This is a genomic window from Micromonospora sp. LOL_015, from assembly GCF_048060275.1.
GTDB lineage: Bacteria > Actinomycetota > Actinomycetes > Mycobacteriales > Micromonosporaceae > Micromonospora_E.
The window spans coordinates 1-57,671 of record NZ_JBHMIO010000006.1 but is presented as its reverse complement, the minus strand read 5'-3'; the positions used below and the strand labels follow the sequence as shown (position 1 = coordinate 57,671).

Genomic DNA, 57,671 nt, shown 5'->3' with positions numbered 1-57,671 from the left:
CGCTGCCCTGCGGCTGCTGACGACGCAACTGCACGCCACGCGGTCCTGAGCGGGGGACACCCGGGACGCCGAGCGGATATAACTGACATCTGACTCTGATCGCCCTGTCGGTCCCGATTCGTGCTCTCGGTGGGGTGTCGATCGGGTGACGAACGGATAAGGTTGCGGGAAGCCTCCGGCACTCGCCGGCCGGTCCCGGACAGGGGGAGGTGCGATGGTCCTGCTACGCCGCGTTATCGGTGACGCGCTGCGTGCCCGCCGGCAGGGTCAGCGCCGGACTCTGCGCGAGGTCTCCACCGCCGCGAACGTCAGCCTCGGCTACCTCTCCGAGGTCGAGCGCGGCCAGAAGGAAGCCTCGAGTGAGCTGCTCGCTGCGATCTGCGACGCGTTGGGTGCTCAGCTGTCCGAGCTGCTGCGTGACGTGAGCCACACCGTCGCCGTCGCCGAGCAGCGGCAGGGCCTGCTGGTTCCGTTTCCCGAGCAGTCCCCGACGTCGCCCGTCGCGTCGCCCGAGCGGGCCCTGGAGGAGCGGCCGAGCCACAGCGAGGTTCTGCGCTCCGCCTCGGACGGCGCTGTCGGGACGGCCGAGCGAGGCGACGCTTCGGTGCACCAGGTCGCCACCGAGGACGGGGTGACCGTCTCGGTCCGCAGCGACTCGCCGCTCAAGACGACGCTGCGGGCCTCCCGGCGGGTGTCGAACACCGGCGGTCGGGACCGTGACGTCGTCTGCGCCGCCTGAGCCGCGGCCGATCGAGCGGCAGGGTGCTGCCGGATCCTGGGCTCGCCACCGCTGGATCCGGGACACTAAGGTTGACCCTCAACCGGCCCACCCTGCCGGATCCCACCGACGGCGGCCTAAGCGGTGGCGACGGCCTGGGACGATGGTAGGGGTGCCGGCGCACCGTACCGCCCGGGTCGGGCCGCCGTGACCGCCTGACCGTTCGCGCCGCTAGTGAGGGGATACCGCAGAGATGGCGAACCCGTTCGTCAAGGGTTGGCGCTACCTGATGGCGCTGTTCGGCGCCAAGATAGATGAGCACGCCGACCCCAAGGTGCAGATCCAGCAGGCGATCGAGGACGCCCAGCGCCAGCACCAGGCACTGGTTCAGCAGGCCGCTGCGGTGATCGGCAACCAGCGACAGCTGGAAATGAAGCTCTCCCGGCAGATGAGCGAGGTCGAGCGACTGCAGGGGATGGCCCGGCAGGCGCTGGTGCTGGCCGACAAGGCCCGTGCCGAGGGCGACGAGGCGGAGGCGAACAAGTACGAGCAGACCGCCCAGACTCTCGCCACCCAGCTGGTCTCCGGCGAGCAGTCGATGGAGGACCTCAAGACCCTGCACGACCAGTCGTTGGCCGCCGCCGCCCAGGCCCGTCAGGCGGTGGAGAACAATCAGATGATTCTGCAGCAGAAGCTGGCCGAGCGGACCAAACTGCTGAGCCAGCTTGAACAGGCCAAGATGCAGGAGACCGTGGCCTCGTCGCTGGAGTCGATGTCGGCGCTCGCCGCGCCGAAGAACACGCCGTCGCTCGATGAGGTGCGGGACAAGATCGAGCAGCGCTACGCCACCGCGATGGGCCGGGCCGAGCTGGCTGGCAACTCTGTCGAGGGGCGGATGCTCGAGGTGCAGAAGTCCACCCTCGACATGGCCGGTTCGTCGCGGCTCGATCAGATCAGGGCCAGCATGGCAGGAGAGAAGCTTGCCGGGGCACCGCCAGGGCCGGCGGTCGAGCAGGCCCCGGCCGGTGTGGACAGTACGGCAGGCGCGGACACCGCCAGTGTCGCCCGCCTCGACCAGCTCCGTGCCTCGATGGCGAAGGACAAGAACACCGGTGACGCCTCCGCCGCCGGCTGACCATCGGGCCGGGCGCCCGGTGACCGACCCGGTTCAGCCGGTGCCGTAGGCAACCCGGGCCGGGGTGGTGGCGTCTCCGGCCGGCTTCGTCCGAGGGGGAGGGAAGGAGCAACGGTGGTGGATCCACGGGCCCGTTACTTCCGCAGGCTGCGTCGCCTGCGTCGGGGCGCCCGCCGGTGGACCGTGCTTGCTGGCGGCTTCGGTGGCGCGGCGGCGGTCCTGCTGCCGTACGCGGGGGTCAGCCCGGTCGACGCGGTGTGGGCGGCGGCGGCCGGTGCCAGCACGGCGTTGGCCTTCTGGCGCTGGTCCGATCTGCGGGCGCTGGCCGGGCAACCGCCGCCCCCCGAGCCGGATCCGGCCATCGCCGCCGAACAGGCCCGGCTAAAGCTGGTCGCCACCGTCGAGCGGATTCCGCTCGGCCGGGCCGCCGTCGGCGAGGTACGCCGACAGCAGGCGCTGCTGGAGTTGCGCGGAACGGCGGCGGCGGGCGTCTGGACCCGGCTGGACCGGGCCGCGCGTACCCTCGCCGGGCTGGTGCCGCGGCTGACCGGGCCGGGCGAGTCCGCCCAGCTCGAAGCCGCAGTGGCCGAGCAGTCCCTGCGCGACCTGGCGTACCGAGTGGCCAGCGTGGAGAAAGCGGTACGGCTGGCTCCGGCCGACGCCGGGTTGGCCAACTCGCACCGGGTGCTCGTCGAGCAGCTGGAAGCCGGCACCATCGCCTACGAAGGCCTGGTCGCGGCCGCCGCCAACTACGTCGCCGAGGACGGTCGGGCGATCGGGCAGCACCCGTCGGTGAGCCGGCTCACCGAGGCCGGTGATCTGCTGCGGGGGGTTGCCGCCGGGCTGGCGGAGCTGCGCCAGCCACCGGACCCGGCTGGCACGTCGGGCACCAGTAGGTGACCCGCCCCGCCGACTCGGTGCGTCGCACCGCCGTACCGCAGCGCCGGCACGGCCGCCGCCAGCGGCCGTACACGTAGGTGGCCTCCCCGGGCAGGCCGGTGATGCTGCGGCTGGCCCGCCCCCGGTTGGCGACCAGCAGCCGGCGTGCCAGGTCGACGACGGCGGCCAGGTCCGGCACCTCGCGGACCGGCGTACCGGGCGCGACACCACGCAGGAACAGCAACTCGCAGGCGTAGACATTGCCTATCCCGGCGAGATTGCGCTGGTCGAGCAGCGCCTCGGCGACAGGCGTATCGGGCCGAGCGGCGAGCCGGCGGACCGCTTCGGTCGCGTCCCAGTCGGCACCGAGCAGATCCGGCCCCAGCCCGGCGGTGAGTTCCGGCTCCCGTTCCGTCGCCATCAGCATCAGCTCGTGCAGGTGGTAGCCGACGGCGACGGATTCACCGGTGCGCAGCACCACACGGATCAGGTGTGCCGGCCGGGCCGCCCAGCGCTGCCCGACCCGGTAGGTCCGCCAACTGCCGTCCATCCGCAGATGAGAGTGCAGGGTGTACCGCCGGTCGTCGGGTGCCGCGAGCCGCAGCAGCAGGTGCTTGCCACGGCTCACGCAGCCCAGCACGGCCCAGCCGGACAGGTCGGTGGTCGCGAGCCGGGGGATCCGGAAGTCGCTGCCGGTGAGAAGCCGGCCGGCCAGCACTTCCCGCAGCCGGTAAGCGGTGTTCCAGACGGTGTCGCCTTCAGGCACGACCACAATCCTGCCGCAGGTCGTGACCGGGCGGGCCGGATCGCGCCGACTGCCCCGGGTCGGATAGTCGGCCGGATAGCCGACTGCCCGGGCCGGATAGTCGGCCCGGGCAGTCGGGTGACGATAACTTCTAGTAGCGTCGTCGGAACACGGCGAAGGTGGCAGCGGTGCCGAGCGCCAGCGCGCCAATCAGCACCACCCAGATCGTCGTCGAGTTGACGCCGTTGCTGAGCTCGGCGTTGGCCTGGACCGCAGCGATGAGGCTGTCGTCAACAGGTGCCGGCACGGCCACCGGGGGGAGCTCGCCGTACCGCACCAGACCGGTGCTCTCCAGCAGCGACATGTGGGTCTGGACGAAGCCGTTGGCGTCCTGCGCGAGCTGGCGGACGACGTCGTTGCGGGTGCTCGCCCGGACCGCACCGATGACTGGGAAGATGTTGCCGTGGGCGGCGCGGAGCCGTTCGACGAAGATCCGGTCGAACCGGGCGCCCTCCGAGATCTTCATCTCGTTGACCCAACCCTGCTGGGTGGGGGTCGGGTCGGTGGGCAGCTCCACGCCCAGCTGGTTCGCCGCCTCGACCACCAGCAGGTCGAGCTCGATATGCTGCTCGGCGATCGCGGCGCCGACCTCGCGGACCCGTTGCGTGCTGCCCTTTTCCGCCGCCAGCTGACCGGCGGGAATCTCCCACAGCCCGGCGAGCCGGACCCCGTTGAGTAGCTGGATGTCGGTGGCGGCGAGCTGGGTCGCCCCTGAGGGCTGGGCGAGCGCGACGCCGGGCAGTGCGAGCAGCCCGGCGACGAGACCCACCAGGACCACTGTCAGCCGGCGTGGGGTGTGTGCCGCAGATCGTGCCCGGGCCATAGTGTCTCAACCTCCGAGTGGGGTCGACAGAGCGGTTGGTGATCGATCAGAACGTTATGTCGAATACCGCCCCCGCGTCAATGCCGCCGGCTTGGAATCCGCAGAAAGAAAGAAACGTTCAATCATTTCCTGTGGCTAATCTGACTCAACTCGCCGGCATCGTCCGTTCGGCTGATGCCGGCGGTTCAACATCGAGGTCACCGGGGGTTTTCACCCAGTGCGAATCTGGCCGCTTGACATACCACGGCAGGAGTGCGGTTTGTGGCGCCGCGGTAACAGAGTGCCGACACCGTAGCAGAGTATCGGCCCATTCCTCACCCGGCGGATCACTGGAATCGCTACGGAGACTCGTCAGGACGCGGGGGCCGGACGATGTCGGCGTACCGCAGATGGCTGGCACCGTAGATTGCGAAGTTGAGCCGGGCATGGGACAGGCTCAAGTCGCCGTTCGGCCCGCCGCGCACCACCTCAGCGTCGTCATCGCCCTGGCCGTCGTCGGTCCAGAAGCAGACGGGGCAGGTGGTGCATCCGGTCCGGTAGCCACAGCAGGGGCATCTGTCGACGGAGTACGGGACCACCCGCTAAGCCTTCCACAGGAACGTTTCGGGCATGTGCCTGAGGTACCCCGTCGGCGGTCCGTCGGCAGCGCACCGCCAACGGCGGGGTACATCCGGCGTACCCCGCCCGTGCCGGCGGTGCCCGGCCCGACGTTTACGATCAGCCGCGTAGCCGCAGTCCACGTGGGGTGGCCCGGAAGCCGGCGGCGGCCAGCGCCGTCCGCAGCGGGGAGCTGTGTACCCGCTCCCCGTCGGCGCGTTCGACCGAGATGGTGCCGAGTGCCCCGGAGCTCACCGCGTCGGCTAGCGCCCGGGCCGCCGCCTCGAGCCGTTGTCCGTCCTGAGTGAAGCAGAGCAGACTGCGACCGCCGCGTTCGACGTAGAGCGCCGCCTCCGCGTCGACCAGGACCACCAGCGCCCCGGCCTTGCGCCCGGGTCGGTGCCCCGCCGCCGACTCGTCGGCGCTGTCCACCGGTCGCTCCGGCCAGGGCAGTGCCGCACCGTACGGGTTCGCCGGATCGGCTGCCGCCAGCACCACCGCCTCGGGCTGCCGGCGGTGCGCCGGATCGGAATTGGCGAGTTCCCGCAGCCGGTCCACCGCACCGGGTACGGCGAACTGGGCCGCACCGAGCCCGTCGACGAAGTAGCCCCGGCGGGCCGCGCCGCGTTCCTCCAACGCGGCCAGCACCGGGTACACGGCGGCGAAGCCACCTGGCTGCCCCTCGGCGGCGACCGCCCCCCGGGTCACCACCCCATGCCGTTCGAGCAGCACGTCGGCGGCGAGCGCCGCCCGCCGGGTCGGATCGGGGTCTCGGGGTGGCAGCAGTGACCACCGGCCGGCCAGCTGCGGTGCGGCGGTACGGGCGACGAACTCCTGACCGACCCGCCGGGCCCGACCCCGTGGCCCGGCGGCAGTGCGGACCCGTTGTCTCGAGTGTGGGCCGAGTACGGCCCGCAGTGGAGCCAGTGTGTCGTTGGTCAGCCAGCCGGCCCACACCAGATCCCAGATCGCCGTCTCGATCCGCCCGGCCGGATCGGCGTTGCCGGCGGGCGCGACGCCAGTGGTGTCGGCGAGCGCCGCGTCGACCCGGTCGGCCAGTTGCCGGAAGAACAGCGCCTGCTGGTCGGCGAGGGCGGCGAGCACCGCCTCGTGCACCGGGGTCAGCGTGAGCGCCGGGTCCGGCGGCGGTAGCAGCAGCGGCGCGGTCTCCGTGAACACCAACCGGATCCAGCCGTCACCGGCGCCGACCGCGCCGGCACCGGACCAGGTGACCTCGCCGGAGGCACAGAGCTCGTCCAGCTGCGCGGGGGAGTAGTCGGCCACCCGGGCCGGCAGGATCAGGCGTTCCACCGCTGCGGCCGGCAGGACCGCCCCCTGCAGTTGCTCGACGGCGGCCGCCACGCCGTCCACCCCACGACCCGGGTCGGCGACCTGCTGCCACCGGGGGAGGAACCGGACCAGGGCGGTGGCCGGCACCGGCTCGATCTCGCGGCGCAGCGCCGCGAGCGATCGGCGCCGCAGCAGCCGCAGCACGTCGGCGTCGCACCACTCGGTGCCGGCCCGCTCGGGAGTGAACTCGCCGGCCACGATCCGCCCGGTGCCGGCGATCCGCCGCAGGGTCTGTTCGACGACGAAGGCACCCAACCCAAACCGGGCGGCGCACCCGGCGGTGTCGAACGGCCCCCGGGTACGGGCGTAGCGGACGACCAGGTCGCCGAGTGGGTCGGCCACCGGGGCGAGGTACGCCGCGGCGACGCCGACCGGCAGCGCGACACCGAGCGCGTCGCGCATCCGGCTGGCGTCCTCCACCGCGATCCACCGCTCCTGCCCGGCAATCCGCACCCGCAGCGCGCGCCGGGCCTGGGACAGCTCGGCCGGCCAGCCCGGGTCGATCTGCCGGGCCCGCAACTCGGCGTCGGACAGGTCGCCGACGACCCGCAGCAGCTCGGCCAGGTCCTCGGCGTCGCGTACCCGGCGGTGTCCGTCCAGCCACTGCAGCTGGCGGTGGGTCTCGTCGAGCACCGCCGGGTCGAGCAGCTCCCGCAGCTCGACCCGGCCGAGCAGCTCGCCGAGCAACGTCGAATCGAGGCTCAGCGCGGCGGCCCGGCGCTCGGCCAGCGGCAGGTCCCCTTCGTAGAGGAACGCTCCGACGTAGCCGAACAACAGGGACCGGGCGAACGGCGACGGTCGGGGTGTCTCGACCTCCACCAGCCGCAGTCGCCGTGCCACCAGGTCACCCATCAGCCCGGCCAATGCCGGCATGTCGAAGACGTCGCGCAGGCATTCCCGCGCCGCCTCCAGGGTGATCGGGAAGTCGGTGAACTCGCGCGCCACGTCGAGCAGTTGGGCGGCGCGTTGCCGCTGCTGCCACAGCGGCTGCCGGCGTCGCGGATCCCGGCGGGGCAGCAGCAGCGCCCGGGCGGCGCATTCCCGGAACCGGGCGGCGAACAGGGCCGACCCGCCGACGGCTGTTTCGACGAGCTGGCTGATCTCGTCGCTGTCGAAGGCGACCAGGTCGGCTCCGGGTGGGGTGTCGGCCATCTCGGGTAGCCGGATGACGATACCGTCGTCGGCGGGCAGCACCTGGGCGTCGACGCCGTACCGCTCGCTGATCCGGTGCCCGATCGCAAGTGCCCACGGGGCGTTGACCTGGGCACCGAAGACGCTGTGCACGACCAGGCGCCAGTCGCCGAGCTCGTCGTGGAACCGTTCGACGACGACCGTCCGGTCGTCCGGCAGGCTCCGGACGGCGGTGCGCTGGTCGTCGAGGTAGCGCAGCAGGTTGTCGGCGGCCCAGTCATCCAGACCGGACGACAACAGCCCGGCGCGGGCGGCGGTCGGGTCCTGTCGGCTGATTTGGCGCAGCCGGGCGCCCAGCGCCCGGCCCAGCTCGACCGGGCGACCAGGTTGGTCGCCTTTCCAGAACGGCATCCGGGCAGCCTGGCCCGGGGCGGGGGTGACCAGCACCCGGTCCGGGGTGATCTCCTCGATCCGCCACGACGTCGCACCGAGAAGGAAGACGTCGCCGGCCCGGGACTCGTAAACCATCTCCTCGTCGAGCTCGCCGACCCGTACCGGCCGTTCGGCCCCGGCCAGGAAGACGCCGAACAGGCCGCGATCCGGGATCGTGCCGCCACTGGTGACGGCCAGCCGCTGCGCGCCCGGCCGCCCGGTGAGCAGGTCGGCGTCGCGGTCCCAGAGCAGCCGGGGCCGCAGCTCGGCGAACGCGGTCGATGGATACCGGCCGGAGAGCATGTCCAGCACCGCGTGCAGCGCCGAGTCGGGCAGCTCGGCGTACGGGGCCGCGCCGCGCACCAGCGTCGCCAACGCGTCGACCGGCCAGGGATCGAGCGACACCATCGCGACGATCTGCTGGGCGAGTACATCGAGCGGGTTGCGCGGGTACCGCAACTGCTCGATCGCGCCGTTGGCCATCCGCTCGCTGACCACCGCACAGGCCAGCAGGTCGCCACGGTGCTTGGGCAGAATCACCCCGTGCGACAGCGCGCCCACCTGGTGCCCGGCCCGGCCGATCCGCTGCAGGCCGGCGGCGACGCTCGGCGGTGCCTCGATCTGTACGACAAGGTCGACCGCACCCATGTCGATGCCGAGCTCCAGGCTGGAGGTGGCGATCACCGCCGGCAGTTGGCCGGACTTCAACGCCTCTTCGATCTGCTGCCGTTCGGAGCGCGACACGCTGCCGTGGTGGGCGCGGGCGATCACGGCCGGGGCGCCGTGTGCGGTGTCCGACTGGGCCATGACCTCCGCCGGCATCCAGGTGCCGGACCGCCGGTCGCTGCCGCTGCTGTCGGCGCGGGGCGGTCCGGACCGCTGGTCCGTGTCGTCCGCCCGGTCTGCGGCGAGTTCGTTGAGCCGGGCGCAGAGCCGTTCCGCCGAGCGCCGGGAGTTGGTGAACACAATGGTCGACCGGTGCCGCCGGATCAGGTCGAAGACGCGTTCCTCGACGGCCGGCCAGATCGACCGGCCGGCCGGCGGCGGACCATCGGGGTCCTCTTGCGCCGTCTCGCGTTCGTCCAGCTGGTCGAGATCCGGCACCGGCACCTGGACGCTGACATCGATGGTCTTGGTCGTGGCCGGGGCGACCATCTGCACGGGCTGACGGCCACCGAGGAACTCGGCGGTCTCCTCGATCGGCCGGACCGTGGCGGACAGGCCGATCCGCTGGGCGGGTGCCGGCAGCAGCGCGTCCAACCGCTCCAGCGACAACGCCAGGTGCGCGCCGCGTTTGGTGCCGGCGACCGCGTGCACCTCGTCGACGATGACCGTACGCACGCCGCGCAGCGACTCCCGGGCGGCCGAGGTGAGCAGCAGAAACAGCGACTCGGGAGTGGTGATGAGGATGTCCGGCGGTTGCCGGAGGAAGGCGCGTCGCTGATCGGCCGGGGTGTCGCCGGTGCGGATACCGACGGTCACCTGCGGCGCCGGGGCACCGATGCGGGCGGCGGCCTGGCCGATGCCGACCAGCGGGGTACGCAGGTTGCGGTCGACGTCGACCGCGAGTGCCTTGAGCGGGCTCAGGTAGAGCACCCGGCACCGCAGCCGCGGATCGTCGGGAGCGGGCGAGCGGGTCAGCTGGTCCAGCGACCAGAGGAACGCGGCGAGGGTCTTGCCGGATCCGGTGGGTGCGACCACCAGGGCGTGCCGGCCGTCGCTGATCGCCTCCCACGCGCCGGTCTGCGCGGCGGTCGGGGCGGCGAAGGCGGCGGAGAACCACTCCCGGGTGGCCGCCCCGAAGCGCTCCAACACCGCGGTCATCGCTGGTCCCTCCATCGGTACATCCGGCTGCCGGCGTGAACCATCCTGCCCGCCGGGTACGACGAAGCTGGGCCGTCCGAGCGACCGAATCCCGCAAATTCGAGTGGAACCGGCAGGTCTGACTTGCCCGACTTAGTAGTTATGGAGTAACTTTCTGTCATCGTCCGATCTCTCAAGGAGTACCTCCATGCCCGTTGTCGAGCGCGGCCTCCACCACGACACGGAGGTGCTTCTCCGGAAGGTGGACGGCCTGGTGGCCCTGCTGCGGCTGCGGCACCACCGGCTCGACCCGGCGGCGGTGGACCGGTTCGCCGACACCCTGCGGGCCCTGGTCGTCGACAGCGGATCGGCGAGCGCCGCCGACCGGGCGCGGGTCCGCGCCACCGTGCACTACCACATGCTGCTGGTCAGCCGACGAGGTCTGCTGCCGCTCGCCGACGTGCCCGCACCCGCCGGACCCGCGACGCCGGCCAGTCCGGCGATGCCCGCCGCGACGGCGACGGCAACGGCTCCCACCGAACCAGCCGGCACATGACGGTAACCGTACGGTAATCACCGAATCTGCTTTGATCGCTTACCATCCAAGCTCCGGGAACCGGCGACGTCCAGGCCCGGCCACCGCCCGGCGGGCCGGCCGGTCAGGCGGCCGGCACCGGGAGACCGGTAGGCTGGCGGGGATCGACAGCGGAGGGGGGCACGGATGGCACAGCTGCGCCACCTCCCGGCTCCGCGCAGGATCGCCGTCGTTCTACTCGTCCTGCTCACCGTCACCGCCGTGCACGGCGCCGCCTCGGTCGCCGTACCGGCCGTCGCCGTCGCCGCCGGGCCGGCCTCCATCGGAGCCGCGCTGCTGCACCAGACCGTCTCGCCCGGTGGTCGCAACTGCGTCGACGACGCCGACCACCGGCAGCAGCAGAGCGTGTCGGCCCGGCCCGGCCCAGCCGGTGACGACCACGGCACTCCGACCGGTGCCGTCACCACGCCAACCTGGTCCGCCGCGCCATCCGTCACCGGCCAGGCGGCCCGGTCGTCGGCCGCCGGTCCGCTCCTGCGCCGCGGCACCCGGCCCTGCTCCAGCCGGGCACCACCCGACCAGCTGGCGGCGCAGCTGACCACTGCGGCCGCACACCTGCCCATTCTCGACTGAACCGGGCCACCGAACCGGCGGAGTCCGGGGCCGGACGTCCCGAGCCTTCGCCACTTCCACGTCACCCCTCCGCTACGGCCGCGACGCGCCGTCCGGCGTTCCTCTCCCGCTGGGCGGGCAAGCCCGGCAACGGACCCATGCCGACGCGTGGGCCCGCGACGATACCTACCTGGAGCCATCCGTGCTGGTATTGCTCATCGTCCACCTGGTGACGGCGCTCGTGGCGCCGGTGCTGGTCCGCTGGTGGGGTCCGCGTGCCTGCTACCTGCTGGCCGCCGCGCCCGGCGCCGCCGCCGGCTGGGCACTGGCCAACACCGGTGCGGTACGCGACGGTGCCACGCTCGACGAGACGTACCGGTGGGTGCCGCAGCTCGGCCTCGACCTGACGCTTCGGGTCGGCACCTTGTCCTGGCTCATGGTGCTGCTGGTCGGCGGCGTCGGAGCCCTGGTCCTGATCTACTGCGCCCGCTACTTCGCGTCGGGTGAGCCCGGCCTCGGCCGGTTCACCGCGAACTTCGTCGGATTCGCCGGAGCCATGCTCGGTCTGGTCCTCGCCGACGACCTGATCCTGCTCTACGTCTTCTGGGAGCTGACCACCGTCTTCTCCTACCTGTTGATCGGCCACCATCCGGAGAAACGGGCCAGCCGCCGGGCCGCCGCCCAGGCGCTGATCGTGACCACCCTGGGCGGCCTGGCGATGCTCGTCGGGTTCATCATGCTCGGTGAGCAGGCCGGCACCTACCGCTGGTCGCAGATCGCGGCCAGCCCACCGCCGGGGGGCGGCTACCTGGCCGTCGCGCTGGTGCTGGTCCTCGTCGGTGCGCTGGCCAAGTCGGCGATCTTCCCGTTCAGCTTCTGGCTGCCCTCGGCGATGGCCGCGCCCACCCCGGTCAGCGCCTACCTGCACGCCGCCGCCATGGTGAAGGCCGGCATCTACCTGGTGGCCCTGCTGTCACCGGCGTACGCGGGCAACCCCTGGTGGTACTGGTCGATCGTCACCACCGGCACCGCCACCATGCTGGCCGGCGGCTGGGCGGCGCTGCGCCAGACCGACCTCAAGCTGCTGCTGGCGTACGGGACCGTGAGCCAGCTCGGTCTGCTGGTGGTGGTGACCGGCACGGGCGAACGCGGCCCGGCGTTGGCCGGGGCGACGATGCTGCTCGCCCACGCCCTGTTCAAGGCGACCCTGTTCCTGGTGGTCGGCATCGTCGACCGGTGCGCCGGCACCCGCGACCTCACCGAGCTGAGCGGGCTGGGCCGCCGGATGCCGGCGGTCGCCGTGGCCGCTACGCTCGCCGCCGCGTCGATGGCCGGGGTGCCTCCGCTGCTCGGCTTCGTCGGCAAGGAGGCGGTCCTGGAGGCGTTCGCACCGGACCCGGTCGTGTTGGCGCTGATCGTCCTCGGCTCGGTGTTCACCACCGCGTACAGTGCCCGGTTCATCTGGGGCGCGTTCGTCGGCAAGCCCGGTCGGGAGCCGACTGCCGCCGTGTCGGTCGGCCCGGTGTTCGTGCTGCCGGTCGGCGTACTGGCGCTGCTCGGTCTGCTGCTCGGGCCGGCGGCCGGCGTCGTCGACACGGTGCTCACCCCGTACGCCGGGCTGTTCGGTCCGGGCGACTACCACCTGGCGCTGTGGCACGGGTTCACCCCCGCGCTGGGGCTGTCCCTGGTCGCGCTCGTCGGCGGTGCCGCGCTGTTCCTGGCCCGGGACCGGGTGGCCGCCGTGCAGCGGCGGCTGCGGGCTCCGACCGACGGGGCGACCAGCTACGCCCAGGCGACCCACCTGCTGGACCGGATCTCGGTGGAGGTCACCGGCGCCACCCAGCGCGGGTCGCTGCCGCAGTACCTCGGCATCATCCTGCTGGTGCTGGTCACCGTGCCCGGTGGAGCGCTGCTGGTGACCCGGCCGTGGACCGGGCAGTGGCGCTGGTACGACACGCCGGTGCAGATCGCGGTGGCAGCGGTCCTGGTGGTCGCCGCGATCGCCACGGTCCGGGCGCAACGCCGACTGAAGGCAGTCATCCTGGCCGGAGTGACCGGTTACTGCACCGCGTTGATGTTCGTCCTGCACGGCGCACCCGACCTGGCGCTCACCCAGTTCCTCGTCGAGACGATCACCATCGTGGTGTTCGTCCTGGTGGTTCGTCGGCTGCCGATCTACTTTTCGGAACGTCCACTGCGTTCCAGCCGGTACGCGCGGATCGCCCTCGGTGTCGTCGTCGGCGTGGTGATGTCCGGCATGGCGATGGCGGCGGTCGGCAACCGGGACGCGGCACCCGTCTCAGCGGCCTACCCCGAACAGGCGGTGGAGTACGGCGGCGGGCGCAACGTGGTGAACGTGACGCTGGTCGACATCCGGGCCTGGGACACCATGGGGGAGATCTCGGTGCTGGTCGTCACGGCGACCGGCGTGGCGAGCCTGGTGTTCCTGCGGCCGCGTACCGGGCCGGGTCCCCGCCGGGTCGGCGCCGCGACCGCAGCCGGCCACGGTAACCGGCCGGGCGGCCCGTCCCCGCCGGCCCGGTCCCGGCGCCAACGGATCTGGCTGCGGGGCGGCGCGACCCAGACCCCGCGGGGCCGGTCGATCATCTTCGAGGTGGTCACCCGGCTGCTGTTCCACGCCATCCTGGTCTACTCGATATTCCTGCTCTTCTCCGGCCACAACGCGCCCGGTGGCGGGTTCGCCGGCGGGCTGGTGGCCGGGCTGGCGCTGGCGGTGCGCTATCTCGCCGGTGGCCGCCACGAACTCAACGAGGCGGCACCGGTGGACGCCGGGCTGGTGCTCGGCGTCGGTCTGTTCCTGGCGATCGGCGCCGGGCTGAGTCCGATCCTGGTCGGCGCCGACGTGCTGCAGAGCGCCATCGTGGACCTGCATTTGCCGGTGATCGGCGACGTCCACCTGGTCACCTCGCTCTTCTTCGACGTGGGCGTCTACCTGATCGTGGTGGGTCTGGTCCTGGACATCCTGCGCAGCCTCGGTGCCGAGGTCGACCGGCAGATCGCGCGGTCCGCCGAGCCGGACGTCGAGGTGGACGACACCCCGCCGGGCGAGCTCGCCGCCGCTGACGCCACCGCACCGGGTGCCGCCGGCGACCGGGTCGCCGGAGGAAGGAGCTGACATGCCGCCCAACATCGTGCTCGTCCTGGTCGTCGGGGTGCTCTTCGCCGCCGGCGTCACCCTGTTGCTGGAACGCAGTCTCACCCGGGTGGTGCTTGGGGTGGTCCTGCTCGGCAACGGGGCCAACCTGCTGATCCTGCTGGGCGGGCGGCCCGGCGGGGCGCCCATCGCCGAGGTGACCGCCGCCGAGGAGATGAGCGACCCGCTGCCACAGGCGCTCATCCTCACCGCGATCGTGATCACGCTCGGGCTCACCGCGTTCCTGCTCGCCATGGCGTACCGCAGCTGGTTGCTCTTCGGCCACGACGAGGTCCAGGACGACCTGGAGGACCGGCTCATTGTGCAGCGCGCCCTCGCCGACCAGGGACCCAACGCCGAGGACGACGCCGAGGACAGCGACGACAACGACACCGACCCGATCGACGCGATCGGTGCCCCCCGTACCGCCCCGGCCCGCGCCGGCGATCTCGATCGGAGCGACCCGTGAGCTTCCTGGTGCCGTTGCCGGTGATCGTGCCGCTGCTCGGCGCGGGTATCACCCTGGTGCTGGCCCGGCATCCGCGCGCCCAGCGGACCACCAGCGTCGCCGCCCTCTCCGTCAGCTTCGGCGTCGCGCTCGCCCTGCTGGTCACCGCCCACATCGAAGGACCCCAGGTGGTACGGGTGGGTGGCTGGCCGGTGCCGCTGGGCATCGTGCTGGTCGCCGACCAGCTCGCCACCCTGATGTTGGTGGTCTCCACCGCGGTGACGCTCTGCGTACTGCTGTACTCGATCGGCGAAGGTCGTGCCGACGGCCGGGAGAGCACACCGGTGGCGATCTACCACCCGACGTACCTGATCCTCACCGCCGGAGTGACCAACGCGTTCCTCTCCGGGGACCTGTTCAACCTGTACGTCGGGTTCGAGATCCTGCTCGGTGCCAGCTACGTGCTGCTCACCCTGGGCGGCACCGAGGTACGGATCCGGGCCGGCACCACGTACGTCGTGGTCAGCATCCTCTCCTCGGTCATCTTCCTCACCGCGATCGGGCTGGTCTACGCCGCCACCGGCACGGTGAACCTGGCGCAGCTGGCCGACCGGCTCGACGGACTTCCCGACGATCTGCGGCTGGTGCTGCAGCTGATGCTGCTCCTCGCGTTCGGCATCAAGGCGGCGGTGTTCCCGCTGTCGGCCTGGCTGCCGGACAGCTACCCGACCGCGCCGGCTCCGGTCACCGCCGTCTTCGCCGGTCTGCTGACCAAGGTCGGCGTCTACGCGATCATCCGTACCGAGACGTTGCTGTTCCCCGGCGGACGCACCCGCGACCTGCTGCTGGTGGTCGCGTTGCTGACCATGGTGGTCGGCATCCTCGGTGCCGTCGCGCAGTCGGACATCAAGCGGCTGCTCTCGTTCACCCTGGTCAGTCACATCGGCTACATGCTGTTCGGGATCGCGCTCGGCACCGCCGCCGGACTGGCGGCGGCGATCTTCTACGTGGTGCACCACATCACCATCCAGACCACGCTGTTCCTGGCGACCGGGCTGGTGGAGCGCCGGGGCGGCAGCACCAACCTGGAACGTCTCGGCGGGTTGGCCCGGGCCGCGCCGCTGCTCGCCGCGCTGTTCTTTCTGCCCGCGTTGAACCTGGCCGGCATACCACCGTTCTCCGGGTTCCTCGGCAAGCTCGGGTTGCTGCAGGCCGGGGCCGCCGACGGCGGACCGCTGGTCTGGGTGGTCGCCGCCGGCGCGGTGGTGACCAGCCTGCTCACCCTGTACGCGGTGACCCGGGTGTGGAATCTCGCCTTCTGGCGCAAGACGGCCCCGCAGGCCGCAGCGGGCGGTCCGGCGCCGGCACCGGCACCTGCTACGGCCCCGCAGCCGGCAACGGTGCCGTCCGTCACCCGGGCGGTGTCCGGTGTCCGGGTGCCGTCCACCGACTCGGCCTCCACCCCGCTCGCCGCCGACGGCCCGGGGTCGGTGGAACCGATGCCGCCCCTGCTGGTCGGCGCGACCACCGCACTGGTGCTGCTCGGCCTGGCGCTGACCGTGCTGGCCGGACCGTTGTACCAGATCGGCACCGAGGCGGCAGCCAACCTGGTGAGTCGGACGCCGTACGTTGACGCGGTGTTCCCGCAGGGAGGAGCCCGATGAGTCCGGTGTCCAGGGCCGCGCGCTGGCGTACCCAGATCGTCGCGGTCGCCGCTCTGGTGGTGCTGTGGAACCTGTTCTACGGGCGGTTCTCCGTCGGCAACCTGCTCGGCGGGACGTTGGTGGCACTGGTGGTGGTCACCGTCTTCCCGCTGCCGCCGGTCGCCTTCGAGGGCCGGATTCGGCCGCTGGCGGTGCTGCGCTTCCTCGTCCGGTTCGTCGTCGACCTGTTCATCGCGAGCGCGCAGGTGGCCTGGACCGCCGTCCGGTTCGGGCACACCCCGCGCAGCGCGGTCCTCGCGGTGCGGCTCCGGGTCCGGACCGACCTGAACCTGACCCTCACCGCGGAGGCGTTGTCGTTGATCCCGGGCAGCCTCATCGTCGAGGCCGACCCGGCCAGCGGCACCCTTTACGTCCACGTGCTCGACGTCGTCGACCACCACGACGTCGAGCGGGCCCGGCGGAAGGTGCTGGCGTTGGAGGAGCGGATCGTCCGGGCCGTCGGCTCGGCGGACGACGTGCGTCACCTCGCCGACCTTCCTCGCCCGGCCGACCATCCATTTCCAGGAAACGATCCCCGCCCAGGGAACGGAGAGAATCGATGACCTTCGTGGCCGTCGTGGTGACCGTCCTGCTGGCCGTGGCGGCCCTGCTGACCGTCGGGCGGATCATCCGTGGTCCGACACTGCTCGACCGGGTGGTGGCCGCCGAGGTGCTGATCGCCATCATCGTCGGTGGGCTCGCCGCCGAGGCGGCGGTCAACCGGCACGCCACCACCCTGCCGGTGCTGGTGGTGCTGTCCCTGCTCGGGTTCGTGGGCTCGGTCAGCATCGTCCGGTTCGTCGCCGCCCGCCCGCCCGCGGTGGCCGCCGCCGAACGGGAGCAACGGTGAACGGGGTGCTGACCGTACTGTCCGGCACGCTGCTGATCGGCGGCGCGTTGCTCAGCCTGGCGGCCAGCATCGGTCTGCTGCGCTTCCCCGACGTCGCCGCCCGGATACACGCGGCGACCAAGCCGCAGGTTCTCGGCCTGCTACTGGTCCTCAGTGGGCTGGCGTTGCGGCTGCAGAGCGGCACCGAACTGGCCACTCTGCTGATGGTGGCGGTCTTCCAGATGGCGACCGCGCCGGTCGCGGCCCACATCATCGGTCGGACCGCCTACCGGGCCAATCTGGTCCGGCGCGACCTGCTGGTCACCGACGAGGCGGACGGAATGGCGGTCGACAGCACCGGCGGCGACGGTACCGGTGGGCAGCGGCGGACCACTATATAATCCGGCCATGACCGATGCTCCTGCCCAGGAGGGCAGCAGTAGCCAGCCGGGTAGCACCCGGCTGCCGACATTCCGGCCGCCGGTCGCCGGAGCGCTGAGCCCCCGGTGCTGATCGTCTTCGGTCTCTTTCTGATCACCGTGTTGACGGTCGCGACCGGGTACTTCGTCGCCCAGGAGTTCGGCTACGTCGCCGTCGACCGGGGTCGGCTGCGGACCCTGGCCGACCGGGGCGACCCGGCCGCCGCCCGGGCGCTGCGGGTGACCAGCCGGCTGTCGTTCATGCTCTCCGGTGCCCAGTTGGGGATCACGGTCACCGCGTTGCTGGTCGGCTACGTCGCCGAGCCGTACCTCGGCGCCGGACTGTCCGAGCTGCTCGGTGGGGTCGGTGTTCCGCCGGCCGCCAGCCTGACCATCTCGGTCGGGCTGGCGCTGATCATCTCGACCGTGGTGCAGATGGTCCTCGGTGAGCTGGCCCCCAAGAACCTCGCCCTCGCCCGGGCCGAGACGTTGGCCCGGGCGCTCAGCCGGTCGACCCTGATCTACCTGGCCGTCGCCGGACCACTGATCCGGATGTTCGACATCGCGGCCAACCGGTTGCTACGGCGGGTCGGCATCGAGCCGATCGAGGAGCTGCCCAGTGGCGCCACCGCCGAGGACCTCGGCCAGATCATCGCCGAGTCCCGCCAGGAGGGGCACCTCGACTCGGCGATGTCCACGCTGCTCGACCGAGGGCTGCACTTCCGGCAGCTGACCGCCGGCGAGGCGATGGTGCCGCGGGTCGACGTGCACACGGTACGGGTCGACGCGCCGCTGACCGGGCTGGTGGAGCTGCTGGACACCGGGCACTCCCGGTTCCCGGTGCACGGCTCGGACGGCGTCGACGACTTGGTCGGCATCGCCAGCATCGCGGACGTGCTCACCGTGCCGCCGTCGCGACGGGCGGTGACGACGGTCGCGGCGGTGATGGTCCCCCCGCTGCTGGTGCCGGAGACCCTGCCGCTGCCGGCGGTGCTGGACCGGCTGCGTAAGGGGCACCGGCAGCTGGCCTGCGTGGTCGACGAGTACGGCGGCTTCGCCGGGGTGATCACCTTGGAGGACATCGCCGAGGAGCTGGTTGGCCCGATCCGGGACGAGGACGACCCGCCGGAGCCGGCCCCGGCCCGCCAGCCGGACGGCTCCTGGCTGGTGCCGGCCCGCTGGCGAATCGACGAGGTCGCCGACACCACCGGTGTCGAGCTGCCGACCGCCCCCGAGTACGACACCCTCTCCGGCCTGGTCATGCGGGAACTGGGCCGGGTGCCCGAGGTCGGCGACCAGATCTCGATCAGCCTGGAGGAGATGACCGCCGGCAACGGCCACCATCCGGCCCGGCGGGCCGTACTGCACGTGATCTCCGTCGACCGGCACGTGCCTGACTCGGTACGGCTGGAGGTGATCGGGTGAGCACCGGGTGGGCGTTGCTGACCTCACTGGTGCTGCTCGCGCTGAACGGGTTTTTCGTGGCCGCGGAGTTCGCCCTGGTGGCGAGCAAGCGGTATCGCCTGGAACAGGCCGCGGCGGGCGGCTCGCGGGCGGCCCGGGCGGCGCTGGACGGTTCCCGCGAGCTGTCGCTGATGCTCGCCGGGGCGCAGTTGGGCATCACCGTCTGCACCCTCGGCCTGGGCGCGTTGGCCGAGCCGGCGGTGGAGCGGCTGATGGCGCCGCTGTTGGAACGGGCCGGTCTGCCGTACGCGGCCAGTCACCTGGTCGCGTTCCTGTTCGCCCTCGCCCTGGTGGTCTTCCTGCACCTGGTGGTCGGCGAGATGGCACCGAAGTCGTGGGCGATCACCCACCCGGAGCGGTCGGCGCTGCTGCTGGCGCTGCCGTTCCGGGCGTTCGCCCGGGTGTCCCGGCCGGTCCTGTCCGGGTTGAACGCGATCGCCAATGCCGTGCTGCGGGCGTTCCGGGTCGAACCGCAGGACCAGCTCGCCCAGGTGCACGGCCCGGACGAGCTGCGCATCCTGCTGGAACAGTCGCGGGAGCACGGGCTGCTGCCGCCGGACCAGCACGAGCTGCTGGCCAAGATGCTCCAGCTGGAGCGCACCACTGTCCGGGACGTGATGCAGCCGGTGGACCAGGTTGTCGCGGTGGCCCGGACGGACACCGCCGAGCGGGTGGAGGAGCTGTCCCTGGGCAGCGGCCGGTCCCGCCTGGTGGTCTGCGGGGAGGCCGGCGATCTGATCGGCATCGTGCACGTACGCGACGCGGTACGGGCGAACACCTGTGACGGCGCGCCGACCGCAGAATCGCTGATGAGCCGGCCGTTCCTGCTGCCGGCGACGGCAACCGTCACCGAGGCGGTGGCGGCGATGCGCGCCGACCAGGTCCAGCTAGCGCTGGTCACCAACGGTGCCGGTGCCGACCGGCCGATCGGTTTCGTGGCGTTGGAGGACCTGCTGGAGGAGGTCATCGGCGAGTTCGACGACGAGACGGACACCGTACCGAGGGGACGGCGGATGCGCTGAGCTGCGTGCCGACGGTGGCGGTTGGCCGCTCAGCGGTCAGTCTGTTCCTACGGGTCGGGCTGTTCCGGCGGCCATGCTCCGGCGGTCAGGCTGCTCCGGCGCTGGCGGTGGCGAGCTTGACCCCGAAGCCGAGGAACAGAGCGCCCACCCCGCTGGTGACCGTCGCGGCGAGCCGTCGCCGCTGCCGGAACTGCATCGTCAGTGCGGAGAGCAACGGCGGTGGACAGGACGAACAACGAGTTCGGCCCGGGCAGCAGGACGATCGCCACGGTGCCCAGGACGTACGTCCAGATGTCGGTGGTGCCCAGCATGGGGGCATCCTCACCTGTCCGCCGGTCCGTTGGCGAGAGAAATCTCGCTGGTGGTGAAGTAGGTCGGCACCGCCCGGGTGACTCCGGCGGCGGATTGCGGCGGGTCGGCGACGGTGCGCATTGGCACCACCCCGGCCCAGTACGGCAGCGCGAGGTCGGCCTGTTCGTCGACGGGGTCACCGGCGCGGGCCTTGACCGATACCTCGTCGAGAGCGACGGCGAGCACCGCTGTCTGCGCGAGTTCCCGGCTGGTCGGTGGCCGGCTGTCCGCGGCCCGGCCCGGTGCTGCCTTGTCGATCAGGGCGTCGAGTGCCCGCCGCTTGTCGGCCGGGTCGCTGACCAGCCGGGCGGTGCCGTGCACGACGACTGACCGGTAGTTGGCACTGTGGTGCGCCTGGGCGCGGGCATAGACCAGGCCGTCGAGCAGGGTGACGGCCACACAGACGGCGAGCCCTTGTGGGTCCCGGGCGGCCAGCAGGGGGGTGCTCGCGGTGGAGCCGTGCAGGTACAGGGTCTCGTCGATGCGTACGTGCAGAGTGGGCAGTGCCCGGGGCGCGTTGTCGGCGACGAACGCCAGGCAGCAGTGGTACGCCTCGTCGAGGATGCGGTGTGCCTCGGTGCGCTGGTAGGTCACCCGGCTGAGGTGTCGCGTGGCGGTGGTGCGGGCGGTGGCGGGGTACACTTGGTCTCCTGAGATTGTGCTAGTACAATATGATATTTGTGTCAGAACAATATCAGCCGACCGGTGCGACCGCGACCGAGATCTCGGCCAGCGTCGAGGCCGGTGTCCGTACGGGTGCGTTGGCACCTGGTGCCCTGCTGCCGGCGGTGCGTACGCTCGCCGACGCACTCGAGGTCAGCCCGGCCACCGTCGCCAAGGCGTACCAGGCGCTGCGCCAACGGGGGATCGTCGACACCGACGGCCGACGCGGCACCCGGGTCCGCGCCCGCCCACCGGTCGCCGTGACCCGGCCCGGTCCGTCCGCGCCGGCCCCGCCGGGCACCCTGGACCTGTCCACCGGCGAGCCGGATCCACGGCTGTTGCCGCCGCTGGCGACACATCTCGCTGCGGTCGCCCGGCAGCTGGCCGACACCTCGTCCGGGCAGGGCTACGCCGACGCCGGCCTGCTGCCCGACCTCGCCGCGCTCGCTGCGGTCCGGTTGGCCGACGACGGCCTACCGGCTGCCGGTCTGACCGTCACCAGTGGCGCGCTGGACGGGATCGAACGCCTGCTCACCAGCAATCTGCGCGCTGGCGACCGGGTCGCGGTGGAGGACCCCGGCTGGGCCAACCTGCTGGATCTGATCGCGGCACTGGGCCTCACCCCGGTGCCGATGACGGTGGACGACCGTGGCCCTACCGAACCGGGCCTGCGGGCGGCGCTGTCCGCCGGTGTGTCCGCCATCGTGGTCACCACCCGGGCGCAGAACCCTACCGGTGCCGCCCTGGACGGCGACCGGGCCGACCGGCTGCGACGGCTGCTGCGCGAGACCGACGACGTGCTGCTCATCGAGGACGACCACGCCGCCGAGCTCTCCGACGGTCCGCCGCACGTGCTGGCCGGCGCGACATCCCGATGGGCGTTCGTCCGCTCCGCCAGCAAGCCGTACGGCCCGGACCTGCGGATCGCCCTGTTGACCGGCGACGAGACCACACTGAGCCGGGTTGCCGGTCGGATGCGTACCGGTTCCGGCTGGGTCTCCACGGTCCTGCAGCGGCTGCTCGGACAGTTGTGGCGCGACCCCTCGGTCACCGCCTCGGTGGCCGGGGCCGGCCGGGTCTACCAGCGCCGTCGGGAGGCGCTGCGGGCCGCGCTCGCCGCCCACGGCGTGGCCAGCCACGGCGGCAGCGGGATCAACGTCTGGGTGCCGGTGACGGACGAGACCCACGTGGTGACCGCGCTGCAGACAGCCGGATTCACCGTCTCCGCCGGAGCCCGCTACCGGCTACGCGGCGCGCCGGGGATCAGGATCACCGTCAGCGGGCTCGACGAGCACCGGGCCGGCGAGCTCGCCGCGGCGGTGCACGACGCGCTGCGCCCAGCAGGACGCACCGGGGTCGGCAGGTGAGGTACGCGGGCCGCGCCCGGACCCGTCAACCCAGGCGCACCGGGCGATCCGCAACCGGGTAGGAAGGACCCGTGACCGTGCACGAATCCACCGTCGGAGCCGATGGGTACGTCCCCGCCGGTGCCCGTAGCCTCGCCGACCTGCGCGCTGCCGCCCCCGGCTGCCTGGGATGCGAACTGCACCAGCCCGCCAGCCAGGTGGTCTTCGGTCGGGGCAACCCCGATGCCCGGGTGGTGATGGTCGGCGAGCAGCCCGGGGACGTCGAGGACCGCCAGGGTCTGCCGTTCGTCGGCCCGGCCGGCCGGCTGCTGCGCCGGGCGGTGGACGACGCCGGGATCCCGGTCGACCAGATCTATCTGACCAACGCGGTGAAGCACTTCCGCTTCGTGTCGCGCGGCGGTCGACGGATCCACCAGACCCCGGACCGGGTGCACATTGTGGCCTGCCGGCCCTGGCTGGTCGCCGAGTTCGCGATGCTGCGCCCGGCCGTCGTCGTGGTGCTCGGCGCGACTGCGGCCCGGGCGCTGCTCGGTCCGGCGTTCCGGGTGACCCGCTCGCGTGGCGTACCGCTGCCGTGGCCGGCCTCGGCCGAGCGGCCCGAGGAGTTCCCGGTGGGCCCGGCTCAGCTGGTGGCCACCATCCATCCCTCGGCGGTGCTGCGCGCCGACGACCAGCAGATTGCCTACCGAGGGCTGGTCACCGACCTCGGCGTCGTCCGCGGACTGCTCGCCGGTCTGGGCAACCCGACCCCGGCGGTACGCCGATGACCGCACTCACCGCACCGCCGTCGGTGACCGATCCGCCGCCACCCGGTGACGTCACCCGCATCCAACGCCGTACGCTGCGGCTGCTCGCCGGTACCCAGATGATCGGCGGCGTAGGCGTCACCATCGGGATCTCGGTCGGTGGCCTGCTCGCCGCCGAGCTTGGCGGGGTGACCGTCTCCGGCCTGGCGCAGAGCGCCGCGGTGGTCGGCGGGGCGCTGCTCGCCGTACCCGTGGTCCGGCTCATGAACGGGCACGGCCGCCGTCCCGGCCTGGTCTTCGCGTACCTGACGGGTGCGACCGGGGCGGTGCTGGTGGTGGCCGCCGCGGCGGTGCGCTGGGTGCCGCTGCTGTTCGTCGGCATGGTCCTGTTCGGCGGTGCGACGACCGCCGGGCTCCAGGCCCGGTACGCGGCGGTCGACCTCGCCGAGCCGCGTCGTCGGGGCCGGCAACTGTCGCTGGTGGTCTGGGCGACCACGGTCGGCGCGGTGACCGCCCCCAACCTGGCCGGGCTGGCCGACCGGTCGGCCAGTGGGGTCGGGCTGCCGCCGCTGGCCGGTCCGTTCGCCGTCAGCACGCTGGCGTTCCTGCTGGCCGCGCTGTTGGTGCTGATGTTGCTGCGACCGGATCCGCTGCTGACCGCCCGGCGGATCGCCGACCCCGCGTCGGCGACCGCCCCGGTGCGGTCCGGTCGGGGTCTGCGGGCCGGGTCCGGCCGAGGCATGCGGGCGGCGTTCGCGGTGGTCATGGCCCGGCCAGCCGCGCGGCTCGGAGTCTGCGCTGTCGCTGTCGGCCACCTGGTGATGGTGGGGGTGATGGCGATGACTCCGGTCCACATCGGGATGGGGCATTCCGGTGGTGACCTGCTGCGCACCGTCGGGCTGGTGCTGAGCCTGCACATTGCCGGGATGTACGCGCTGTCGCCGGTGGTAGGTTGGCTCACCGACCGGTCCGGTCGCCGGCCGGTGATCGTCGGTGGGGCCGGGCTGCTACTGGCCGCGTGCGCTGTGGCGGGCACCGCCGGTCACGACCCGGTACGCCTGGTGATCGGGCTGGTGCTGCTCGGGCTCGGCTGGTCGGGCACCATGGTCGCGGGCTCGACCCTGCTGTCGGAGTCGGTGCCGGTCGACGTCCGTCCGTCGGTGCAAGGCCTGTCGGACCTGGTGATGGGCCTGGCCGGCGCATCCGCCGGCGCGGTCAGCGGAATCATCGTCGGGCTGTCCGGTTACGGCGTCCTGACGTTGCTGTCGGCGCTGGCCACGGTGCCGTTGCTGGGGTTGGTGCTGCGCCCGGTGTCGGCTCCGTCGAAGCAGTAAGGAGGTAGGGATGCGGTTGACGGACTTCTGGGGCCGGTTGGACGAGGCGTTCGGGCCGGCGTACGCCCGCAGCATCGCCACCGATCAGGTGCTGGCCCAGCTGGGTGGGCGCACCATCGCCCAGGCGCTGGCGGCGGGTGAGGAGACGGCGGTGGTCTGGCGGGCGGTCTGCGCCGCGTACCCCGACCGGGTTCCCGGCCGGTTGCGCTGAACGGCGAGTGCCGGTCGAACTGGGATTCACGAGTCTCGGGGTATCCGGGAGCCGGCCTGTGTGTGTAGCACGTCGCTTGCCGGCCGGTCGTACCTCTGTCGGCTGGTCGTGCCTTTGCTTGACGGGTAGGTACCTCTGCTTGACGGGCGCGCGTTCGCGTAGCTGCATTCACTCTTTGCGGTCGAATGGCTGCTTTGGGTGGTGAGATTCGTGGGCGTGTCTGGTTTTCCACTCGTACATCTGTTCGGCTATTGTCCACAGCTAGGTGCTCATCCACAGGTTGCGGCCCGTCGGCTGTTTTCTGTCGGACCCAGCGCCTAGCGTGACCCGGGTGACGAGAAGCTCGGCCAGGACGCCTGGGAAGTCGGCGAACGTAGGGGTGGCAGCAATGGCGGCAGTGCCAGATAAGGAAAAGGCGCTCGATCTGGCGCTGGCTCAGATCGACAAACAGTTCGGCAAGGGCTCGGTGATGCGGCTGGGCGAGCGGCCGGTGATCCAGACCGCAGTGATCCCCACCGGCTCCATCGCGCTCGACGTGGCACTCGGCGTCGGCGGCCTGCCCCGGGGTCGGGTGGTCGAGGTCTACGGCCCGGAGAGCAGCGGTAAGACCACGGTCGCCCTGCACGCGGTGGCCAACGCCCAGCGTTCCGGCGGCATCGCGGCGTTCATCGACGCCGAGCACGCGCTCGACCCGGACTACGCCAGGGCGCTCGGCGTGGACACCGACGCCATGCTGGTCTCCCAACCGGACACAGGCGAGCAGGCGCTGGAGATCGCCGACATGCTGATCCGCTCCGGCGCGCTGGACATCATCGTGATCGACTCGGTCGCGGCCCTGGTGCCCCGCGCCGAGATCGAGGGCGAGATGGGGGACAGCCACGTCGGTCTGCAGGCCCGGCTGATGAGCCAGGCGCTGCGCAAGATCACCGGTGTGCTGAACAGCACCGGCACCACCGCGATCTTCATCAACCAGCTGCGGGAGAAGATCGGCGTGATGTTCGGCTCGCCGGAGACCACCACCGGTGGCCGAGCGCTGAAGTTCTACGCCTCGGTGCGGCTCGACGTGCGACGGATCGAGAGCCTCAAGGACGGCACCGACGTGGTCGGCAACCGGACCCGGGTCAAGGTCGTCAAGAACAAGGTCTCCGCACCGTTCAAGCAGGCCGAGTTCGACATCATGTACGGCAAGGGCATCTCCCGGGAGGGGTCGCTGATCGACGTCGGTGTCGAGCAGTCGATCATCCGCAAGTCCGGCGCCTGGTACACCTACGAGGGCGACCAGCTCGGTCAGGGCAAGGAGAAAGCTCGGGAGTTCCTCCGGGAGAACCCGGACGTGGCGGCTGAGATCGAGAAGAAGATCCTGGAGAAGCTCGGCGTCGGTGCGCTCGGTGCCGACGAGGCCGGCGGGCCTGAGTTGCCGCCGGTCGACTTCTGATCCGGATGGCTGGTCGACGACGCGGTGCACGGACGGGCAGGGGCTGGGATGCGGCTCCGCCCCGTCCTCGCGCCTCCCGTGCCGGCCGCTCCGCCGAGGCGGCCGGGTCCGCCGACCATGCCACCGGGTCCACCGCTACCGGCCGGCAGCCGGTGGACGAGGCGCAGCAGGCCCGCGACATCTGTCTGCGGCAGCTCGCCGTCCGCCCCCGGACCCGGGCGGAGCTCGCCGCCGTACTGCGGCGACGCGGCATTTCCGAGGCCACGGCCAGGTCGGTCCTCGACCGGTACGACGAGGTTGGGATGATCGACGACGCGGCGTTCGCCCAAGCCTGGGTGACCAGCCGGCATCACGGTCGAGGGCTGGCCCGGCGCAACCTCGCCGCCGAGTTGCGTCAGCGCGGCGTGGATCCGCAGATTGCCCGGGACGCGCTGGACGGGCTGGACGAGTCGACCGAGCGGGCCACCGCGGCGGAGCTCGTCGAGCGCAAGCTGCGTACCGCCCGGGGTGCTCCGGACGTGGTGTTCCGGCGGTTGGTCGCGATGCTCGCCCGCAAGGGTTACTCGGCGGGGGTGGCTGTGCCGGTGGTCCGGGAGGCGTTGGTCGCCCGGTCCGCCGAGGCGGCCGAGTTCACCGACACGGTGGATGCCGAGGCACTGACCGGCGAGGTTCCCGACCCGGATGCTGAGCAGCCCTGGTCCACCTGACGGGACGCCATCCCCCTGCGGGGTGTGCCAAATTTCCGACTCATCCCGACGCGTCCTGAGCGCGACATGCTGCCTGTGAGCGCGCCGATGCCCTACGTTCCGTTGTCGGTCTGATCATGACTTCTTGACCGAACGGCCCCTCGCGACCTAGCCTCGCGTTACAGACGAACAACCGACCCGTCGCAGGCTAACCGCACAACATAGATCGCATAACAGTACGGCATCACTTCGCAGCAGCAGCTCAGTAGCCAGACATGCCGCAACCGGACAGGCCGGTCCGGCTGCGACAGCACGCACAACGGCCGTTTCGCCGTGGTCGTGCCCGCACCCACGTCGGTGCTGTCTGGTCGTTGGTCAGCCGCCACGGTCGGGCGTTCCCATAGCCGTGGCCGGCCGGAGCGAGAAGCTTCCGGTAAGGCCGACGGCGGACTGGAGGCGGTCGTGGCGCAGCGCAGGAAGCCGGCGGGACACGCGAGTGTCGGTAGGCCCGGAGGGTCGGCATGACCGGGCTGGAGTGGATGCTCTTCGCCGCGGTCGTCGGGCTGGCCGGCCTGGTGCTCGCCGGCCTCGCGCTCGGTGCCCGCGCGCTGCGTCGGCTCACCACACCGGCGGCCGCGCCGCCGGTCGAGGAGGACCCGGCCTTCATCGCCGCCCGCGACCAGCAGGAACGCTCCCTCGCCGCGCTGCGTACCGCGGCCGACGAGGCGTCCTCCGCCGTCGAGCAGGCCAAGGCCGCCGCCGCTGCGGCCCGTACCGACGCCGCCGCCGCCAAGGCCGAAGCGACCGCCGCCCGGGCCGAGGCCCGTCGGGTGCTCGACGCCGCCCGGGCCGAGGCGGACACCATCCTGGATCGGGCCCACCGGCAGGCCGAGACCGAGGCCGAGCAGGTCCGGGCAGCGGCCCGGCGCAGCGGCGAACGGGAGATCGCGATGCTCTCCCGGACGGTCAAGGAGCAGTCCGCCGAGCTGGACCGGCGCGGCCAGCGGATGGACGAACGGGAACGTCAGCACGCCGAGGAAGCCGACCGGGTCGCCGAGCGGGACCGCCGGTTGACCGCCACCGCCGCCGAACTCGCCGAGCGCAAGGCAGCCCTGGCCGCCCGGGAAGCGGACCTGGCGGCCGCCGAGGAGCGATGGCAGCGCGAGCTGGAACGGGTCGCCGGGCTGACCGCCGAGGCGGCCCGCGGCGAGCTGGTCGAAGCGATCGAGGGCCAGGCCAAACGGGAGGCGGCGATCCTGGTCCGCGACATCGAGGCCGACGCCCGCAACACCGCCGACCAGCGGGCCCGGCACATCGTGGTGGACGCCATCCAGCGGGTCGCCAGCGAACAGACCGCCGAAAGCGTGGTCAGCGTCCTGCATCTGCCCGGCGACGAGATGAAGGGCCGGATCATCGGGCGGGAAGGCCGCAACATCCGGGCGTTCGAATCCGTCACCGGGGTCAACCTGATCATCGACGACACACCCGAGGCGGTCCTGCTGTCCTGCTTCGACCCGGTACGCCGGGAGACCGGCCGGCTCACCCTGGAGAAGCTGGTGCTCGACGGCCGGATCCATCCGCACCGGATCGAGGAGGTCTTCGAGACCGCCCGGCAGGAGGTGGAGCAGCTGTGCCACCGGGCTGCCGAGGAGGCGCTCGTCGACGTCGGCATCACCGAGATCCACCCTGAGCTGGCCACCCTGCTGGGCCGGCTGCGCTACCGGACCTCGTACGGCCAGAACGTGCTCAAGCATCTGGTGGAGACCGCGCACATCGCCGGGGTGATGGCCGCCGAGCTGCGTCTGGACGTCCCGCTGATCAAGCGGTGCGCGTTCCTGCACGACATCGGCAAGGCGCTCACCCACGAGGTCGAGGGCAGTCATGCGCTGATCGGCGCCGACCTGGCCCGCAAGTACGGTGAGTCCGAAGAGGTGGTGCACGCCATCGAGGCGCATCACAACGAGGTGCCGCCGCAGACCGTCGAGGCGGTGCTCACCCAGGCCTCCGACGCGTGCTCCGGTGGTCGTCCCGGTGCCCGGCGGGAAAGTCTGGAGGCGTACGTCAAACGGCTGGAACGTATCGAGGAGATCGCCGCCGGCAAGATCGGGGTGGAGAAGGTCTTCGCCATGCAGGCCGGCCGGGAGATCCGGGTGATGGTCAAGCCGGACGACGTGGACGACATCGGTGCCGCGGTGCTGGCCCGTGACGTGGCCAAGCAAATCGAGGAGGAGCTGACCTACCCGGGGCAGATCCGGGTGACCGTGGTCCGCGAGTCCCGGGTCACCGAAATCGCCCGCTGACCGGCCGGACGCCGGTCAACGGGCGGGCCCGTCCGGTCAGCTGCTGTCCGACGTAGCCGTGCCGCCGGTGGCGCTGCCGCCGGTGCCGGCCGCGGTCTGTTGGCCGGCCACCGTCGACGCCGGTGCCGCCGGTGGCTGGGGTGTGGCGCTGGTCCGCCGGCCCTGAGCCAGCCGCCGCTGCACCGACTCGGCGAGCTTGGACAGCGCGTAGTTGACCGCGATGAACAGCACCCCGATCACCAGATACACCTGGATCGGGTTACGCAGGTTCTGGATGATCGTCCGGCCGACCAGCAGCGTCTCCTGGTAGCCGATGATGAAGCCCAACGAGGTGTCCTTGAGCACCACGATCAGCTGGCTGATCAGAGCCGGCAGCATGATCCGGAACGCCTGCGGCAGCAGGATCATCCGGGTGGTCTGGAACGACGTCAGCCCGATCGCGGCGGCCGACTCGCGCTGCCCCGACGGCAGACCCTCCATCCCGGAGCGCAGGATCTCGGCGATCACCACGCCGTTGTAGATGGTCAGACCCAGCACCAGGTACGGCAGCATCTCGTGGCCGAACGGGAGGACGATCTCCAGGCCGAGGTCCGGCAGGCCCCGGGCGACGAAGAAGATGGTGATGACCACCGGCAGGCCGCGGAACACCTCGACGCAGAACCGGGTCACCAGGTTCAGCAGCCAGCTCAACGCCCGCAGCGCCAGCGCGAACGAGGTGGCGAGCCCGGTGAACCGGCGGCGCAGCAGCGCCTTCAGCTGGATCCGTAGCACCGCCAGCGCGGTGCCGAACAGCAACGACAGCACGATCGCCAGGCCGGCGGCGGTCAGCGTGGCGGTGACCCCCTCGCCGAGCAGTGTCCAGACCTGACCGAACACCTCGTTGCCGGGATCGATCAGTGGACCCCACTTCTCCATAGTGAACTGCTCGCGTTCGGCCAGCGGCCGGTAGACCAGGAAGTAGCCGGCGGTGACGGCGGCGACAGCCGACAGCACGCTGACGATCAGCGTGACCCGCCTGGCCCGAGGCCCGGGGGCGTCGTACAGCACGCTCTGCTGCTGGCTCATGGTGCGGTTCCTCCGGTGACGGCTGCAGCGCTAACGGGGATCCGGGCGGTCATCTGGCCACCGCCCGGCGGGCCTCGACCCGGTCGAGCAGCAGCCCGAGCGGCACGGTCATGATCAGGAAGCCGATCGAGATGCCGACGAAGACCGGGATGATCGGCTCGCCGAGGGCGCTGGTCAGGTTCTGCGCCGAGTTGGACAGGTCACCGACCACCCCGAAGAAGCCGGCCAGCGCCGAATTCTTGATCATGGCGATGATGACGCTGCCCAGCGGAACGACCGCGGCCTTCCACGCCTGGGGGAGTACCACGTACCGCAGGTTCTGGGTGAAGGTCAGGCCGATCGCGCGGGCGGCCTCCGCCTGACCAGGTGGCACCGCGTTGATCCCGCTGCGGATCGCCTCACAGACGAACGCGCCGGTGTAGACGCTCAGCGCGATGATCGCGAACCGAAAGTACGGCAGGTCGATGCCGAGCCGGCTGAACACGGTGCTCAGCCCGGGGATCCGCAGGAAGTCGGCGTTCGACCCGAGCGCCGGCAACCCGAAGGCCGAGAAGAACATCACGACGGTCAGCGGCACGTTGCGCAGCACCGTCACGTACGCCCCACCGAGCCAGCGCAGCGGCGGCACCGGTGAGATCCGCAGGATCGCGACGAGCGTGCCGATCAGCAGGGCGCCGGTCGCGGACAGCAGGCACAGCTGCAGCGTGAGCCAGAAACCTCCGACGAAGACGTCGAAGTGGTCGACGAGCACTCTCACACGAAAGACCCTTCTGCGAACCGTCCACCTGGGCTACCGGCCGGCCCGGAGTTGACGCCGCCGGGCCGGCCGGGATCGATCAGGTGCGACCGTCGACGGTCAGTAGCGGTCGACCGCCGGACCGGTCGGGGTGTTGTCGTCGAACTCGCCAGCGGTGGACTCCCACGCCTGCGCGTACGAGCCGTCGTCGTAGATCTTCTCCAGGGTGTCGTTGATGAAGTCGCGGAACGCGTCGTCGCCCTTCTTCACCCCGATGCCGTACGGCTCCTCGGTGAACTGCTCACCGGCCAGCTTGAAGTCGCCCTCGTTGTCGGCGATGAAGCCGAGCAGGATCACGTTGTCGGTAGTGACCGCGTCGACCTGACCGCCGCGCAGCGCGTCCACGCACTTCTCGTAGATGTCGAAGAGCACCAGCTGCTCGCCGACATCCGCCAGGTACTCCTGGATGTTCTCCGCCGGCGTCGAACCCTGCACCGAGCAGATCTTCTTGTCCCCGGCCTCGAACGATTCCGGCCCGGTGATCGAGTCGTCATCGGCGCGGACCATGATGTGTTGGCCGGCGACGTAGTACGGGCCGGCGAAGTCGATCCGCTCCTTGCGGGTGGGGTTGATCGTGTAGGTGGCCACCACGATGTCGACCCGGTCCTGCTCCAGCAGCTCCTCGCGGACTGCGGACGGCGCCTCGACGTACTCGATGTCGTCGGCGGCGATGCCCAGCTCGGCCGCGATCAGCTTGGCGATCTCGACGTCGAAGCCGGCCGGCTCACCGTCGAGGCCCAGCTTACCGAAGCCGGGCTGGTCGAACTTGGTGCCGACGGTCATCGTGCCGGCCTCGCTCAGCTCGGCCATCGTGGTGCCGGCCTCGAAGCTCGGCGTCGCCACGTCGGGGTTCTCACCGCCGGTGTCGTCCCCGCCGCTGTCGCCACAGGCCGCCATGGACACCGCTAACGCGGCCGATGCGGCTACCGCCGCGATACGTGACATACGCATTGCTCAGTTTTCTCCTTCACGATGGGAAGCCCGCCGGGTCGCGGCGCCTCCACGTTGGATGCAATCGTCCTCGAGCGGGGATGTCAGTGGGTGAGGATCTTGGACAGGAAGTCCTTCGCCCGGTCGCTACGTGGGTTGGTGAAGAACTCGGTTGGCGGGGCGTCCTCGACCAACTGCCCGTCGGCCATGAAGATGACCCGGTTCGCGGCGTGCCGGGCGAAGCCCATCTCATGGGTGACGACGACCATCGTCATCCCCTCGGCGGCCAGCGAGGTCATCACGTCCAGCACCTCGCCGACCATCTCCGGGTCGAGCGCGCTGGTCGGCTCGTCGAACAGCATCGCCTTGGGCTGCATCGCCAACGCCCGGGCGATCGCCGCCCGCTGCTGCTGACCGCCGGAGAGCTGGGCCGGGAACTTGTCCGCCTGGTTGGCGATGCCAACCCGATCGAGCAGCTGCAGTGCCCGCTCGCGGACCACCGACGCCTTCTCCCGGCGTACCTTCATCGGGCCGAGCGTGACGTTGTCCAGGATCGTCCGGTGCGCGAACAGGTTGAACGACTGGAACACCATGCCGACCTCGCTGCGCAGCCGGGCCAGGGCCCGGCCCTCCGCCGGCAGCGGTCGGCCGTCGAACAGGATGGTCCCGGAGCTGATCGGCTCCAGACGGTTGATCGCGCGGCACAGAGTGGACTTGCCGGAGCCGGACGGCCCGATCACCACCACCACTTCACCACGGTCGACCGAGAGGTCGACGTCCTGGAGCACGTGCAGTGGACCGAACCACTTGTTGACTCCGCTGAGCACGATCAGCGGCTCTCTGGTTGTCACCGTCATGCACCGTCCCTGTCCATGCACCGTCCTCGTCGTCACGATCGGTCGAGGTCACCTCACGTGGTCCCGCCACTTTAGGCGGCGTGATGTGTCGGTGGGCAACTCAAATGGTCACGGAGCGGTAACACAGCCCACGTGCCGGCTGCTGTCCGGGCAACATGATCGTATGGCGATTGCACCGTTCTGCACCACGCTGTGGAACTGGTCCGTCGACGGACCGCTCGCCCCAGGTCAGATCCGAGCCACCCTCGCGGCGATCATCGGTCGTCCGGTGGAGTCGCTGGGTGGGGCTTCGACGGAGCGGTTCCCCGACGGCGTGGTGCTCTGCGACGTCTGGGACGGGGCCGGGGACTTCCCGGTGAACGTCGACTGCTACGCCGCGCCGGTCGACCCGCCCGAGCACCGGGTGCTCGCCGCGTTCGCCCGCCGGACCGGACGTCGCTGCGTACTCGCTGACGACACGCTCGACGCGACCCGCCACCTGCTGGTGTCCCCGGACGGCACGGTCCGCCCGGTGCACCTGGACATCGAACCGACCAGCGTCGGTGACCGCCGCACCAACCTGCGGCTGTGCAGCCTGACCGACCCCGGCTGCCAGGCCGGGCTGTTCTGCGGCGGCTCGCGGTGGGGGCCCGACTCGGTGGCTCCGACACTCGCCGCGTGATCCCGGCGGCGGGCGGCCAGCTACGCTATCTGATGTCATGACTACCAGCGCAGCACACGCCCGCCACCCACGTACCTACCAGGTGCGCACCTACGGCTGCCAGATGAACGTGCACGACTCCGAACGGATCTCCGGCCTGCTGGAATCGGCCGGCTACGTCCGGGCGGGGGAGTCCGACGATCCGGACGTCGTCGTCTTCAACACCTGCGCGGTGCGGGAGAACGCCGACAACCGGCTGTACGGCAACCTCGGTCACCTGCGACCGGTCAAGGAGAAGCGGCCACAGATGCAGATCGCGGTCGGCGGCTGCCTGGCCCAGAAGGACCGGGGCGAGATTGTCCGCCGGGCCCCCTGGGTCGACGTCGTCTTCGGCACGCACAACATCGGTGCGCTGCCGACCCTGCTGGACCGGGCCCGGCACAACTCTGCCGCCGAGGTGGAGATCCTCGAGTCGCTGGAGGTCTTCCCCTCCACCCTGCCGACCCGGCGGGAGTCGACCTACGCCGGCTGGGTGTCGATCTCCGTCGGCTGCAACAACACCTGCACCTTCTGCATCGTGCCGTCGCTGCGCGGCCGGGAGAAGGACCGCCGGCCCGGCGACGTCCTCGCCGAGGTGCGGGCCCTGGTCGACGAGGGTGTGCTGGAGGTGACCCTGCTCGGCCAGAACGTCAACTCCTACGGCGTCGAGTTCGGCGACCGGTTCGCGTTCGGCAAACTGCTGCGCGCCTGCGGTGGGATCGACGGGCTGGAACGGGTCCGGTTCACCAGCCCGCACCCGAAGGACTTCACCGACGACGTGATCGCCGCGATGGCCGAGACCGACAACGTCTGCCACTCGCTGCACATGCCGCTGCAGTCCGGTTCGGACCCGGTGCTGCGGGCGATGCGCCGTTCCTACCGCGCCGACCGCTATCTCGGCATCATCGACAAGGTACGGGCGGCGATGCCCGATGCGGCGATCACCACCGACATCATCGTCGGCTTCCCCGGTGAGACCGACGCCGACTTCGAGCGCACCCTCGACGTGGTACGGGCCGCCCGGTTCTCCTCGGCGTTCACCTTCCAGTACTCGAAACGCCCCGGTACGCCGGCCGCTGACATGCCCGGTCAGTTGCCGAAGCCGGTGGTGCAGGAGCGCTACGACCGGCTGATCGCCTGTCTGGAGGAGATCACCTGGGCGGAGAACCGTCAGCTGCTCGGTCGGACCGTCGAGGTGCTGGTCGCGGTCGGCGAGGGCCGCAAGGACGGGCGGACCGGGCGGTTGTCCGGCCGGGCCCGGGACGGCCGGTTGGTGCACTTCGACGCCGGTCGGCTCGCCGGGCGCATTCGTCCCGGTGACCTCGTCGAGGTGGTCGTCAGCTACGCGGCACCGCACCACCTCAACGCCGACGGCGAGCCGGTCGCCCACCGTCGGACCCGGGCCGGCGACGCGTACGAGGCGGGGCAGACGGCGCGTACCGGTGCGGTGCTGCTGGGGCTGCCGACGGTGGGTGCGCCACCCTCGGCGCCACTGGCCGCCTCGGCCTGCGACCGCTGAGTCTGTCAGCCGCCGGCTGCGCCGGCGCCCGCCAGCTGCTGATGCCGGCCGCGCCGTCTCCCGGCCGCGCATCGCGGCCGGGAGACGGACGTCATTGGGTCAGAGGCCGATCTTTCCAGCGCCGGCGCCGTTCGTGACGACGGATTTGACCTGGCTGGCGGAGGTCAACGAGTAGGAGTACGGGATGCTCGCGACTCCACCGGCGGTTTCCGGGGTGCCGGAGTTCACGAAGTGGTTGTTGCGGGCGACGAGGGTGCCCGGGTCCGACGCGGCGTAGCCGACGTGCGTCGGGTCGTCGACGTCTTCGAAGTAGTTGCCCTCGACGAGTACCCCAGCGTCCTCGGTGGAGGCGACGCCGTAGTCATTGTCGTAGTAGTAGTTGTTGAACACGTGCACCGGGTTGCCGAACCGGACTCGCGGATGCCGGGATCCGGAGCCATCAAACCAGTTGTGGTGGTAGGTGACCCGCAGGTGACCGCGGTCCTGGCTGCCGTTGTTGTCCGAGTGGCCAAGGAGCATCGACTTGCTGTGGTTGAACACTCGGTTCCACGACACCGTGATGTAGTCGGAACCGCGCTTGATGTCCACGGCGCCGTCGTACCCGTTGGAGAAGCTGTTGTGGTCGACCCAGACGTTTCGGGACTCGGTCTGGACGTTGATGGCGTCATCGTTCCAGTTGCGGAAGTTGATGTTGCGGATGATCACGTTTCGCTGATCGCTGATGTTGAAGCCGCAGCCGGAGATCGTGGCTGAGGAGCCGATGCCGACGATCGTCTTGTTGCTGCCGACCTTCAGCATGCCGGAGCAGGAGATGGTGCCGGACACCCGAACGACGGCCGAGCCGGATCCGCTGATCGCCGAGGACAGCGCCGAGGAGTTGGTGACGGTGGTCGGGGAGGCGTTGCCGCCGCCGGTCGTGCCGCCGTTCTGGGTGGCCCAGCCGACCAGGCCGGTCGGCGTCTGGCCGGGTGGCGGTGTGGTCGGGTTCGGTGGCGGTGTGGTCGGGTTGGGCGGCGGTGTGGTCGGGTTGGTGCCACCGGTGCAGGCCACGCCGTTGAGGCTGAAGCTGCTCGGTGCCGGGTTGGACGAGTTGTTCCACGACCCGTTGAAGCCGAACGAGACGCTCGCGTTCGAACCGAGATCGCCGTTGTAGCTCGCATTGCGAGCGGTGACGGAGCTCCCGCTCTGCGAGATCTCGGCGTTCCACGCCTGAACGACCTGTTGGCCGGCGCCAAAGGTCCACTGCAGGGACCAGGACGACATCGCGTCGCCGAGGTTGGTGAGGACGACGTTGCCGGTGAAGCCGCCCGGCCACTGGGAGGCGACCGAGTAGCTGACTCGGCAGCCGGTAGCGGCGTGGGCGGTGCTTGCGCTGACGACCGTGGCCCCGGTCAGGGCGACGGCAGCGACCGCAGTGGTGGCCAGCGCCGTGCGGCGCCGTGCTGCGTGCATTGAGATCTCCTTACGGCATGGCGAGGTGCGTCGCCGGTGCGAGGAGCCAGCCCGGGTTGGCTCGCAGGTGCGGGGTGCTGGCGGTGCACCACGCCGCAGGTATGACAGGACGGCTCCCGCTGGACGTGTGGGGAAGCGCTTTCCTTAGCGAAACATAGAAGTGTGGCGATGTCAAAGGGTCGTGTCATGAGGAGGCGGTAGGGCGACGTGGCCTCCACAAGGGCCCGGCTACCGGAATGCGGTCCGGTGCTCCGGCCTTCGGGCCGGGGGTGAAGGCCCGCGCTGGGCGGGCCGCCGGGGCCCAGCAGTGCTCTGACCTGGCCGGTTTTGCTGCTCGATGTACTGCTTCACGATGCCCGGTGGCGGCGGCCGACGGAGCCGGCGAAGTACGAGTCTGACCAGAGCTTGTTGGCCCGGTGGTAGTGGCGCACCAGGTCGGGAGATTCCTGCTGCGGGCGGCGCGAGGAGACGCCCTTGAGCGACCAGTTCGGCCTCGGAGTCGCGGCACACGTCACACGCGTGATCTGTTCCATCCGGGTCAGGTGGCGGTCGGCGAACACCGGGTGCCGGAACGTTGTCACGAGAACCAGATGAACATGCGTCGCGGGAACACGGTGTCTACCGGTGCGGATACCGTCGAGTTCTGGCATAGGCAACTTGGTGTCGTGTGTTTCGTGCGGCTCCGGTACCGGTTCCGGGGCTGTCCGGCGCCCGGCCAGCGGGTCGCGCTGGCGAAGGTGTTCGGATGTGCCCGGGTGGTGTTCAACTACGGGCTGCGCGTCCGGCAGACCGCCCGCGGGCAGGGCCTGCCGTACGTGTCGGGACGCCGAGTTGTCGAAGTGGGTCATCACGTGGGCCAGGGCGATTCCGGAGCGGGCGTGGCTGGGCGAGGTGTCGGCGGTGGTGTCGTGGCAGGCCCTCGCGGACCTGAACGCCGCGTACCGCGACTTCTGCCACTCCGTGTCGGGCAGGCGCGAGGGTGCGATGGTGGCGCCGCCGGGGTTCCGGTCCCGTAAGGACGACCGGCAGGCCATCCGTTTCACCCGCGATTCCCGGTTCACGGTGCTGGACGACGGTCGTCTGGGGCTGACGCGTTTCGCGGTCGTGTCGGACGGTACGAAGGGACCGTGGAGCGCGGGTAGGACCGGCGACCCGTCCCGGCACCGCGTGGTGAAATGGTGACCTGCCAGAACGCTGCGCGTGTCACGCGCGGCGTGGCTGGAACCGCCGCCGTTTAGGGCGGCGAGGATGTCATTTGGCCTGCTCCGCGAGTGCCAGGAACTGCCGCTTGCCGGCGAGTGCCTTCTCCGCTTCGCGGATCCGCCTGGCGTCACCAGCCGCCCGCGCCCGCTCAAGCCGCTGCTCGGCCTCGGCAACCTGCTCGCGCATCTGGGTCAACAGGGGATTGGCCGACGGCTCGGTACGCCGCCACGCCGAGTCCATCGTTTCCCGTACCCGGTCCTCGACCGCTCGCAGTCGACGGTCCAGCCCCGACGCCGACTCGCGCGGCACCCGGCCGATGTCATGCCACTGGCCCTGCACCTCACGCAGCTTCGCCTGCGCGGTACGCGGATCCGCGTCGATGTCGACGGCCTCCAGTTCGGTCAGCAGCGCCTGCTTGCGCTCCAGATTGGCGCGCTGCTCGGCGTCGCGGGCCGAGAAGACCTCGCTGCGACGGGTGAAGAAGGTGTCCTGCGCCGAACGGAACCGTTCCCACAGCTTCTGCTCCGCCTCCTTCGAGGCGCGTGGGGCGGCCTTCCACTCGGCCATCAGCTCCTTGAGCCGGCTCGCGGTGCTGGCCCAGTCGGTCGACTCGGCCAGCGCCTCGGCCTCGGCGACCAACTCGTTCTTGGCCGACTGGGCCTGCTTGCGCTGCGCGTCGAGGGTGGCGAAGTGCGCGCCCCGTCGGCGGGTGAAGCCGTCCCGGGCGGCAGCGAACCGCTTCCACAGCTCCCCGTCGGCCTTCTTGTCGACGCCGCGGATCGTCTTCCACTCGTCGAGAATCTCCCGGAACCGGTCGCCGGTGCTCTTCCACCCGGTGGACTCGGCCGCGAGCTGCTCGGCCTCGACCACCAGCTCGGTCTTGCGGGCCAGCGCGGCGGCGCGGGCGGCGTCGCGCGCCGCTCTGGCCTGCGCCGCCTTCTCCTCTGCGAGGGTCGCCAGCTTGTCCAGCCGGTCGGCCAGCGAATCGAGATCGCCGACCACATGGGCCTCGGCCAGTGACCCGCGCAGTCGTCGGATCGTGCTGAGCGAATGTGTCGCGTCGGCGGCGCCGGATTGCAACCGGGCCTCCGTCAAGTCGACCTCGGTCACCAGGTCGGCGAACCGGCGGGCGAAGTGTGCCAGGCCTTCCTCCGGCGCTCCAGCCTGCCAGGACCCGACCGCGCGCTCCCCTTCGGCAGTCTTGACGTAGACCGTGCCGTCCGCATCAACCCGTCCGAAGGAAGTCCAGTCGCTCATGTGCCCATCCTCGTTCTCCCGGCGTCGCAGGATCGAGATGTCCCGATGGACGCCGCCACGGCGCAGTTAGGTTGCGGGTAAGTTTCCCCTGCGCATTGTCACAGGTCCAACCCTGCCGGCGTCGAGCGCCTGTCGCCGACCGTGACCATACGGTGTCCTTGTCGGTGGTTGGCCCACGAGTCGGTGTCAAAGGGGCCAAATTTCGACACTGAAGGTGATTGGTCGACTGCGTGGAGCAACAGGACTACGGGTTACCGTGGAAGCCGTGCCCCCGCTGCGCGTCGCCTTCTGCCCACACCCGCCGGTGATCGCTCCCGAACTGGCCGGTGGGGCCGCCGCCGAGCTCGACGAGCTGCGGCGCGCCGCGACCGACGCCGTCCGGTCCCTGGCCGACTGCCCCGCCGAGCGGATCGTGGTCATCGGCACCGACGATCCGGCGACCGATCTCGATTCGGCGGAGCGGGTCTGGCGGCCACCGTTGTCCGCCAGCTTCCGACCCTGGGGGGCGGCGGTCGACGTACCCCTGGGCACGTCCCCGAACCCCGCGGCCGCCGTCGTCGATGCCGTACCCGCCCCCGACGCGACGTCGACCGGTGCCAGCCGCCGCCTGCCGCTGAGCCTGACCGTCGCGGCGTGGCTGCTCGCCCGCGCCGACGTCGACCCCGCCCGCACGGCGGTCGAAATGGTCGCGGTCCCCGCTGGTACGCCACCCGAACAGTGCCGACGGCGCGGGCGGCTGCTCGCCGGGTCCGCAGCGGCGGGACCCCGGAGCGCCGACCGACCGTGGGCGGCCCTGGTGATGGGGGACGGCTCCGCCTGCCGGGGCCTCGCCTCACCCGGCTACCAGGACGACCGGGCAGAACCCTTCGACGACGAGGTCGCCGCCGCCCTCGCCGCCGCCGACCCCCGGAGACTCGCCCGCCTGGACCCGGCCCTGGCCGGTGCGCTGCGGGTCGCCGGCCGGGCCGCCTGGCAGGTGGCCGCCGGTGCGGCGACTGCTGGCGCTGAAGCCGCCGGTGCCCCGAACACCGGCGCGGTGGCCGGCGACATGGCCGACTGGACCGGTCGGCTCACCTACTACGCCGCACCGTACGGCGTGGCGTACTTTGTCGCCTCGTGGGACCGGAACTGACCAAGGGCCGCGGCACCGGGCCGCGCCGACCACCGACGATCCGCCCGGACCGGGTGGTGGCGGTGATCGGCCCGACCGCCGCCGGCAAGTCCGCGCTGAGCATCGCCCTCGCCGAGCAACTCGACGCCGAGGTGGTCAACGCCGACTCGATGCAGCTGTACCAGGGGCTGGACATCGGCACCGCCAAGCTCACTGTCGACGAACGGTCCGGCATTCCGCACCACCTGCTCGACATCTGGCCGGTCACTGCGCCGGCCAGCGTCGCCGAATACCAGCGGTTGGCCCGCACCGCCATCGACGACATCCTGCGCCGGGGACGGCTGCCGCTGCTGGTTGGCGGCTCCGGCCTGTACGTCCGGGCGGTACTGGAGAAGTTCGACTTCCCCGGCACCGACCCGGCACTGCGCGACCGGCTCGAAGCCGAACTCGCCGAAACCGGCCCGGCTGCGCTGCACGCCCGGCTGGCTGCGGCCGACCCGGCGGCCGCAGCCGCGATTCTGCCCGGCAACGGGCGGCGGATTGTCCGGGCGCTGGAGGTGATCGAGCTGACCGGGCGGCCGTTCACCGCCGCTCTGCCGGAACCGGTGCCTTACTACGACGCCGTACAACTCGGTGTGGACCTGCCCACCGGTCCACTCGGCGAGCGGATCGCCCGTCGGGTGGACCGGATGTGGCAGCAGGGCCTGGTCGACGAGGTCCGCGCGTTGCTCGAGCGGGGCCTACGGGACGGCCGTACGGCGAGCCGGGCGCTCGGCTACCAGCAGGTGCTCCGGATGCTCGACGGTGAGTACGACGAGGAACAGGCCCGGGCGGACACGGTACGGGCGACCCGCCGGTTCGTCCGCCGGCAACGTTCCTGGTTCCGCCGCGACGCCCGGGTGTGCTGGCTCGACGGCGCAGACCCCGACCTGGTCCGGGCGGCGCATGCCGCGTTGCGCGCTCCGGGCAGCTGATCGTAGCCGGCTCAGCCAACCCGGTCCGGCCGCCGCCAGCCGCCCAGAGTCAGTTGTCGGCCGCCGCCGACCGTTGCTGGATGGTGGGCATACTGACCGGAGCGGTGGCCAAGGCCGTCTGTGTGGGTGCGGCCACGTCCGTCTGTGCGGCCAGGTCCGGGGCCAGCGCCGCGGCTCGGACCGCAGCGGCCACCGCCGGCGCCACCCGGGGATCGAACACGCTCGGCACGATCACCGTCGGGTTGATTCGGTCCTCACCCACCACGTCCGCGATGGCCCGTGCCGCCGCCAACGCCATGTCGTCGGTGAATGTCTCGGCGTGCGCGTCCAGCATCCCCCGGAAAACCCCGGGGAAGGCGAGCACGTTGTTGATCTGGTTCGGCTGGTCGGACCGCCCCGTCGCGACGACGGACGCGTGCCGGCGGGCCTCGCGCGGGTCCACCTCGGGATCCGGGTTCGCCAGCGCGAACACGATCGAGTCCGGGGCCATCGTCGCGATGTCGTCGCCGGTCAGCAGATTTGGCGCGCTTACCCCGATGAACACGTCCGCGCCGCGCAACGCGCCGGGCAGATCTCCGGCGTACCCGGTTGAGTTGGTGTGCTCGGCCAGCCACTGCCAGGTGGGGTTGAGCCCACTCAGCCCTCGGTGCAGCGCCCCCGGCCGGTCGTAGGCGATGACGTCGCCGACGCCCTGGCGCAGCAGCAGCTTGATGATGGCGGTGCCGGCTGCGCCCGCTCCGGAAACCACCACCCGTACGTCGCCGAGCTGCTTGCCCACCACCCGCAGCGCGTTGGTCAGTGCGGCCAGCACGCAGATCGCCGTGCCGTGCTGGTCGTCGTGGAACACCGGGATGTCGAGCAGTTCCCGCAGCTTCGACTCGATCTCGAAGCAGCGGGGCGCGGCGATGTCCTCCAGGTTGATCCCACCGTAGCCCGGGGCGATCGCCCGTACGATCGACACGATCTCGTCCGGATCCTGGGTGTCCAGCACCACCGGCCAGGCGTCGACGCCGCCGAACCGCTTGAACAGCGCCGCCTTGCCCTCCATCACCGGCAGCGCGGCCGCTGGGCCGAGATTGCCCAGCCCGAGCACTGCCGAGCCGTCGGTCACCACCGCCACGGTGTTGCGCTTTATGGTCAGCCGGCGCGCGTCGGCCGGATTGTCGGCGATCGCCAGGCACACCCGAGCCACCCCCGGCGTGTACGCCCGGGACAGCTCGTCCCGGTTCCGTAGCGACACCTTCGGGGCCACTTCGATCTTGCCGCCCAGATGCAGCAGGAACGTCCGGTCCGACACCTTGCGGACCTCGACGCCGTCGAGCGCCTCGAGCTCCTTGACCACGTCGTCGGCGTGCGCCGCGTCGGCCGTGTCGCAGGTCAGGTCGACCACCACGCTGACCGGGTCGGAGTCGACCACGTCGAGAGCGGTGACGATGGCACCAGCATCGCCGACACAGGTGGTCAACCGGCCGATCGCGGACGCGTCGGCGGGGATGCTGATCCGGATGGTGATGGAGAAGCCGGCACTGGGCAGGCGGGTGGTCGCCACGGGATCCCTCCGTCGTTGGTGGGGGCGGCCGGACCGGGCCGCTGCACCATTCTTGCGCGTGATCCGCACCAGGCCCGCTCCGCCCCGCGTACGGCGTGCCGTAGCCGTTCAGCCGCAGGTCGCGGCGCGACCACCCGGCCCGGCGTCGGCTGCGAACGGACCGGCGCGCGGCCGCGACCCGACCAGGTACCGGCCGTGCGGGCAGCCCTCGTCCTGATATGTAGGTGCGGCGCGGCCGTCGGCGTGTCACGATCGAATCCTGAGGAGGCAGCTTTTGCGTACATATCGTGCCGAGGAGACGGTTCACCCGCCGTTCCACCTGTCGACCGCCGCCGACCTGGACGGCCCAACCGGGCCCGATGGTCAAACCGGGCCGGACGGTCCGATCAAGCCGACGGACGACGACACCACCGTCGGCGACCTTGAGCTGGCTGACCGGCACGCGCTGCGCCGCGTCGCCGGGCTCTCCACCGAACTCGCCGACATCACCGAGGTCGAGTACCGCCAGCTGCGGCTGGAGCGCGTGGTGCTGGTTGGAGTGTGGGAGAGCGGGACGGTGACCGACGCGGAGAACTCGCTCACCGAGCTCGCCGCGCTCGCCGAGACCGCCGGGTCCCAGGTGTTGGAGGGCCTGATCCAGCGCCGCGACCGGCCTGACCCGGCCACCTACGTCGGCCGGGGCAAGGTCGGCGAACTCAGCGACGTGGTGCTTGCCTCGGGCGCGGACACGGTGATCTGCGACGGCGAACTCTCCCCGTCACAGCTGCGCAACCTGGAGCAGAAAGTCAAGGTCAAGGTCATCGACCGGACCGCGCTGATCCTGGACATCTTCGCCCAGCACGCCAAGAGCAAAGAGGGCAAGGCCCAGGTCGAGCTGGCCCAGCTGGAGTACCTGCTGCCCCGGCTGCGCGGCTGGGGCGAGACGCTGTCCCGGCAGACCGGCGGCAGTGGCCGTGGCGGCGGTGCCGGCGGCGGCGTTGGTCTGCGCGGCCCCGGTGAGACCAAACTTGAAACGGACCGGCGCCGGATCCGTACCCGGATCGCCCGCCTGCGGCGGGAGATCAAAGGTATGCGGACGGTACGCGAGACCAAACGCGCCCGCCGTACTCGCAACGCGGTGCCGGCGGTGGCGATCGCCGGCTACACCAACGCCGGCAAGTCCAGCCTGCTGAACCGGATCACCGGTGCCGGGGTGCTGGTCGAGGACGCGTTGTTCGCCACCCTCGACCCGACCACCCGCCGGGCGCACGCCGCCGACGGCCGGGTCTACACCCTGTCGGACACCGTCGGTTTCGTTCGGCACCTGCCGCACCAGATCGTCGAAGCGTTCCGCTCCACCCTGGAGGAGGTCGCCGAGGCCGACCTGGTGGTGCATGTGGTCGACGGTGCCCATCCTGATCCGGAGGAACAGGTTCGCGCGGTCCGTGAGGTGCTCGCCGAGGTGGGTGCCGACCGTCGCCCCGAGTTGCTGGTCGTCAACAAGATCGACGCGGCCAGCGAGGAGGAGCTGCTGCGGCTCAAGCGGCTCTGGCCCGACGCGGTCTTCGTCTCCGCCCGGCAGGCCCGGGGCATCGACAGCCTGCGCGCCGCGATCGAGCAACGCCTGCCACGACCGGCCATCCAGGTCAGCGTGATGCTGCCGTACCACCGGGGTGACCTGGTGTCCCGGGTGCACCACCGGGGTGAGGTCCTCGGTACCCGGCACACCGCCGCCGGTACACTGCTGCAGGCGCGCGTAGACGAGGCACTGGCCGCCGAACTCCAACCGTTCCTCACCCCGGGCGAGTGACATTTTTTCAGCAAACCCAGTGGTCCGCCGAAGACTTCACGTGATGGATCACGGTGTAACAGTTGGGCTCAGGCCGGCGTGCGACACTCGTCGGATGCGTCGGCTCCTGACCCCGGCCGCGATCGCCGTCGGACTACTCACGATTCACTTCCTGGCTCCGGCCGGCCCGGCCATGGCCCTGCCCGCCCAGGACCCCTCCCCGCCCGCTGCCCAGCAGGTGACACCGGGCGAGCCGGTCTGCGAGATCACCGACGAGCGGCTGCGGGAGATTTCCGGTCTCGTCGCCACCGCCGGCGGCTACGTCGTGGTCAACGACAGCACCGAGATCGACAGCAACGAGCGGGTGTTCTTCCTCGACTCGTCCTGCGACGTCGCCAACGCCATCCAGTACCCGACTCCGCCACTGGACCCGGAGGACCTGGCGATCTCCCCGGACGGGCAGACCCTCTGGATCGCCGACGTCGGGGACAACCCGACCGCCGACGAGCGTCGCGAACGAATCGCGCTGTGGTCCCTGCCAGTTGACGGCTCCGCCCAACCGGTCATCCACCGGGTGAGCTACCCGGACGGCCCGCACGACGCCGAGGCGTTGCTGATCGCCAACGACGGCACCCCGCTGATCATCACCAAGGAGACCGGCCCGTCCGGCCTGTACCGCCCGGTCGAACAACTCCGCAGCGACAACGACGACCCGGTGCCGATGGAGCGGGTCGGCGAACTCGAACTGCCCACCACCAGCACCCCGAACCTGTTCGCCGCCGCCGGCCGGCTCACCGTCACCGGCGCGGCCCGGGCCCTGGACGGCAGCCGGATCGCCCTGCGCACCTACGCCGACGCCTTCGAGTGGGACCTGCCGGCCGACGGCGACATCGTCACGACGCTCACCACCGAACGCCCCCGGGCCACCCCGCTCACCGACCCGTTCGGCGAATCGATCGCCTACTCCACGGACGGGACCACCTTCCTCACCGTCTCCGACGTCGCCACCCTCGACGAGGAAACCCCGGTGGAGATCCTGCGTTACACCCCGAGCACCGAGGTCGCGGCCGAGGTCGACGACACCGGCGGCGGCAGCGACCGGGACGGACCGTCCTGGCTCAACCAGATCAGCCTGCAGGAGATCAATCTGCTGATCGCGGCGGTCGGCGTGCTCGGCGCACTGCTGGTTGGGCTCGGCATCTTCGGCATTGTCCGGGCCCGACGGACGGCACGGTCGGCGGCGACCGGTTTACGCGGCGGAGGCCGCGCCGACCGCGACCCGGACCGGTCCGACCGCGACCCGGGGGACCGCGACCGCGCTGCGGCCTACGCCAGCGATTCGCTGGGCAGCGGTGCCTACGCCAGCGGGGCATTGGGCAGCGGCGCGCTGCCCGGTGGCGGACCGGCCCCGGCCGGCCGCAAATCCGGCGGTGTCTACGGCGCGGCGAAACCCGCCGCCGGGTCGGCCGCCCCGGGCGGCGTCTACGGCGGGGCGGCGGCAAGACCGCCCGCCGGCGGCGGGACCTACGGCGCAACCAAGCCCGCCACCGGTGGCCGGGCCGGCGTCTACGGGGCCGCGGCGGCACCGCCGCCGGACACTGGCGGCTACCGCCCGGCTGGCGGGGTCGACTCCGGGGCGGTGTACGGGGCGGCCAAACCGGCGCCACCGGCCCGGCCCGGCGCGGCCGGCGTCTACGGCGGCACCGGGCACTCCGGCCGATCAGGCGACCGCAGGGACGCTCGCGAGTCAGGCGGATCCTGGGACCTCGGCGGCGACTACCCGGGCGACGGCTACCCGGCCGACCGCTACGACCAGCCACGGGCTGGCTCGCCGCGCCCACCAGCCGGGCGTGGCGAGCGGGAACCCGGCGTCTACGGCCGGCCCGTGCCTGAGGATCCGGACGAGTGGCACGGCTGACGCACCGCTCCCGCTGCTGACACCCCGCCGAGCTCTGGTGCCCGCCGGTCAGACCCGGCGTAGCACCGCCACCACCCGCCCCATGATGGTGGCCTCGTCACCGGGGATCGGGTCGAAGGCGGCGTTGTGCGGCATCAACCAGACGTGCCCGTCGCGCCGCCGGTAGGTCTTCACCGTGGCCTCGCCGTCGATCATCGCGGCGACGATCTCCCCGGAATCGGCGGTCGGCTGCTGGCGTACCACCACCCAGTCGCCGTCGCAGATCGCCGCGTCGATCATCGAATCGCCCTTGACCTGCAGCATGAACACCTCACCCTCGCCGACCAGCTCGCGGGGCAGCGGGAAGACGTCCTCCACCGCCTGCTCGGCCAGGATCGGCCCACCGGCGGCGATCCGGCCCAGCATCGGCACGTACGCCGGAGCTGGCCGCAGCGCCCGTTCGGCCTCGTCGTCGGCGGCGTCGTGCGGCGGACGCACGTCGACCGCCCGGGGGCGGTTCGGATCCCGGCGCAGGAAGCCTTTCCGCTCCAGCTCCTTGAGCTGGTAGGCGACGCTGGACGGGGAAACCAGGCCGACCGCCTCGCCGATCTCCCGCACGCTGGGCGGGTAACCGTGCCGGTCCACCCAACTGCGGATGAACTCCAGGATCCGGCGCTGCCGGGCGGTCAGCTCGCCGCTGACCGGCTCGGGGAAGGCGCTCACCACCGGTGTCACGGCGCGCAACCGGGACTCGCCGGAGCGGCTGCCCCGCCGTCCACGAACCGACGCACCGGCGTTGACCGTCGTCGCGCCGCTGCTGCCGCTACCCTGCTGGGGCGGGCCCGCCCTGTCGTCGCTCGACACATCCGTCCTCTCCCCGGCCGTCAGATCGCGTCCTGATCGGCACCATTGGTATCGACCAAGACGGTAACCAGAGTTTCGGTCAGGTTCAAACATCTGTACGAGATGTCGGTGCGTGTCGTCCTGGCAGTAGTTTATCGTACGCATGTTCGACTTATTTCGGTGGTGGCATGGGCGGTAACCCTCGGGCAGGGATCGGTGTTGGCAGAGTGACGACGCGCCGAAGGGTGTCGGTCAACTTGACCGGACCCCGGTTGCGGCCTAACGTCGACCCCAACATCTAGTAGTTACAAGGGCGTAAGTTGTCCACAGGTTGGGTCTCCTGACTGAGAGTAACGTCTCCAGCAGGTTGGCCCCGCACACCGTGGTAACCCGCGGTGACCGCTGTGCGCCCGTTCGACCCCGCGGCTCGACGGAAGGGACATCGGCATGCGCTGCCCGTACTGCCGGCACGCCGACTCGCGCGTGGTCGACTCGCGGGAAGCCGACGACGGCCAGCTCATCCGCCGCCGCCGGTCCTGCCCGGAGTGCGGCAAGCGGTTCACCACCGTCGAGGAGGCGGTGCTCGCCGTGGTCAAACGCAGCGGCGTCACCGAGCCGTTCAGCCGATCCAAGATCATGGGCGGGGTGCGCAAGGCATGCCAGGGCCGACCGGTGGACGACGATGCCATTGCCCTGCTGGCCCAGAAGGTCGAGGAGACCGTACGGGCCAAGGGTGCGGCCGAGATCCCCAGCCACGATGTCGGGCTGGCGATCCTCGGGCCGCTGCGCGAGCTGGACGAGGTGGCGTACCTGCGGTTCGCCAGCGTCTACCGGTCCTTCGACTCGCTGGACGACTTCGAGCGCGAGATCGAGACGCTGCGGGCCGCCGCCGGGGCGCGGCAGGCCGCGACGACCCCGGTGGCGGCCGGGCCCGGGCCCGGCTGACCGGCCCCGCGGCAAACCTGGAACAGCAGGGCGTACGGCCGACCGCCGGTCCCGGTGGGGCGGGTACGGCCGAGAAAAAAAGCTGACGGCAAGACGGAAACGACCGCGTGGCACGACGCTGCGCGAGAGCCTGAGGGGGCGATCAGATGGCGGGGGAAGGTGTGACCGCGAAGACAGGCGGTAGCGGTAGCGGCGGCACGGCGAAGGCCAACGGCAAGGCCGGGTCGACCAACGGCAAGGCCGGATCGGCCGCGGGCTCCAACGCGCGGGTACGGGCCAAGGCCGGCGCGGGCGGCCTGACCGTCGAGCGGGTGTGGACCTCCGAGGGTGTGCACCCGTACGACGAGGTGACCTGGCAGCGCCGCGACGTGGTGATGACCAACTGGCGCGACGGCACGGTCAACTTCGAGCAGCGCGGCGTGGAGTTCCCGGAGTCGTGGAGCGTCAACGCGGCCAACATCGTCACCACCAAGTACTTCCGTGGAGCGGTGGGGACCCCGCAGCGGGAATGGTCGCTCAAGCAGCTGATCGACCGGGTGGTGAAGACCTACCGGGCAGCGGGGGAGCAGCACGGCTACTTCGCCACCGGCGCCGACGCCGAGATCTTCGAGCACGAGCTGACCTGGATGCTGCTGCACCAGGTGTTCAGCTTCAACTCGCCGGTCTGGTTCAACGTCGGCACCGCCTCCCCGCAGCAGGTATCAGCGTGCCAGCCGTACCACTCGCTCGTGAGCACGCCGGCCGGCCTCGTCCCGATCGGCAAGCTGGTCGAGGAGAACGCCGTCGGAGCCAAGGTCTACGACGCACACGGGCTGACCCGAATTCTCGCGGTCCAGGCCAACGGCATCAAGGACGTATTGCGCCTGCACACCAAAGCCGGCTACACCCTGGACGTCACCGCAGACCACCTGGTCTGGAAATCGACCGGCGAGGGCACCGGTCGGTTCGTCGAAGCCGGCACCCTGGTCGCTGGCGACACTCTCGAATGGCACCGGCGGGGCAGCGACGGCGAGGCGGAGTTCCACCCCGGCGACGTCCACGAGGCCGCGCTGGCCGGTTGGCTGCAGTCAGACGGCTTCGTCGGCCAGTGCGATCAGGGCACCAACCGGTCGTTGACGATCGAGGCGATGACCGTCAACGACGACGAACTCAGCTGGGTCGTCGCCGCGATCGACCAGGTCTTCCCTGGCGCACACCGCCATGAACGCCGCGTCGTCGCCCAGGACGTCACCCTCGACTGCCGGCGGACCCGGTTGTCCGGGGAGAATCTGCGCCCGTTCATCGACAAGTGGGGCCTGCTTGCCCGGGGCACCGAGATGGAGGTGCCGGCAACGCTGTTCACCGCGCCGCTGCCGGTCGTCGCCGCCTATCTGAAGAGCATCTTCCAGGCAGAGGGCTATGTCTCGGCGCGTGAGGCGTCCACCTTGGTCGGCGTGGACATGGTCGGCGAGCGGTTGATTCGCGGGCTGCAGCGGCTGCTGCTGCGCTTCGGGATCTTCGCCCGGGTCGGTTTCAAGGCCGACCCGCGACCGAACCGGCACGGCACCTGGTCGTTGCGCATCCAGAACCACGGCGACCGGGACACCTTCGCCGCAGAGATCGGGTTCGTCGACGCCCGCAAGTCCGGCAAGCTGGAGGAGAGCTTTGCCAAGGTGGGCCGGTCCGCCAAGGCGACGAAACGCCTCGTCATCGACCGGGTCGAACCGCTCGGGGCGATGGAGGTCTACGACATCCAGACCGAGTCGGGGGAGTACCTCGCCGACAACCTGCGAGTGCACAACTGTTTCATCCTCGCCGTTGACGACTCGATGGATTCCATCCTCGATTGGTACAAAGAGGAAGGGCTGATCTTCAAGGGCGGCTCCGGGTCCGGGGTGAACCTGTCCCGGATCCGCTCCTCCAAGGAGTTGCTGTCCAGCGGTGGCACCGCCTCCGGCCCGGTCAGCTTCATGCGCGGCGCCGACGCCTCGGCCGGCACCATCAAGTCCGGCGGCGCCACCCGCCGGGCCGCCAAGATGGTCATCCTCGACGTGGACCACCCCGACATCGAGGAGTTCGTGCAGACCAAGGCCCGCGAGGAGGACAAGATCCGGGCGCTGCGCGACGCCGGGTTCGACATGGACCTCGGCGGTGCCGACATCGTCAGCGTCCAGTACCAGAACGCCAACAACTCGGTCCGGGTCTCCGACGAGTTCATGCGAGCGTACGAGGACGGGGGCAACTTCGACCTGCGGGCCCGGCTCGACGGCTCGGTGATCGACACCGTCGACGCCAAGAAGCTGTTCGGCACCATCGCACAGGCCGCCTGGGAATGCGCCGACCCGGGTCTGCAGTACGACGACACAATCAACGACTGGCACACCTGCCCGGAAACCGGACGTATCACCGCATCTAACCCATGCAGTGAATATGTCCATTTAGATAATTCGTCGTGCAATCTTGCGTCGCTCAATCTGATGAAATTCCTGCGGGCCGACGGCGGCTTCGAGCTGGAAAAGTTCGTCCACTCCGTCGAGTTCATTATCACCGCGATGGACATCTCTATCTGCTTCGCCGACTTCCCGACCCAGAAGATCGGCGAGACCACTAGGGCGTACCGGCAGCTCGGCATCGGCTACGCCAACCTCGGTGCGCTGCTGATGGCGTCCGGCCTGCCGTACGACTCGGAAGCCGGCCGGTCCTACGCCGCCGCCATCACCTCGGTAATGACCGGTACGGCGTACCGCCGCTCGGCGGAACTGGCCGGCGTGGTCGGCGCCTACGACGGCTACGCCCGCAACGCCGAGGGCCACAAGCGGGTGATGCGTAAGCACGCCGCTGCCAGCGATGAGATCCGCCCGACCGGCCCGACCGCCACCGCCCTGGCCCGGGAAGCCGCCCGGCAATGGGAAATCGGCAACAAGATCGGCGAAAAAAACGGCTGGCGCAATTCCCAGGCAAGTGTACTCGCGCCCACTGGTTGCCTCACCGCGGACACAATGGTGACCACCGACCGCGGGCTGATGCGACTCGGTGAGATCGGCGACGTCTACGGCGACCGCTGGCAGGACCTCGACATGATGGTGTCGACCGACGAGGGAGCCCGCCAGGCGACGAAGTTTTTCGTCAACGGTGAGGAGCCCACTCGCCGGGTGGTCACCAACGGCGGCTACCAGATCCAGGGCACCCTGGCCCACCGGGTCAAGGTGGTGGAACCGGCGACCGGCGAATGGGTCTGGAAGCGGATGGCCGAGGTTGCCCCCGGCGACCTGGTACCGGTGCAGCTCGGCACCCTGGTCGGCGAGCCACGTAGGGTGCCGCTGCCGGTGCTCGACCAGGCATACTACGCCGGCGACCGGCGACTGTACGTGCCGGACGCGGTCGACGCCGAGCTGGCCGAACTGGTCGGCTACTTCATGGGTGACGGCAGCCTGCACGCCAAGGGGCTGCGGTTCGCCGTAGCCGACACCGACCTCGACGTGGTGGAACGGTTGCGGGTGCTCGGCAAGGGCCTGTTCGGGCTGGAACCGGAGGTCGCGGCGCGCACCGGCTACCAGGAGGTCGTCTTCTCCTCGGTGCGGCTGGCCCGCTGGTGGCAGGCAGCCGGGTTCGCCAAGACTCTGCCGCACCCGGAACACACCGGCAAGGGCTGGTCGCCCCGGGTGCCGTCGGCGATCCTGGAGACCAACGACGTCACCGTCTACGTCGCGTTCCTGCGCGGCCTGTTCGAGGCCGACGGGACGGTGATCGAGGGAGTGCCGTCCGTGTCGACGTCCACCGAGTCGTTCGCCGCGGAGATCCGTACCCTGCTGCTGACCCTCGGGATGGCGACCACCACCCGGCGGACCCGCAGCGGCATGGGCAGCGACATCTGGCAGGTGCGGCTGCGCAATACCGACCACGCGATCCGGTACGAGGAGACGATCGGCTTCATCGGCGCCCGCAAGGCGGAGCAGATCGTCGCCGCGCCGCAGCAGACCGGCAACCGGGACCGAATCCACCTGCCGCGTGAGCTGTGGGATCTGCTGGTGCCGGCCGGACACCCGATGCGCGGTGCGGTCGTGCAGTCGCTGGCGAAGACCGGCGGCGTGTCGCGGACGCTGGCCGGCGAGATCTACGGCGAGGTGCTGGACGACCGCCTCGGGCACGCGCTCGGCTACCTCTACGAGACAGTGGCGGCGAACGAGGACGGTGGCGTGCAGCCGACGTACGACCTGTCGGTGCCGGCCAACGTCACCTACGTCGCCGGCGGGTTCGTCAGTCACAACACCATCGGTCTGATGATGGACTGCGACACCACCGGGGTGGAGCCCGATCTGGCGCTGGTCAAATTCAAGAAACTGGTCGGCGGTGGCTCGATGCAGATCGTCAACCAGACGGTGCCGCGCGCGCTGCGCAGCCTCGGCTACCCGGAGGAGCAGGTCGAGGCGATCGTCGAGCACATCGCCGACCATGGGCACGTGGTCGACGCGCCGAGCCTGCGCACTGAGCACTACCCGGTGTTCGACTGCGCGATGGGGGAGCGGTCGATCGCGCCGATGGGGCACGTGCGGATGATGGCGGCGGTGCAGCCGTTCATCTCCGGGGCGATCTCCAAGACGGTCAACATGCCGGAGGCGGCGACCGTCGCCGACGTCGAGCGGATCTACTTCGAGGGCTGGAAACTGGGCCTCAAGGCGCTGGCGATCTACCGGGACAACTGCAAGGTGGGCCAGCCGCTGTCGGCGGCCAAGTCGGACAAGGACAAGGAGACCGCCGCCGCCGAGCAGGCCAAGGTGATCGAGAAGGTCGTCGAAAAGGTCGTCGAGTACCGCCCGGTGCGTAAGCGGCTGCCGAAGAAGCGCCCGTCGGAAACGGTGTCGTTCTCGGTCGGCGGTGCCGAGGGCTACCTGACCGCCTCGTCGTACCCGGACGACGGCCTCGGCGAGGTCTTCCTCAAGATGTCGAAGCAGGGTTCGACGTTGGCCGGGGTGATGGATGCCTTCTCGGTGGCGATCTCGATCGGCCTGCAGTACGGCGTACCGCTGGAGACGTTCGTCGCGAAGTTCACCAACATGCGCTTCGAGCCGGCCGGCATGACCGACGACCCGGACGTGCGGATGGCGGCGTCGGTGATGGACTACATCTTCCGTCGCCTGGCGTTGGACTTCCTGCCGTACGACCGCCGGGCCGAGCTGGGCATCTTTACCGCCGCCGAGCGGACCGCGCAGATGCGGGCCGAGGCGGAGGCGGAGAACGCGGCGTCGGAGCTGTCGGAGATGGCGGTGTCCGCGCCGGTCGAGCCGAAGCATCCGGAGGCGTCGGCACCGTCGTCGGCCGACTCCGGCAGCGGTACGGCGACCGAGCCGGCCGCCGCGAGTACGCCGGCCCCTTCGTCGGTGCACTCGTCGACGGAGCTGTTGGAGGCGGTGATCGGCAAGGCGGCCGACGCGCCGCTCTGCTTCACCTGCGGCACGAAGATGCGCCCGGCCGGTAGCTGCTACGTCTGTGAGGGCTGCGGTTCCACCTCCGGCTGCAGCTGATCGAACACGTGTCACGGGGAGCCGGATGTGATCCGGCTCCCCGTTCGCGGTTCAGCTGACGACGGCACCTCCCGGGCAGGGTGATCATCTAGCGATGACCACCGCTGAGGTGTACGCCGACTTCGCCCGCCGGCAGGCGTCCGGGGTGTCGCCCAGCTACCAGCGGCTGGCGTACGCGGTCGCCCGCGACGACGATCTCCTCGCTTTGCTGGACTCGTTGCCGCCGCCGACCCGGCAGCCGGACCTGCTGTTCGGCGTGGTCCGGCTGCTCGGCGGGCCGGTCGACGAGCCGGCCGCGTTCCACGACTTCACGGTGGCGCGCTGGCCGGCGGTCGAGGCGCAGCTGCGTCGCCGCCTCACCCAGACCAACGAGGCCGGGCGGTGCGCCGTACTGCTGCCGGTGCTGGCGGCGTTGCCGCAGCCGCTTGCGCTTCTCGAAGTCGGCGCGTCGGCGGGCCTGTGTCTCTACCCGGACCGGTCGGCGCCGCCGGAGGCGACGCTGGTGGTGTTCCACACTGCCGTGCTCTACCACGTGCCGGCGTCGCGCCGGTCGGTCTTCGTCGACCTGGTACGCGGCCTGCCGCTGGCCTGGACCCGACCACACGGCCAGGGGATGACCTGGTTCGGCTGACCGCCGACCCGGGCGGCGGCCGTTTCACAGGTGGGTGGTCCGCGCGTCGCGGGCTGTCGCCGGCCGGGTTGTCGGCAGCGCGCGGGACAGGAAGTCCCGGATGTGGCCGACCACGGTGTCCAGGTGACTTTCCAGCAGGAAGTGACCGCCGCCGGGCACCAGGTGGATCTCGGCGTCCGGGAGGTCCCGCGCGAAGGCACGCGCCCCGTCCGGCCCGAAGATCAGATCCTCGGCCCCCCAAACGGCCAGTAGCGGCACCTGACTGCGCCGAAAATACGCGTGCAGCTTCGGGTACAGCGGAGGGTTGGTGGCGTAGTCGCGGAAGAGTGCCAGCTGTGCCAGGTCGTTGCCGGGGCGGCTGATGTCGCGGTGGTCGTACGTCCAGGTGTCGGGGTCGACCAGGTCGGGGCGGTCCACGCCGTGCAGGTACTGCCAGCGGATGGCGTCCAGACCGAGGGCGGTGCGCACCGCCGGCTCCGTGTCCGGTCCCGGATCGTCGGCGTACGCCCACACGGGTGTCCAGAAGTCGGGGACGAAGCCGTCGTCGTACCCGTTGCCGTTCTGGCTGATGACCGCGGTGATCATCTCGGGGGCGCGGAGGGCGAGTCGCCATCCGATCGGAGCGCCGTAGTCCTGCACGTAGATGGCGCAGCGGGTGACGCCGAGCTCGGCCAGGAACGCTTCGGTGACGTCGGTGAGTGCGTCGAACGTGTACGGGAACGCGTCGGCGGGCGGGGCGTCGGAGTGGCCGAAGCCGATGTGGTCGGGGGCGATGACGTGGAACCGGTCGGCGAGTCGCGGGATCAGCCGGCGGAACATACGTGAGCTGGTGGGGTATCCGTGCAGGAGCAGCAGCGTCGGCGCGTCGTGGGGGCCGGCCTGTCGGTAGAAGACGCGGTGCCCTCGCACGGTGGCGTACCGGTGGTGAACTTCGACCATCTCTAACCCTCTCAGAACTTCGTGGTGGTTATCTGGATTCAAGTGGAGCCGATCTGCGATAACCTGTCAAGCGCGGTGAGAGGGTTAGTGGCGAGGGTGGGTGAGATCACCGTGATCGACGAGCAGGCGCTGATCGAGGCGCTGAACAGCACACCCGTGGTGGACGGCCGACCGCAGGATCAGTGGGCCGACGACGCCGCGCTGCGGCGGTGGGCGCACCGCCACGGCGGCTGCGGCGACCCGGCAGCGGCCACCTGGCTGCGGACCGCCAGAGATGCGCTGCAGACCGCCACCCGCGGTGCCGTGCCCGAAGCGGACCTGCGACGGATCCTCGCCGGTGTCCAGCAGCTGCCCGAGGTCGACGCGTCGGGCCTGCGCTGGCGGCTGTGTGGGCCCCCCGACCGGATGCTCGCCGCCCAACTGGTGCTCGCCTGGTTCGACGTACAGGCCCGGCTACCCGGCCGACTGCGGCCCTGCGACAACACCGAGTGTCGCCTGTTCCACCTGGACCGCAGCCGCGCCAACACCGCCCGCTGGTGCTCGATGAAGACCTGCGGCAACCGGCTGAAGGCGCGCCGCCACCAACAACGCGCCCGCCGGGAGCCGGCACCCTGAACAGGGCAGCACGGTCCACCGCACGAACTCAGGATCCGGTTCGTTCGCCCAGCGTTTCCAGCCTCGGGGCGCACCTGATCTGGCGGCTCGTCGTCGATGCCGCCGTGACGACGGCCAGCCACGCCGCCAGGGCGGCGAAGGTCGGCACCGCGCCCAGGGTCTCCAGCGCTGTGCCGCCGAGGAGGGCGCCCACGGGGCGGGCACCCCAGCCGATCATCCGGGAGGCGCCGTTGACCCGGCCCTGGAGGCGGTCGGGGGTCAGGGCGTACCGGTAGGCGGCGGTGGTGGTGTTGAAGATCGGGCCCACCAGTGCGCCGACCGTGTAGACCGCCCCCAGCGTGAACACGGTCGGGGCCAGGGCCAACGCCGCCATCTGCGCGACCCACCACCAGAGCGCGCCGATCAGGATCACGTTCGGGGAAACGAGGCGTTGTACCGGCCGGGCCACCAGGGCACCGGCGATCGCGCCCACGCCGAAGAGCCCGAGCAGCAGACCAACGCCGGTCGGGGACGCGCCGAGGTCAGTGGCGCGCACGATGACGGCCAGGCTGAGGGTGCTGAAGGCCAGGTTGCCAGCCGACGCGATCGCCACGAGGGCGCGCAGGAGATGCTTACGCCACAGCCAGCGGACACCCTCGGCGATCTCTGCCAGCAGGGGGCGACGCTGCGCCACCCGCTTCTCCTCCAGGTCCCGCCGGATCGGGGCGACCAGGGCGACGCCCACCACGTACGACACGGCGTCGGCGGCGAACGGCACCGCGTGGCCCAGCCCGAACAGCAGGCCGCCCAACGGCTGGCCGGCCAGGTCGGCACCCTGGTCGCGGGCCTGGTTCTGGGTGATCGCCGTCGGCAGTTGGGGTTTCGGCACCACGTGTGGCAGGGCGGCGGTCTCGGCGAGCAGGAAGAAGACGTACAGCGTCCCCTCGACGAAGGCCACGACCATGAGGTGTCCGATCGTGATCCGTCCGAGCGCGACGGCCACCGCGACCGATGCCAGGGCCACCGCTCGACCTGCGTCGGCGACGAGCATGATCCGCTTGCGGGGCCACCGGTCGACCAGGGCACCCGCCGGCAGGAACCAGATCAGGAACGGGGTGGCCTGTGCGGCCGCCACCAGACCGGCCTGCGCCGGTGAGCCGGTGACGGCCAGCATGAGCAGCGGGTACGCGAGGCCGCTGATCCGGGTGTCGAGCGTCGATACGACCTGGCCGCTCCACAGTAGGAGGAAGTCACGGTTTCGCCAGAGCGGGACCGGCACCGGACCAGTCAGGCAATCGGCCGAGGTCAGGCACAACCATGATCACTTGATGCTCTGCTGGGATCGTGTCGGCGTGTCGGCCGGTTTTTCGTCAAGTGATCATGGTTGGCCGGGCTGGTGCAGCCAGACCCGCAGGGCGCCGATCGGGGCGAAGCCGTGTGCTCGGGCGCGCGCGAGGTCGTCGCCCTGCTCGTAGCTGACCAGCGGCAGCCCTGGAATGTGGACGGCTGCCTCGGTGATGGCGGTCGCCCGGACATCGGACTGTTCGCCGCTGTCAGCGGCGAACAGGTTGGACAGACCGACGACGTCGCCGTCGCAGGTCAGGACGAAGCCGCCAGCGCGCCTGCCGGGACTATCAGACGCCCCAGTCTCGCCGGGGCACCGCCGCCTGTCCGCAGAAACCGATCTGACCGCCCGTCGCGCTGGCCGGGTAAGCGGTACGCGCACACGGTTGCTCCGGTGCCGGTGCCAGCGGACCGCCAGGATCAGATGACGTAAACTCGGGTGACACGCCGAGGAACTCCCGCATTCTCGTCAGCTGATCTTGCGGCTGCGGTCGGCTCTCTAATGATGAGTTTTCGTGTCCGTACCCCCGTCATACCTGCGACGGCCACGACGAGCGGAACGACGACCTGATAGGTGTGGAGACGCGGCTGATGGCAGCAAGCCGACCGGATGCTCGGGCCGTTCGAGGACGCCGAGGACACGGACACGGTGCAGGAGACGTTCCTGCGGGCCTGGTGGCGTCGGGAAGAATGCTGAGTGGTGTCCGGGAGCCCGGTCGCACTGGGTCTTGCATCAGCGCAATGCGTCTGCGCTGCGTTCGCACCACTCGCGGAACGTCCCTGGCGCCCCAATGCCACGTAGCTTAAGTTGATCTTGGTGGTGGCTGGACCCGGTAGATGTGGATGGTCGCTGGCCGGTCGTGGC

General features: G+C 70.9%; 49 protein-coding genes and 2 pseudogenes (1 of these 51 running past the window's edge). 33 read left to right on the top strand and 18 right to left on the bottom strand.

Going from position 1 to position 57,671, the window contains the following annotated elements; genetic code table 11:
- The 4 genes from ACFHWU_RS08220 to pspM form a co-directional block, all read left to right on the top strand.
- Window positions 1–49 carry the final stretch of a CinA family protein gene (locus ACFHWU_RS08220; RefSeq protein WP_416590287.1) on the top strand. Its footprint begins 509 nt before the window's first position, so only the last 49 of its 558 coding nucleotides appear in the window; its start codon lies beyond the left edge, outside the window; it ends in the stop codon at window positions 47–49.
- A gap of 165 nt (window positions 50–214) precedes the next feature.
- Complete coding sequence (locus tag ACFHWU_RS08215; RefSeq protein WP_416552856.1) at window positions 215–739, top strand: helix-turn-helix domain-containing protein; 525 nt, start codon at window positions 215–217, stop codon at window positions 737–739.
- A 232-nt stretch (window positions 740–971) separates the two neighbouring features.
- Window positions 972–1,853 carry a PspA/IM30 family protein gene (locus ACFHWU_RS08210; RefSeq protein ID WP_416552854.1) on the top strand — a complete coding sequence of 294 codons (882 nt, stop codon included), beginning with the start codon at window positions 972–974 and terminating at the stop codon, window positions 1,851–1,853.
- A 114-nt stretch (window positions 1,854–1,967) separates the two neighbouring features.
- A complete protein-coding gene (gene pspM / locus ACFHWU_RS08205; protein ID WP_416552852.1) occupies window positions 1,968–2,753 on the top strand; it encodes a phage shock envelope stress response protein PspM in 786 nt (261 codons plus the stop codon).
- On the opposite strand, the gene ACFHWU_RS08200 is transcribed toward pspM, so the two are convergent.
- The 4 genes from ACFHWU_RS08200 to ACFHWU_RS08185 all read right to left on the bottom strand — a co-directional run bounded on the left by ACFHWU_RS08200 (window position 2,656) and on the right by ACFHWU_RS08185 (window position 9,694).
- Window positions 2,656–3,498, bottom strand: coding sequence for a DNA-formamidopyrimidine glycosylase family protein (locus tag ACFHWU_RS08200; protein ID WP_416552850.1), 843 nt, complete (start codon window positions 3,496–3,498; stop codon window positions 2,656–2,658). The two genes, pspM and ACFHWU_RS08200, sit on opposite strands and share 98 nt — an antisense overlap.
- Before the next feature lie 130 nt (window positions 3,499–3,628).
- Window positions 3,629–4,360 carry a DUF4142 domain-containing protein gene (locus ACFHWU_RS08195; protein WP_416590213.1) on the bottom strand — a complete coding sequence of 244 codons (732 nt, stop codon included), beginning with the start codon at window positions 4,358–4,360 and terminating at the stop codon, window positions 3,629–3,631.
- 338 nt (window positions 4,361–4,698) lie between these two features.
- Window positions 4,699–4,938 carry a CPCC family cysteine-rich protein gene (locus ACFHWU_RS08190; RefSeq protein ID WP_282229947.1) on the bottom strand — a complete coding sequence of 80 codons (240 nt, stop codon included), beginning with the start codon at window positions 4,936–4,938 and terminating at the stop codon, window positions 4,699–4,701.
- Window positions 4,939–5,077: 139 nt separating this feature from the next.
- Entirely contained in the window at window positions 5,078–9,694 is a 4,617-nt protein-coding gene (locus ACFHWU_RS08185; protein ID WP_416590212.1) for an ATP-dependent helicase, read from the bottom strand.
- Between the two features lie 187 nt (window positions 9,695–9,881).
- Here ACFHWU_RS08185 and ACFHWU_RS08180 point away from each other — a divergent pair, with 187 nt between their 5' ends.
- From ACFHWU_RS08180 to ACFHWU_RS08135, 10 genes are all read left to right on the top strand, one after another.
- The gene (locus tag ACFHWU_RS08180; protein WP_416552844.1) at window positions 9,882–10,229 is read left to right on the top strand and encodes a hypothetical protein; all 348 of its coding nucleotides are present in this window, start codon (window positions 9,882–9,884) and stop codon (window positions 10,227–10,229) included.
- Between the two features lie 165 nt (window positions 10,230–10,394).
- Window positions 10,395–10,841 (top strand): hypothetical protein, encoded by a 447-nt coding sequence (locus ACFHWU_RS08175; protein WP_416568151.1) that lies wholly within the window; start codon window positions 10,395–10,397, stop codon window positions 10,839–10,841.
- 181 nt (window positions 10,842–11,022) lie between these two features.
- Entirely contained in the window at window positions 11,023–13,956 is a 2,934-nt protein-coding gene (locus tag ACFHWU_RS08170) for a Na+/H+ antiporter subunit A (protein WP_416590211.1), read from the top strand.
- Between the two features lies 1 nt (window position 13,957).
- Complete coding sequence (locus tag ACFHWU_RS08165) at window positions 13,958–14,443, top strand: Na(+)/H(+) antiporter subunit C (RefSeq protein WP_416552838.1); 486 nt, start codon at window positions 13,958–13,960, stop codon at window positions 14,441–14,443.
- On the top strand, window positions 14,440–16,086 hold the full coding sequence (locus ACFHWU_RS08160; RefSeq protein WP_416552836.1) for a Na+/H+ antiporter subunit D: 1,647 nt from the start codon (window positions 14,440–14,442) through the stop codon (window positions 16,084–16,086). The genes ACFHWU_RS08165 and ACFHWU_RS08160 overlap by 4 nt, the downstream gene beginning before the upstream one ends.
- Window positions 16,083–16,688 carry a Na+/H+ antiporter subunit E gene (locus ACFHWU_RS08155; RefSeq protein WP_416552834.1) on the top strand — a complete coding sequence of 202 codons (606 nt, stop codon included), beginning with the start codon at window positions 16,083–16,085 and terminating at the stop codon, window positions 16,686–16,688. Before ACFHWU_RS08160 ends, ACFHWU_RS08155 begins: the two co-directional genes overlap by 4 nt.
- Window positions 16,685–16,975 (top strand): monovalent cation/H+ antiporter complex subunit F, encoded by a 291-nt coding sequence (locus ACFHWU_RS08150; RefSeq protein WP_123600656.1) that lies wholly within the window; start codon window positions 16,685–16,687, stop codon window positions 16,973–16,975. The genes ACFHWU_RS08155 and ACFHWU_RS08150 overlap by 4 nt, the downstream gene beginning before the upstream one ends.
- Window positions 16,972–17,355 carry a monovalent cation/H(+) antiporter subunit G gene (gene mnhG, locus ACFHWU_RS08145; protein WP_416552831.1) on the top strand — a complete coding sequence of 128 codons (384 nt, stop codon included), beginning with the start codon at window positions 16,972–16,974 and terminating at the stop codon, window positions 17,353–17,355. The genes ACFHWU_RS08150 and mnhG overlap by 4 nt, the downstream gene beginning before the upstream one ends.
- Window positions 17,356–17,460: 105 nt before the next feature.
- Window positions 17,461–18,798 carry a hemolysin family protein gene (locus ACFHWU_RS08140; RefSeq protein ID WP_416552829.1) on the top strand — a complete coding sequence of 446 codons (1,338 nt, stop codon included), beginning with the start codon at window positions 17,461–17,463 and terminating at the stop codon, window positions 18,796–18,798.
- Window positions 18,795–19,859, top strand: a complete 1,065-nt coding sequence (locus tag ACFHWU_RS08135; RefSeq protein ID WP_416590210.1) for a hemolysin family protein — start codon at window positions 18,795–18,797, stop codon at window positions 19,857–19,859. Before ACFHWU_RS08140 ends, ACFHWU_RS08135 begins: the two co-directional genes overlap by 4 nt.
- An 88-nt stretch (window positions 19,860–19,947) precedes the next feature.
- Here ACFHWU_RS08135 and ACFHWU_RS08130 read toward each other — a convergent pair.
- Both ACFHWU_RS08130 and ACFHWU_RS08125 read right to left on the bottom strand, forming a co-directional pair.
- A pseudogene (locus ACFHWU_RS08130) lies at window positions 19,948–20,170 on the bottom strand (hypothetical protein); the annotation flags it as partial.
- Window positions 20,171–20,180: 10 nt separating this feature from the next.
- Window positions 20,181–20,852, bottom strand: coding sequence for a pyridoxamine 5'-phosphate oxidase family protein (locus ACFHWU_RS08125; RefSeq protein ID WP_416552827.1), 672 nt, complete (start codon window positions 20,850–20,852; stop codon window positions 20,181–20,183).
- A gap of 38 nt (window positions 20,853–20,890) precedes the next feature.
- Between ACFHWU_RS08125 and ACFHWU_RS08120 the strand changes: the two genes are divergently transcribed.
- From ACFHWU_RS08120 to rny, 7 genes are all read left to right on the top strand, one after another.
- The gene (locus ACFHWU_RS08120; protein ID WP_416590209.1) at window positions 20,891–22,240 is read left to right on the top strand and encodes an aminotransferase class I/II-fold pyridoxal phosphate-dependent enzyme; all 1,350 of its coding nucleotides are present in this window, start codon (window positions 20,891–20,893) and stop codon (window positions 22,238–22,240) included.
- A 77-nt stretch (window positions 22,241–22,317) separates the two neighbouring features.
- Window positions 22,318–23,007, top strand: coding sequence for a UdgX family uracil-DNA binding protein (locus tag ACFHWU_RS08115; RefSeq protein ID WP_416568170.1), 690 nt, complete (start codon window positions 22,318–22,320; stop codon window positions 23,005–23,007).
- Window positions 23,004–24,320: an MFS transporter gene (locus tag ACFHWU_RS08110; protein ID WP_416568155.1), complete on the top strand. Its 1,317-nt coding sequence runs from the start codon at window positions 23,004–23,006 to the stop codon at window positions 24,318–24,320. The genes ACFHWU_RS08115 and ACFHWU_RS08110 overlap by 4 nt, the downstream gene beginning before the upstream one ends.
- A gap of 10 nt (window positions 24,321–24,330) precedes the next feature.
- Entirely contained in the window at window positions 24,331–24,531 is a 201-nt protein-coding gene (locus ACFHWU_RS08105) for a DUF3046 domain-containing protein (protein ID WP_281554019.1), read from the top strand.
- A 388-nt stretch (window positions 24,532–24,919) separates the two neighbouring features.
- Window positions 24,920–25,966 carry a recombinase RecA gene (recA, locus tag ACFHWU_RS08100; protein ID WP_278168039.1) on the top strand — a complete coding sequence of 349 codons (1,047 nt, stop codon included), beginning with the start codon at window positions 24,920–24,922 and terminating at the stop codon, window positions 25,964–25,966.
- Window positions 25,967–25,971: 5 nt separating this feature from the next.
- Window positions 25,972–26,673 (top strand): regulatory protein RecX, encoded by a 702-nt coding sequence (locus ACFHWU_RS08095; RefSeq protein ID WP_416552820.1) that lies wholly within the window; start codon window positions 25,972–25,974, stop codon window positions 26,671–26,673.
- Window positions 26,674–27,173: 500 nt separating this feature from the next.
- Window positions 27,174–28,952, top strand: coding sequence for a ribonuclease Y (rny, locus tag ACFHWU_RS08090; protein ID WP_416590208.1), 1,779 nt, complete (start codon window positions 27,174–27,176; stop codon window positions 28,950–28,952).
- 36 nt (window positions 28,953–28,988) lie between these two features.
- On the opposite strand, the gene ACFHWU_RS08085 is transcribed toward rny, so the two are convergent.
- From ACFHWU_RS08085 to ACFHWU_RS08070, 4 genes are all read right to left on the bottom strand, one after another.
- On the bottom strand, window positions 28,989–30,017 hold the full coding sequence (locus ACFHWU_RS08085) for an amino acid ABC transporter permease (protein ID WP_416552816.1): 1,029 nt from the start codon (window positions 30,015–30,017) through the stop codon (window positions 28,989–28,991).
- Window positions 30,018–30,066: 49 nt separating this feature from the next.
- A complete protein-coding gene (locus tag ACFHWU_RS08080) occupies window positions 30,067–30,774 on the bottom strand; it encodes an amino acid ABC transporter permease (RefSeq protein ID WP_416552814.1) in 708 nt (235 codons plus the stop codon).
- A gap of 99 nt (window positions 30,775–30,873) precedes the next feature.
- A complete protein-coding gene (locus ACFHWU_RS08075) occupies window positions 30,874–31,764 on the bottom strand; it encodes a glutamate ABC transporter substrate-binding protein (RefSeq protein WP_416590207.1) in 891 nt (296 codons plus the stop codon).
- Window positions 31,765–31,847: 83 nt separating this feature from the next.
- Entirely contained in the window at window positions 31,848–32,600 is a 753-nt protein-coding gene (locus ACFHWU_RS08070) for an amino acid ABC transporter ATP-binding protein (protein WP_416552810.1), read from the bottom strand.
- 163 nt (window positions 32,601–32,763) lie between these two features.
- Between ACFHWU_RS08070 and ACFHWU_RS08065 the strand changes: the two genes are divergently transcribed.
- Together ACFHWU_RS08065 and miaB are read left to right on the top strand one after the other, a co-directional pair.
- Window positions 32,764–33,261, top strand: a complete 498-nt coding sequence (locus tag ACFHWU_RS08065) for a hypothetical protein (protein WP_416590206.1) — start codon at window positions 32,764–32,766, stop codon at window positions 33,259–33,261.
- A 37-nt stretch (window positions 33,262–33,298) separates the two neighbouring features.
- Entirely contained in the window at window positions 33,299–34,798 is a 1,500-nt protein-coding gene (gene miaB / locus ACFHWU_RS08060) for a tRNA (N6-isopentenyl adenosine(37)-C2)-methylthiotransferase MiaB (protein ID WP_416590205.1), read from the top strand.
- A 99-nt stretch (window positions 34,799–34,897) separates the two neighbouring features.
- On the opposite strand, the gene ACFHWU_RS08055 is transcribed toward miaB, so the two are convergent.
- Window positions 34,898–36,250, bottom strand: coding sequence for a cellulose binding domain-containing protein (locus ACFHWU_RS08055; RefSeq protein WP_416590204.1), 1,353 nt, complete (start codon window positions 36,248–36,250; stop codon window positions 34,898–34,900).
- A gap of 347 nt (window positions 36,251–36,597) precedes the next feature.
- On the bottom strand, window positions 36,598–36,900 hold the full coding sequence (locus ACFHWU_RS08050; RefSeq protein WP_416590292.1) for a transposase: 303 nt from the start codon (window positions 36,898–36,900) through the stop codon (window positions 36,598–36,600).
- Here ACFHWU_RS08050 and ACFHWU_RS08045 point away from each other — a divergent pair.
- A pseudogene (locus ACFHWU_RS08045) lies at window positions 36,841–36,993 on the top strand (hypothetical protein); the annotation flags it as partial. The gene ACFHWU_RS08050 and the pseudogene ACFHWU_RS08045 sit on opposite strands and share 60 nt — an antisense overlap.
- 88 nt (window positions 36,994–37,081) lie before the next feature.
- A complete protein-coding gene (locus ACFHWU_RS08040) occupies window positions 37,082–37,432 on the top strand; it encodes a hypothetical protein (protein ID WP_416590291.1) in 351 nt (116 codons plus the stop codon).
- A 69-nt stretch (window positions 37,433–37,501) separates the two neighbouring features.
- Here ACFHWU_RS08040 and ACFHWU_RS08035 read toward each other — a convergent pair whose 3' ends face one another.
- Window positions 37,502–38,710, bottom strand: a complete 1,209-nt coding sequence (locus tag ACFHWU_RS08035; RefSeq protein WP_416552802.1) for a DUF349 domain-containing protein — start codon at window positions 38,708–38,710, stop codon at window positions 37,502–37,504.
- 265 nt (window positions 38,711–38,975) lie between these two features.
- Between ACFHWU_RS08035 and ACFHWU_RS08030 the strand changes: the two genes are divergently transcribed.
- Together ACFHWU_RS08030 and miaA are read left to right on the top strand one after the other, a co-directional pair.
- On the top strand, window positions 38,976–39,842 hold the full coding sequence (locus tag ACFHWU_RS08030; protein ID WP_416552800.1) for a hypothetical protein: 867 nt from the start codon (window positions 38,976–38,978) through the stop codon (window positions 39,840–39,842).
- Window positions 39,839–40,795 carry a tRNA (adenosine(37)-N6)-dimethylallyltransferase MiaA gene (gene miaA, locus ACFHWU_RS08025; RefSeq protein ID WP_416553146.1) on the top strand — a complete coding sequence of 319 codons (957 nt, stop codon included), beginning with the start codon at window positions 39,839–39,841 and terminating at the stop codon, window positions 40,793–40,795. The genes ACFHWU_RS08030 and miaA overlap by 4 nt, the downstream gene beginning before the upstream one ends.
- Window positions 40,796–40,844: 49 nt before the next feature.
- Here miaA and ACFHWU_RS08020 read toward each other — a convergent pair whose 3' ends face one another.
- Window positions 40,845–42,344 (bottom strand): NAD-dependent malic enzyme, encoded by a 1,500-nt coding sequence (locus ACFHWU_RS08020; RefSeq protein WP_416552798.1) that lies wholly within the window; start codon window positions 42,342–42,344, stop codon window positions 40,845–40,847.
- A gap of 385 nt (window positions 42,345–42,729) precedes the next feature.
- On the opposite strand from ACFHWU_RS08020, the gene hflX reads away from it, so the two are divergent.
- Complete coding sequence (gene hflX / locus ACFHWU_RS08015; RefSeq protein WP_416553144.1) at window positions 42,730–44,133, top strand: GTPase HflX; 1,404 nt, start codon at window positions 42,730–42,732, stop codon at window positions 44,131–44,133.
- Window positions 44,134–44,227: 94 nt separating this feature from the next.
- A complete protein-coding gene (locus ACFHWU_RS08010) occupies window positions 44,228–46,030 on the top strand; it encodes a hypothetical protein (protein ID WP_416590203.1) in 1,803 nt (600 codons plus the stop codon).
- A 48-nt stretch (window positions 46,031–46,078) separates the two neighbouring features.
- On the opposite strand, the gene lexA is transcribed toward ACFHWU_RS08010, so the two are convergent.
- A complete protein-coding gene (lexA, locus tag ACFHWU_RS08005; protein WP_416553142.1) occupies window positions 46,079–46,753 on the bottom strand; it encodes a transcriptional repressor LexA in 675 nt (224 codons plus the stop codon).
- A 546-nt stretch (window positions 46,754–47,299) separates the two neighbouring features.
- Here lexA and nrdR point away from each other — a divergent pair.
- From nrdR to ACFHWU_RS07990, 3 genes are all read left to right on the top strand, one after another.
- Window positions 47,300–47,797: a transcriptional regulator NrdR gene (gene nrdR / locus ACFHWU_RS08000; protein WP_416552794.1), complete on the top strand. Its 498-nt coding sequence runs from the start codon at window positions 47,300–47,302 to the stop codon at window positions 47,795–47,797.
- A gap of 311 nt (window positions 47,798–48,108) precedes the next feature.
- On the top strand, window positions 48,109–53,298 hold the full coding sequence (locus tag ACFHWU_RS07995; protein ID WP_416590286.1) for an adenosylcobalamin-dependent ribonucleoside-diphosphate reductase: 5,190 nt from the start codon (window positions 48,109–48,111) through the stop codon (window positions 53,296–53,298).
- Window positions 53,299–53,392: 94 nt separating this feature from the next.
- Entirely contained in the window at window positions 53,393–53,929 is a 537-nt protein-coding gene (locus ACFHWU_RS07990; RefSeq protein WP_416590202.1) for a DUF2332 family protein, read from the top strand.
- A 24-nt stretch (window positions 53,930–53,953) separates the two neighbouring features.
- Here ACFHWU_RS07990 and ACFHWU_RS07985 read toward each other — a convergent pair whose 3' ends face one another.
- Window positions 53,954–54,868 (bottom strand): alpha/beta fold hydrolase, encoded by a 915-nt coding sequence (locus ACFHWU_RS07985; RefSeq protein WP_416568159.1) that lies wholly within the window; start codon window positions 54,866–54,868, stop codon window positions 53,954–53,956.
- Between the two features lie 96 nt (window positions 54,869–54,964).
- On the opposite strand from ACFHWU_RS07985, the gene ACFHWU_RS07980 reads away from it, so the two are divergent.
- A complete protein-coding gene (locus ACFHWU_RS07980; RefSeq protein ID WP_416552788.1) occupies window positions 54,965–55,483 on the top strand; it encodes a CGNR zinc finger domain-containing protein in 519 nt (172 codons plus the stop codon).
- A 28-nt stretch (window positions 55,484–55,511) separates the two neighbouring features.
- Here the strand turns inward: ACFHWU_RS07980 and ACFHWU_RS07975 are convergent, their stop codons facing one another.
- Complete coding sequence (locus ACFHWU_RS07975) at window positions 55,512–56,741, bottom strand: MFS transporter (RefSeq protein WP_416590201.1); 1,230 nt, start codon at window positions 56,739–56,741, stop codon at window positions 55,512–55,514.
- A 99-nt stretch (window positions 56,742–56,840) separates the two neighbouring features.
- Window positions 56,841–57,188, bottom strand: a complete 348-nt coding sequence (locus tag ACFHWU_RS07970; RefSeq protein WP_416590200.1) for a hypothetical protein — start codon at window positions 57,186–57,188, stop codon at window positions 56,841–56,843.
- Window positions 57,189–57,671: the final 483 nt, after the last annotated feature.

Bases quoted from the DNA above. Each gene is read 5' to 3' on its own strand.
- ACFHWU_RS08095 (WP_416552820.1), top strand. From the start codon at position 25,972: ATGGCTGGTCGACGACGCGGTGCACGGACGGGCAGGGGCTGGGATGCG.
- ACFHWU_RS08035 (WP_416552802.1), bottom strand. From the start codon at position 38,710: ATGAGCGACTGGACTTCCTTCGGACGGGTTGATGCGGACGGCACGGTC.
- ACFHWU_RS07985 (WP_416568159.1), bottom strand. From the start codon at position 54,868: ATGGTCGAAGTTCACCACCGGTACGCCACCGTGCGAGGGCACCGCGTC.
- ACFHWU_RS08055 (WP_416590204.1), bottom strand. From the start codon at position 36,250: ATGCACGCAGCACGGCGCCGCACGGCGCTGGCCACCACTGCGGTCGCT.
- ACFHWU_RS08195 (WP_416590213.1), bottom strand. From the start codon at position 4,360: ATGGCCCGGGCACGATCTGCGGCACACACCCCACGCCGGCTGACAGTG.
- ACFHWU_RS08180 (WP_416552844.1), top strand. From the start codon at position 9,882: ATGCCCGTTGTCGAGCGCGGCCTCCACCACGACACGGAGGTGCTTCTC.
- ACFHWU_RS08155 (WP_416552834.1), top strand. From the start codon at position 16,083: ATGAGTCCGGTGTCCAGGGCCGCGCGCTGGCGTACCCAGATCGTCGCG.
- ACFHWU_RS08215 (WP_416552856.1), top strand. From the start codon at position 215: ATGGTCCTGCTACGCCGCGTTATCGGTGACGCGCTGCGTGCCCGCCGG.
- ACFHWU_RS08065 (WP_416590206.1), top strand. From the start codon at position 32,764: ATGGCGATTGCACCGTTCTGCACCACGCTGTGGAACTGGTCCGTCGAC.
- ACFHWU_RS08075 (WP_416590207.1), bottom strand. From the start codon at position 31,764: ATGCGTATGTCACGTATCGCGGCGGTAGCCGCATCGGCCGCGTTAGCG.
- ACFHWU_RS08165 (WP_416552838.1), top strand. From the start codon at position 13,958: ATGCCGCCCAACATCGTGCTCGTCCTGGTCGTCGGGGTGCTCTTCGCC.
- miaB (WP_416590205.1), top strand. From the start codon at position 33,299: ATGACTACCAGCGCAGCACACGCCCGCCACCCACGTACCTACCAGGTG.
- recA (WP_278168039.1), top strand. From the start codon at position 24,920: ATGGCGGCAGTGCCAGATAAGGAAAAGGCGCTCGATCTGGCGCTGGCT.
- nrdR (WP_416552794.1), top strand. From the start codon at position 47,300: ATGCGCTGCCCGTACTGCCGGCACGCCGACTCGCGCGTGGTCGACTCG.
- ACFHWU_RS08085 (WP_416552816.1), bottom strand. From the start codon at position 30,017: ATGAGCCAGCAGCAGAGCGTGCTGTACGACGCCCCCGGGCCTCGGGCC.
- ACFHWU_RS08150 (WP_123600656.1), top strand. From the start codon at position 16,685: ATGACCTTCGTGGCCGTCGTGGTGACCGTCCTGCTGGCCGTGGCGGCC.
- ACFHWU_RS08010 (WP_416590203.1), top strand. From the start codon at position 44,228: ATGCGTCGGCTCCTGACCCCGGCCGCGATCGCCGTCGGACTACTCACG.
- ACFHWU_RS08105 (WP_281554019.1), top strand. From the start codon at position 24,331: ATGCGGTTGACGGACTTCTGGGGCCGGTTGGACGAGGCGTTCGGGCCG.
- ACFHWU_RS08050 (WP_416590292.1), bottom strand. From the start codon at position 36,900: ATGCCAGAACTCGACGGTATCCGCACCGGTAGACACCGTGTTCCCGCG.
- ACFHWU_RS08070 (WP_416552810.1), bottom strand. From the start codon at position 32,600: ATGACGGTGACAACCAGAGAGCCGCTGATCGTGCTCAGCGGAGTCAAC.
- ACFHWU_RS08210 (WP_416552854.1), top strand. From the start codon at position 972: ATGGCGAACCCGTTCGTCAAGGGTTGGCGCTACCTGATGGCGCTGTTC.
- ACFHWU_RS08175 (WP_416568151.1), top strand. From the start codon at position 10,395: ATGGCACAGCTGCGCCACCTCCCGGCTCCGCGCAGGATCGCCGTCGTT.
- ACFHWU_RS07990 (WP_416590202.1), top strand. From the start codon at position 53,393: ATGACCACCGCTGAGGTGTACGCCGACTTCGCCCGCCGGCAGGCGTCC.
- ACFHWU_RS08110 (WP_416568155.1), top strand. From the start codon at position 23,004: ATGACCGCACTCACCGCACCGCCGTCGGTGACCGATCCGCCGCCACCC.
- rny (WP_416590208.1), top strand. From the start codon at position 27,174: ATGACCGGGCTGGAGTGGATGCTCTTCGCCGCGGTCGTCGGGCTGGCC.
- ACFHWU_RS08185 (WP_416590212.1), bottom strand. From the start codon at position 9,694: ATGACCGCGGTGTTGGAGCGCTTCGGGGCGGCCACCCGGGAGTGGTTC.